Genomic DNA, 45,451 nt, shown 5'->3' on the forward strand with positions numbered 1-45,451 from the left:
TACATTTTCGTTAATTTGTACGCTGACTTCACCGTCGCTGAAACGACCGACAGCAGCGTCTCCAAGATTGGTGTACAGGCGGTTGGCAACACGTTGTGCTAGTTCCGGGATGGCGTTACCAGCAAAAAGCTTCATATCGGGCACGAGAAAAACCTCAGGCTTGCGTCCAGAGAGATATTGTTGACCAATGCTCAGATGAACGGTATCTATTCATTGGTTCAATAACCGGGTATCCCAGAGCGGAAACTGTGCAAAGGTGAATTGTTGACGCCACGCGCAACAAAACCATGCAACCACTCAGGGGCTTGATTTAACACCTTACGGGCCGATGCTTCTGATTCGAATTCACCGAATACACATGCACCGGTCCCTGTCAGGCGTGACGGCGCGTATTCTAGCAGCCATGAAAGAAGCTGTTCAACCTTACGAAAACGTTTTCTTACAAGAGATTCGCAATCATTTGCGTACGGAGCCTGTAATAATGCGGCCAGAGAGCGAATTGGTGTATCACGTTTTAATTCCGGATCTGTGAAGACACGCAGAGTTGGGATCTCAATCCCAGGGTGAGCAACCAGATACCACTTCTCTTCTGGCTTTGCTATGTGCAGGATTTCACCAATACCTTCTGCAAATGCGGCGTGGCCTTTAATAAAGACTGGCACATCAGCACCAAGGCTGACGCCGAGGGTTGCCAGTGTCTCGTCTGTGAGGCTGGTTTGCCAGTGGTCATTCAGGGCTACCAGTACGGTAGCGGCATTCGATGAACCTCCGCCTAACCCACCGCCCATAGGCAGACGCTTGTTGATACAGATATCTGCACCTTGATGAGTAATGCCGGTACCGTGTTGATGGCTGTAGGATTGCAACAGACGTGCCGCGCGAACAATTAGGTTATTATCATGCTCTACGCCTTCTACCGGCGTCAGTAAACGGATTTCATTATCCTGACGTGGGGTGATGGTAATTTCATCACCATAATCCAGAAACTGAAACAAGGTTTGTAACTGGTGATAACCATCAGCGCGGCGACCGGTGATATAGAGAAACAGGTTAAGTTTTGCGGGTGAAGGCCAGGTCAGCGTCATTATTTTGTGGTCCAGTTATCCATTTTCAGCTTAATGCGGCGATCGCCCTGAGTCAGTTCAAGACGGTCAGGAAGAGAGGGGGTTGTGGCAGTATCGTAAGATTGATAATTAACCTGCCATGTTGCGCCATGTTGTTGATAGTTTAAAGTTTTCAACAGATAGTTAGCATCCAGCTTGAAGTCTTTTGCGTCACCAGGAAGACCGGTTATCCAATGTCGCAGATTATCCAGTGGAATATCCATATCGGTGAGTTGATAAATGATCTCTTCAGGATTATCACTGAAATATTTTTTACCCTGGTTATCGGTTAATTGCGTCATACCGGGCTGAACGATCAGCTCTAATTCAGTGCTGCCCAGTGGGTTTGTCAATAATAAACGGTAGCGCTCAGGGTTATATTGTTGCCAGAAAAAGCGGGCATAAACTTTCTTTTCATTAGCCAAATAGGCAAAAGATCCACGGGTCTGGTATTGGTTCAATTGCTGTAGTTGTTGTGTGTGTGCCCGCCACTGAGGGGAATCTGCCGAACTGTATCCACCGGGTTGCGTTAATGTACAGGCGGTCAACAGCACGCAAGAGAGTGGCAGCAGACGGAATAGTGATAATTTTTGCATTGGCTTCATTGGCAATCTCTGATTAATAACATGAAAACTTTTACACCACTTAATAGTGAAGAATGGCGCATTAATCCAGTTAAATCTCAAAAAATATCCTGAATAATGATATCAGACGTGGTTGAGCGTCTTTTATTGAACGGAGGTATCAAGTAGAATGCACAGCTAATTAAGAGTCCTTATTAAGGGTGATGATTTCATCAAAACAAGATGTTTTTTACGATGAATTGCCTTCCTGCTGATAATTCAATATGACTTTGTTAGCACTTGGTATCAACCATAAAACCGCTCCTGTATCCCTGCGTGAACGGGTGACTTTTTCACCGGACACTATCAGTGAAGCACTCGACAACCTTCTCCAGCAACCCCTGGTGAGGGGGGGAGTGGTATTGTCAACGTGTAACCGTACAGAGCTTTATCTCAGTGTAGAACAGCAGGATAATCTGTATGAACAATTGATTAACTGGCTGTGTGAATACCACCAGCTTAATCCCAGGGATCTAAAATCCAGTATTTACTGGCATCATGATAATGAAGCTGTCAGTCACTTGATGAGAGTAGCGAGTGGGTTGGATTCGTTGGTACTTGGGGAACCTCAGATCCTTGGGCAAGTGAAGAGAGCATTTGCCGAGTCGCAGGACAGCCATTCTTTATCGAGTGAGTTGGAGCGATTGTTTCAAAAATCATTTTCTGTCGCCAAGCGCGTCAGGACTGAAACAGAGATTGGTTCAAATGCGGTTTCCGTTGCTTTTGCGGCGTGTACCCTGGCGCGGCAGATTTTTGAAACACTTTCTGAACTGAATATTTTGCTGGTTGGTGCAGGGGAAACCATTGAACTGGTTGCCCGCCATCTGAAAGAGCATCGGGTGCACCATATGATGATTGCTAACAGAACGAGAGAGAAGGCGCAGGTATTGGCTGACGAAGTTCAGGCGGAAGTGATCACTTTGCCTGACATTGATACACGTTTAGCCGAAGCTGATATTGTCATCAGTTCAACCGCCAGCCCTTTGCCTATTATTGGTAAAGGCATGGTTGAACGTGCATTAAAGTTACGCCGTAACCAACCGATGTTGCTCGTTGATATCGCAGTTCCCCGCGATGTAGAGCCTGATGTGGAAAAATTGAATAACGTCTATCTCTACAGTGTTGATGATTTGCAGGCAATTATTCAGCGCAATCTTGCACAGCGCAAAGCGGCGGCTGTTCAGGCTGAATATATTGTTCAGCAGGAAAGCGGTTATTTTATGGACTGGTTGCGTTCACAAGGCGCAGTCAACTCAATCCGTGAATATCGTGCTCAGGCAGAACAGATGCGGGTTGAAATGACCGCTAAAGCGCTGGCTGCTATCAACCAGGGGGCTGACGTAGAACAGACAATAAATCAATTAACTCATCAATTGACGAATCGTCTGATGCATGCACCTACCAAATCACTCCAGCAGGCTGCCAGCGATGGTGATCTGGAGCGTCTTAATTTATTACGTGACAGCCTGGGGCTGAAACATAATTAACCATATCTCGGAATAGGGTCTGAAATCACGAATGAAGCCTTCTATTGTTGCTAAATTGGAAGCATTACAAGAACGTCACGAAGAAGTTTTGGCTCACCTCAGCGATGCTGATGTGATTGCTGATCAGGAACGTTTCCGTGCTTTGTCACGGGAGTATGCTCAACTGACCGATGTGACGAATTGTTTTAAGGTCTGGCGTACGGTGCAGGATGACCTTAAGGCCGCTGAAATAATGCTTGATGACCTTGAAATGCGGGAAATGGCACAGGAAGAGATCAAGGACGCTAAGGTTCGTAATGAGGAGTTAGAGCAGCAGTTGCAATTGTTGCTGCTACCAAAAGATCCTGATGATGAACGCAACTGTTTTCTTGAAGTTCGCGCCGGAACTGGGGGTGATGAAGCGGCTATTTTTGCCGGGGATCTGTTTCGTATGTACAGCCGTTATGCTGAATCCCGTCGTTGGAAAGTTGAGGTGATGAGCGCCAATGATGGTGAGCATGGTGGTTATAAAGAAATTATCGCTAAAATTTCCGGCGAACAGGTTTATGGTCATCTGAAATTTGAATCTGGTGGTCATCGTGTTCAGCGTGTACCGGAAACTGAATCGCAAGGGCGCATTCACACTTCTGCCTGTACCGTTGCGGTTTTGCCGGAGATTCCAGAAGCAGAATTGCCAGAAATCAGCCCAAGTGATTTGCGTATTGATACGTTCCGTTCGTCTGGTGCCGGTGGTCAGCACGTCAACACTACGGATTCAGCTATCCGTATCACGCATATTCCAACCGGTATTGTCGTTGAGTGTCAGGATGAGCGTTCTCAGCATAAAAACAAAGCGAAAGCGATGTCGGTATTGGCCGCGCGTATTCGTGCTGCTGAGGTGCGTAAGCGCCAGGAAGCAGAAGCCTCGGAGCGCCGTAACTTGCTGGGTTCCGGTGATCGTTCAGATCGCAATCGTACTTACAACTTCCCGCAAGGACGGGTGACGGATCATCGTATTAACTTGACCTTGTACCGTCTTGATGAAGTGATGGAAGGCAAACTGGATATGCTTGTTCAGCCGATCGTTAATGAATATCAGGCCGATCAATTATCAGCGTTGTCAGAGCAGGATTGATGGATTATCACTCCTGGCTTAAACAAGCCACAATACAGTTATCAGCCAGTGACAGCCCTAAACGGGATGCGGAGATTTTGTTGGGGCTCGTCACTCGCCATTCCCGAACTTACCTATTGGCATTTGGGGAAACGCAACTCTGTTCAGAGCAGTTCAGCCAGCTTGAAACGTTACTGGCTCGCCGGGTAAAAGGTGAACCTATTGCTTACATTATCGGCGAACGTGAATTCTGGTCGTTGCCATTAAATGTTTCGCCTGCCACATTGATCCCGCGACCTGACACGGAGTGTCTGGTTGAAAAAGCGCTTGAACGGCTTGCACCGGCACCTTGTCACATTCTGGATTTGGGAACCGGAACCGGTGCGATTGCGCTGGCGATTGCCAGTGAGCGCCCCGATTGCCAGATTACTGGGGTTGATATCAATCCTGATGCGGTTATTTTGGCGCAGGGTAACGCTGAAAAACTGAAAATACAAAATGTGGATTTTCTGCAAAGCAATTGGTTCTCTTCGTTGAATAATCAACAATTTGCTATGATTGTGAGTAATCCGCCTTACATTGATGAAGCCGATCCACATCTGTTTCAAGGTGATGTGCGATTTGAACCGGAGAGTGCATTAATTGCGGCAGAACAGGGAACGGCCGATCTAAATACAATTATTAATTTGTCGCGTAATTTTCTGTTACCTGATGGATGGTTGTTGCTGGAGCATGGTTGGAAACAGGGAGACGTTGTAAGAAGCCTGTTTTCTGAGAGTGGTTATCAGCAGGTGGCTACTTTTCAGGATTATGGCGGTAATGAGCGAATAACACTGGGTCAGTGGAAAAGTGATGAAAGCCATAGCTGATTATGAATTTAATAACGCATCTTTAAGTAGCGGTATTCTGTTAATATCCGGAGCCATTCGCTCCGACTTTCCTCAGAACTCAGTAGAGATGCAGCTTCAGGTATTGACTGATGAAGCCAGGCGTGAAATATCTCCACAAATGAATAGAGAGGAACAGCTGGAAAAATTACTCAAGCTGTTTTACCAGAACTGGAAATTCGGCGGTGCCAGTGGTGTTTATTGTCAGTCAGATACATTGTGGTTGGATAAAGTACTGCAAACCCGCCAAGGTTCTCCTGCTGTTTTAGGCATCATTCTTATCCATATTGCTCAGGCTTTAGAACTGCCCTTTATGCCGGTTGTTTTTCCGACACAATTGATTCTGCGTATTGATTGCCCGGATAAACCGGTGAGGTTTATTAATCCAACCAATGGTGAAGTGCTGAGTGAATATATACTTGATGTGTGGCTAAAAGGTAATATCAGCCAGACAGCTGAATTGACAGCGGATGATTTGCAGGAAGCTGATAATATCAGCATGATACGCAAAGTGCTGGAGACCATAAAAATCGCGTTAATGGAAGAAGGGCAGTTGGAGTTGGCGCTGAAAGCCAGTGAAGCCGTTCTGATGTTTGATCCCGATGACCCATATGAAATACGTGATAGAGGGCTTATTTACGCCGAGCTTGATTGTAATCATATTGCAGTTTCTGATTTAAATTATTTTGTCGAGCATTGCCCGGAAGATCCGGTCGTAGAAATGATCAGAATGCAGATATACTCCATTGAGCAGCAATATGTTGTGTTGCACTGATATTGCTCTGCACTGATTTATCTGGTTAATTTATTTGCCCTTAACAGAAGGTATAAGTATGCAACAGAAAGTGGTTAATATTGGTGATATCAAGGTCGCTAACGATCTGCCGTTTGTTCTCTTTGGTGGTATGAATGTCCTTGAGTCACGGGATTTGGCCATGAGTATTTGTGAGCACTATGTGACAGTGACACAAAAACTGGGCATTCCTTATGTTTTCAAAGCGTCCTTTGATAAAGCAAACCGCTCATCAATTCACTCTTACCGTGGCCCTGGGCTGGAAGAGGGAATGAAGATTTTTCAGGAGCTGAAACAAACTTTTGGTGTGAAAATTATTACTGACGTGCATGAGCCGGTACAGGCACAGGCGGTGGCGGAAGTGGTTGATGTGATCCAACTTCCGGCATTTCTGGCGCGTCAGACTGATTTGGTTGAGGCAATGGCCCGTACCGGCGCGGTGATTAACGTTAAAAAGCCACAATTTATCAGCCCAGCCCAGATGGGGAATATTGTTGAAAAATTCAAAGAAGGCGGCAACGATCAGGTGATCTTGTGTGATCGTGGCAGCAACTTTGGTTATGACAATTTGGTTGTGGATATGCTGGGTTTCAATGTCATGGTCCAGGCCACGGGGGGGCATCCTGTGATTTTTGATGTGACTCATTCACTGCAATGCCGTGATCCGTTTGGTGCCGCGTCTGGTGGTCGTCGTGCTCAGGTTGCTGAACTGGCGCGTGCGGGAATGGCTGTCGGTATTGCCGGCTTGTTCCTTGAAGCTCATCCCGATCCGGTAAATGCGATGTGTGATGGCCCGTCAGCATTGCCGTTGGCAAAGCTTGAGCCATTCCTGATCCAGATGAAAGCGATTGATGACGTGGTGAAAAACTTCTCTCAACTGGATACCAGTAAATAATCTGGTGATATCACATGATGAATGTGTTTGGCGCTGGTTTACAGCGCCATTATTGGTAACAGGCTGGCTAAACTCTTATTTCTAGTGGTTTCAGTCATCCATTTTTCAATTGAAATTCAATTCTTCCATTGCCCGTGGCAATGTTGCATGGAAACTGAGATGATTTTCAACCAATTGAACTTTGGCTCTGGCCAGTGTTTTTAAAGGCTGAAAGGGAATATCGCAAACAGCAATATATTTATCCTTACCCACTTCATCAATAAAGCGCTGAAAAGCGTGCAGCCCACCTGCATCCAATACAGGAACGGCATCCCATTGCATGAGGATCGTCTGATAACCTGCGCTTGCTTCCTTTAATTCTGTAAAGATACGTTCAGCCGCAGCGAAGAATAACGGGCCATTGATACGCACAACCAACAGATCTTTATCCCCATTTGTTTGTGGCAATTGGCTGATGCGGGTCATATTGGCGATTCGACGCATAAACAGCAGTGAGGCTAACACGATACCGATCGTAATAGCGATGACCATATCAAACAGCACCGTGAGCGACATGCAAAGAACCAACACAATAATGTCATCCCTTGGCGCACGGCGGATCAGATCGATAACTTTATGTATCTCGCTCATATTCCAGGCGACCATGAGCAACAGGGCGGACATGGCGGCTAGCGGAAGATAGGAGAGCATTGGCGCCAATGCCAGTAAAGTTAATAACACCAGCAGAGAGTGAACAATGGCGGAAACAGGTGACGTTGCGCCGGCTCTGATGTTTGCTGCTGATCGGGCAATGGCAGCGGTAGCTGTAATACCACCGAAGAACGGTACAGCGATATTTCCCAACCCCTGACCAATTAATTCACTGTTTGAGTGGTGCTTTTTACCTGTCATACCATCCAAAACCACGGCGCAAAGCAGTGATTCAATAGCACCCAACATTGCCATTGAAAAGGCCGCAGGCAATAAAGCTGAAACTGTTGCCCAACTGATATCAACGTGATGAGAACCCATATCGGGTAAACGCCACGGTAAAACGAATTGAGGAAGGATAGGCGGGATACCTTGACCTTGCGTACCATCATTCAATATATAACTGAATTCAGAACCGATAGTCACAACATCCTGACCAAATAAATTCATGATCCCCATCACGGCGGTTCCCGCGATCAAGGCTGGAAGATGTCCGGGTAATTTCAGCCCAAGCTTAGGCCAGTAAATCAGAACTGAAAGCGTCGCCAGGCCAATCAGCGTATCACTTAAATGCAGCGTTGGCAGTGCCTGAAACAGCGCGGCAACCTTATCGATATAACTTTCTGGTACATGTTCCAATTGCAGACCAAAAAAATCTTTTACCTGCATGGTTGCGATAGTGATGGCGATCCCAGAAGTAAAACCCAGTGTCACCGGTAGAGGAATATACTCTATTAATTTACCAAAGCGGGCTAACCCCATCACCAGCAGAATAATTCCCGACATTAATGTTGCAATGAGCAAACCACTCAGGCCAAATTGCTGAGATACCGGATAGAGAATGACCACGAAAGCGGCTGTGGGGCCGGAAACACTGTAGCGTGATCCGCCGGTTACCGCGATAACAATGCCGGCGATAGCGGCGGTGTAAAGCCCGTATTGTGGTGCGACACCACTGCCGATAGCCAGCGCCATCGCGAGTGGGATAGCGATAATACCGACAGTAATACCGGCAATCATATCTTTAATTAAACGGGTAAAAGAGTAAGGTTCTTTCCAGCAAGCATCAATTACAGCACTAAACAGCCGTATGCCGTTCATTCTACGAGTTTTCATCTGTGCATAAACCAAAAAATAAGAGAAAAAAGCAATAAGGTCATTATAATCCAAATTGCAGGAATAATGCTTCTAGTTCAAAACGATAGCGCCATACATTAAACTCAATGTGAATAGCTTAACGGCAGGGAAGTAAAAAGTAAAAGAGAGAATGATGCTCTTATCTCTGGGAAATATATTGAAATAGATTATATTAGGTATTTATTCTTATTGGTGGGGTTTATTAAGCTAATTTCATAAATAATATAATCAATGTCCTTAGATTTGACGTTATATGTTTTTTGTTAATTATGGAACTATAATATTTTATTTTTATAATGAATTAACTTGGTTGATAACAATTTGTAATTGTTATTGTTGTGTAATTAAATAGTTGATTGTGCATTTACTACTTGTATTTATTATGCAAGTAGTAAATTAGCCATGTTAAATTATTTCATAATTTATTTTTTCTTTAGTTTTGCGTGTGACTTGAACAACATTTTAATGTTTCTTAAATGTTAGATTAATAATTTGACAGATATAAGAACCAACCCTATTATTTAGAGTGACTCATGGAATTAGACGAATTAAATTAGTCAAAAATATTTTTTATCTTAATGATATTTATTCTGAATGCTTTATTTAAAGCAGAGTTGACTGTTGGAAAATAATTTTTAGATAAGGTAGGAATGTTTAAATGGATAAATATAACAGTAAGGTACTTATTATTGGTTCATCAAGTGAAATTGGGAATGCGATTTGTAAACATGCAGTAGCGAGTGGTTATGAAGTCTTAGGGACTTCACGTAAACCGCATAATGAAGAGATTCATTTGGATGTTATGTCGGATAGCAGCGTAAAAGAAGCAATTGGAATTGCAATTGCAAAGATGAGATGTATTGATGCTGTTATTTATACTCCGGCGATGTCATTGGATGGTTTATTGCATGCTCAGGATATTGAGAGCTGGCATGATGTTTTTAATGTCAATTTATTCGGTGCTGCAAGAGTAGCAAAATATTTACTCCCGCATTTTTTGAAGAATCGTAATGGCGTGATGCAATTTATTTCGTCTACAGCCGGTGTGCGTGGCGAAACAGAAGCTACAGCTTATTCTTGTTCAAAAGCGGCTATGAATGCATTGGCAAAAAACATAGCTAATGACTATGGGAATTTTAATATCAGGGCTTATACTGTGATGCCGGGATACGTTAATGGTGGAATGCTGTGTCATATTTCTTCGGAGAGAAAAGTGGAATTATCCAGAAATATTGCGTTAGAACGAATGGCGGATGTTGATGAAATTGCCCGTTTTTGTGTCGGGGCATTGAGTGCATCAACTTATATAACAGGCACAACCCTTCGCATTGATGGAGGATTGATGGGGTAATAGCAACATCATAAATATTGCCAATCGCTTTAATGTGAAAGTGATTATCGGTTATCGTTCCGGTTGTGGTTAATCTATTTTGAATAGAGACTAAAACTGATTATTAAATATCTTTACTATTATATCGTTTATAAATTATTTTTCTGAATAAATCAGCAAAAATAATTTTTTAATATATATCCTGATATAAATAGAACTGTAAACTATTAAGCCGGACATGCTCATATTGGTGATGTTGATATGGATAATGTTGGTATAGTTAATGAAGAATGAGAATGCCAATATTTACGCGAATCATGTGGTTTTCGATAAATTGGTTCATCCGGGCCTTCCATGACGATACACAATATGTGTGCGTCTATTTTGTTTGATAAGATGATTTTATTTTTCGTGAGGCGAAATGGACTATTCATATAAAGCGCATAGTCTGATTTTTATGAAATAAAAATAATAATTTTGAGGTAAAGAAGATGATTATATTAGGTATCAGTGGTCTTCCCAATTCTCAACGTTTTGTACGAGAGAATTATCCGGGTGTGAGTAAATTAGACAAGCGTATTTGTCAGGGAGTAGATAGTGCGGCCTGTTTGATTATTGATGGAAAAGTTGTTGCTGCGGCCGCAGAAGAGCGCTTTACCGGAGAGAAAGGTACGGGACGGTTTCCTGCCAATGCGATTAACTATTGCTTGGCGGAAGCTGGTCTTACGCAAGATGATATCCAGGTTATCGCCCATGGTTTTAATTATGATCACTATCGCCATTTTTTTATGACGAACGAAAAAATGTTCGAGAGTGTTTACAGTAGCAAAACAGTGATTGATGAATTCTTTTCAGCTGGGTGGGAGAATATTGAACCACGCTTTCAAGCGATAGATCATCATTCAGCCCATGCGGCATCGGCCTTTTATCCTAGTGGTTTCCAATCTGCACTTTGTGTCGTTTCAGACGGTATGGGTGAAATAGAATCCTTGAGTGTTTATCTTGCTAAAGACCAGCAATTTAAAAAATTGTACAGCCAGTCGCTTAATTCTTCATTAGGTGTATTTTATTCTATTTGTACCCGGTTCCTTGGCTTTGTATTTAATAGTGATGAATATAAAGTCATGGGACTTGCCGCCTATGGTAACCCTGAGCGATACAGTAATATTTTCAATGAATTGGCCCAATTCGATGCAGATAGTGGATCAATATGCATAAACTGGTCACCACAACTGTTTGATAATGCGGAATATGGTTTCCCTGTTGCGATGGCGCAACTCACCGATATGTTTGGTCTTGCACCGAGAAGTGAAGATGATATTTTGCTGGATGTTCATCAGGATTTTGCTGCGGGATTACAGGAGAAATTTACACTATTGCTGAAACAGTTAGTGACTTATTGGCTGCAAGAAACCGGTGAAACGTCACTCTGCTTTGCTGGAGGATCATTCTTAAACTGCAAAGCAAACCAAATTCTTTGTCAACTTGATGGGGTGGAAAACGTCTTTATCCAACCGGCATCGGGTGATGATGGTTCGGCTTTGGGGGCTGCGCTTTTTGTGGCTGGTGCATACCACAATGATGCAGATCCTTGTTTTAATCCTTATCTTGGCCCACGCTTCTCAACCGATGAAGTCCGTAATGTATTATTCCGACATGGTGGCAATGCGGGAATGAAATGGCGTTATTTGGGATTGAATGATGATTATTTTGCTTTTGCGGCTAAAGATATTGCAGAAGATAAAATCATTGCCTGGTTCCATGACCGGATGGAATTTGGCCCAAGAGCACTTGGCAATCGTTCGATTTTAGCTCTGCCAGCAGGTGAAAGAATAAAGGATAGAATTAATAGCACAGTAAAATTCCGTGAGGCTTTCCGTCCATTTGCACCTGCCATTTTGGATGAGGACTGCGATATTATTTTTGAGACGCGAAATCTGCCGCCGACTCGATATATGCTTTGCACTGCTGACGTAAAACCAGAAATGACAGGGCCGGTTTCCGGTATTGTCCATGCTGATGGAACGGCACGTATTCAGCTTGTGGAACGTACTTTTAACGCAACTTTTTGGCGATTATTGAAAGCGGTACAGAAGATAACGGGTTATGGCTGTCTGGTGAATACTTCATTTAATGTTAGGGGGCAGCCGCTTATCATGTCACCGGAGGTTGCAATAGAGACGTTTTTGAAAACCTCACTGGATAAGCTTTATATTGAGGGATTTATGGTATGGAAAGAATAACGTTGAAATCCTGAAGAAAATAGTTAAATTGAATCAAGCTTCGGTCAATTGATTATTGTCGATTCTTTGAAGTAAATGTGTTTCCTTATCGTCTTAGAAGAATATCTGGATATGATATTTGATGATATGGGAACACATTTTTTAATTTGGAGAGCGAAGATTGTTTGCCGGTAATATAATGTAATTTTCGAACAGAATGTTATTTGGGGGATTTTATTTAACTATTTCGGATGAAATATTTAGTGAAGCTTATGAATATATAGGTAATTTCAGTGTTATTGACTCACTGAGAAATATCGAAATAATACCAGTAAGAGAATTACTTATTCGCCAAAATTTATATGCAAATTAATTAATAAACAGGGTGATAGTTCACGTGAATATTATCACGCATAAAAAATCACGATTATTTTAATTTAAACTTTTCATTAACAAATCTTGTTGATATGAAAGTTTTCGTTTGCTATTTTAACGGGTATTGACAAATTGGGTTAGGCAGTATGTTGATGAACCACTCATTTATTATCTACATTGCAATAACACCAAAATACGAGAAGTAAGTTATTGATATAAATTGATATAAATAGTGTGTAAGATAGTCAAACAGCAACTTAAGTTGAAGTGACCCTACTAAATGGATGGCAAATATGACTAAAAAAATTTCATTCATTATTAACGGCCAAGTCGAAGCATTTCCTGAAAGTGATGATTTAGTGCAATCCATTAATTTTGGTGATAATAGTGTTCATTTGCCAATATTGAATGATTCTCAAGTAAAAAGCATTATTGATTATAATAAGAATAATCAATTACAGTTGCACAACATTATTAATTTTCTCTATACAGTAGGGCAAAGATGGAAAAACGAAGAATACTCAAGACGCAGGACATATATTCGTGACCTAAAAAAATACATGGGATATTCAGAAGCAATGGCCAAGTTAGAGGCCAACTGGATATCGATGATCTTATGCTCTAAAGGTAGTCTTTATGATGTTGTAAACAATGAACTTGGTTCTCGCCATATCATGGATGAATGGTTACCTCAGGATGAAAGTTATATTAGAGCTTTTCCGAAAGGTAAGTCTGTACATCTGCTGGCTGGCAATGTCCCATTATCGGGTGTAATGTCAATATTACGTGCGATTTTAACAAAGAATCAATGCATTATAAGAACCTCATCCGCCGATCCTTTTACAGCTAATGCATTAGCGTTAAGTTTTGTTGATGTAGATCCTAATCATCCGATAACGCGCTCTTTGTCTGTTATATATTGGCGACATCAAGGTGATATATCACTCGCAAAAGAAATTATGCAACATGCGGATGTCATTGCCGCGTGGGGTGGGGAAGATGCGATTAATTGGGCTGTAAAACATGCGCCACCCTATATTGACGTGATTAAATTTGTCTCTAAGAAGAGTTTCTGCATTATTGATGACCCTGTTGACTTGATATCCGCAGCGACAGGTGCGGCTCATGATATTTGTTTTTACGATCAACAAGCTTGCTTTTCCACCCAAAATATATACTACATGGGAAGTCATTATGAAGAATTTAAGTTAGCGTTGATAGAAAAACTGAACTTATATGCGCATATATTACCAAACGCCAAAAAAAATTTTGATGAAAAGGCGGCTTATTCTTTAGTTCAAAAAGAGAGTTTGTTTGCTGGGTTAAAAGTAGAGGCTGATGTTCATCAGCGCTGGATGATTATTGAGTCAAATGCGGGTGTGGAACTTAATCAACCACTTGGCAGATGTGTGTACCTGCATCACGTCGATACTATTGAGCAAATACTGCCTTATGTTCGAAAAAATAGGACGCAAACCATCTCTATTTTTCCTTGGGAATCAGCATTTAAGTATCGGGACGAATTAGCATTAAAAGGTGCTGAAAGGATTGTCGAAGCAGGAATGAATAACATATTTCGAGTGGGTGGATCTCATGATGGAATGAGACCGTTACAACGATTTGTGACATATATTTCTCATGAAAGGCCATCTCACTATACTGCTAAGGATGTTGCAGTTGAAATAGAACAGACTCGATTCCTGGAAGAAGATAAGTTCCTTGTATTTGTCCCTTAACTAGGTAAAAAGTATGGAAAATAAATCCAGATATAAAACCATCGACCATGTTATTTGCGTTGAAGGAAATAAAGAAATTCATGTCTGGGAAACGCTGCCAGAAGAAAACAGCCCAAAAAGAAAGAATGCAATTATCATTGCATCTGGCTTTGCCCGGAGGATGGATCATTTTGCTGGTCTGGCGGAATATTTGTCACGGAATGGATTTCATGTGATCCGCTATGATTCACTTCACCATGTTGGATTGAGTTCAGGGACAATTGATGAATTTACCATGTCTATAGGAAAACAGAGTCTGTTAGCCGTAGTTGATTGGTTAAGTACACGAAAAATAAATAACCGTGGTATTTTGGCTTCAAGCTTATCTGCACGGATAGTTTATGCCAGCCTGTCTGAAATCAATGTTTCGTTTTTAATCACTGCGGTTGGTGTTGTTAACTTAAGATATACTCTCGAAAGAGCGTTAGGATTTGATTATCTTAGTTTGCCCATTGATGAATTGCCGAATAATCTGGATTTTGAAGGCCATAAATTGGGTGCTGAGGTCTTCGCAAGAGATTGCTTTGATTTTGGCTGGGAAGATTTAACTTCCACAATTAATAGCATGATGCATCTTGATATACCGTTTATTGCTTTTACTGCAAATAACGACGATTGGGTAAAACAAGATGAAGTCATCACATTGTTATCAAATATTCGTAGTAATCGATGCAAGATATATTCTTTGCTAGGCGGCTCACATGACTTGGGTGAGAACTTAGTGGTCTTGCGCAATTTTTATCAATCAGTAACGAAAGCGGCTATCGCAATGGATAATGGTAGTTTGGATATCGATATTGATATTACTGAGCCATCATTTGAACATCTGACCATTGCGACAGTCAATGAACGCCGAATGAAAATTGAGATTGAAAATCAAATAATTTCGCCGTCTTAACTCTATCACTCGGATAGAAACAGAAGGACTATCTATGAAATTCGGAAACTTTTTGCTTACCTACCAACCACCTCAACTTTCTCAAACAGAGGTAATGAAACGTTTGGTTAAATTAGGCCGCGTTTCTGAGGAGTGTGGCTTTGATACCGTATGGTTACTTGAGCATCATTTCACGGAGTTTGGTTTGCTTGGTAACCCTTATGTCGCTGCTGCGTACTTACTTGGTGCAACCAGAAAACTTAATGTAGGAACTGCGGCTATTGTTCTTCCTACCGCTCATCCAGTACGCCAACTTGAAGATGTGAATTTGCTGGATCAAATGTCAAAAGGACGATTTCGGTTTGGTATTTGTCGGGGGCTTTACAACAAAGACTTCCGTGTATTTGGCACTGATATGGATAACAGCCGCGCCTTAATGGAGTGCTGGTACGGGCTGATAAAGAATGGCATGGCAGAGGGATATGTCGAAGCTGCCAATGAGCATATCAGCTTCAATAAGGTAAAAGTCAACCCGACGGCATATAGCAGAGGTGGTGCACCTGTTTATGTGGTGGCTGAATCAGCCTCAACTACTGAGTGGGCTGCTCAATTTGGCTTGCCGATGATCTTAAGCTGGATTATCAATACTAACGAAAAGAAAGCACAACTTGAGCTTTATAACGAAGTGGCTCAGGAATATGGGCACGATATTCACAATATCGACCATTGCTTATCATATATAACATCTGTAGACCATGATTCAATTAAAGCGAAAGAAATTTGCCGGAATTTTCTGGGGCACTGGTATGACTCCTATGTTAATGCCACGACCATTTTTGATGATTCAGACCAAACAAAAGGTTATGATTTCAATAAAGGGCAGTGGCGTGACTTTGTATTAAAAGGACATAGAAATACCAATCGCCGTATTGATTACAGTTACGAAATCAATCCCGTAGGAACCCCGAAGGAATGCATTAACATAATCCAAAAAGACATTGACGCCACAGGAATATCAAATATTTGTTGTGGGTTTGAAGCTAATGGAACAGTAGACGAAATTATTGCTTCCATGAGGCTTTTCCAGTCTGATGTAATGCCATTTCTCAAAGAAAAACAACGTTCGCTATTATATTAGCTAAGGAAAATGAAATGAAATTTGGATTGTTCTTCCTTAACTTCATCAATTCAACAATTGTTCAAGAACACAGTATAGCCCGCATGCAGGAAATAACCGAATATGTTGATAAGTTGAACTTTGAACAGATTTTGGTGTATGAAAATCATTTTTCAGGTAATGGCATTGTCGGTGCTCCTCTGACGGTTTCTGGTTTTTTACTTGGTTTAACTGAAAAAATTAAAGTTGGTTCATTGAACCACATCATTACAACTCATCATCCTGTCCGAATAGCGGAGGAAGCGTGTTTATTGGATCAGTTAAGCGAAGGGCGATTTATTTTAGGGTTTAGTGATTGCGAGAAAAAAGATGAAATGCATTTTTTTAATCGCCCTGATAAATACCAACAGCAATTATTTGAAGAGTGTTATGAAATTATTAACGATGCTTTAACAACAGGCTATTGTAATCCAGATAACGATTTTTATAGTTTTCCCAAAATATCCGTAAACCCCCATGCTTATACGCAAGGCGGGCCTCGGAGATATGTAACAGCAACGAGTCATTATATCGTTGAGTGGGCTGCCAAAAAAGGTATTCCTCTTATCTTTAAGTGGGATGATTCCAATGATGTTAGGCACGAGTATGCAGAAAGGTATAAAGCTATTGCTGATAAATATGGTGTTGACCTATCAGTTATAGATCATCAGTTAATGATATTGGTTAACTTTAACGAAGATAGTCAGAAAGCTAAAGAAGAGACGAGGGCATTTATACGTGATTATGTGCTTGAAATGCACCCTGATAAAAATCTCGAAAATAAACTCGAAGAAATAATCACAGGAAATGCTGTAGGAGATTATATGGAATGTATAGCCTCGGCTAAATTGGCAATTGAAAAGTGTGGCGCAAAAGGTATATTACTATCCTTTGAACCAATGAATGATTTGATGAACCAGAAAAACGCAATCAATATTGTTAATGATAATATTAAAAAGTACCACATGTAATATACCCTATAGATTTCAAGATGCATCGAGACGGCAAGGGAGCGAATCCCCGGGAGCATAGCGAACTATGTGACCGGGGTGAGCGAGTGCAGCCAACAAAGAGGCAACTTGAAAGATAACGGGTATAAAAGAGTATGGCAGCGTTGCCGCCATACTTTCTAATATTATCTGTAGAGGATAAAATAGGTATGACTTTATATGTTGATAAACAAGAAATCACAGCAAGCTCAGAAATTGATGATTTGATTTTTTCGAGCGATCCATTAACTTGTTCTTACGATGAACAGGAAAAAATCAGAAAAAAACTTGTGCTTAATGCGTTTCATCATCACAATAAACATTGTCAAGAATACCGTCGCTACTGTCAGGCACACAAAGTAGATGACTATATTACGGAAATTGATGACATACCTGTATTCCCAACATCAGTTTTTAAATTTACTCGCTTATTCACTTGTAAGGAGAACGAAATTGAAAGTTGGTTTACCAGTAGCGGTACGAATGGTCTAAAAAGTCAGGTGGCGCGTGACAGACTGAGTATTGAGAGACTTTTAGGTTCTGTGAATTATGGTATGAAATATATTGGTAGTTGGTTTGATCATCAAATGGAGTTGGTCAACTTGGGACCCGATAGATTTAATGCTCATAACATTTGGTTTAAATATGTCATGAGCCTGGTAGAATTGCTATATCCTACAACGTTTACCGTAACAGAAGAGCGGATAGATTTTGTTAAGACATTGAATAGCCTTGAACGAATACAAAGTCAAGGAAAAGGTATTTGTCTTATCGGTTCACCATACTTTATCTATTTGCTCTGTAATTATATGAAAGATAAAAATATCTCATTTTCTGGCGATGAAAACCTTTATATTATAACGGGGGGAGGCTGGAAAAGTTACGAAAAAGAATCCCTGAAACGCGACGATTTCAATCAGCTTTTATTTGATACCTTTAACCTCAGTAATATTAGTCAGATTCGGGATATATTTAACCAAGTTGAACTCAACACTTGTTTCTTTGAGGATGAGATGCAACGTAAACATGTTCCGCCGTGGGTATATGCGCGAGCACTTGATCCTGAAACATTGAAACCTGTACCAGATGGAACGCCCGGTTTAATGAGTTATATGGATGCGTCATCAATGAGTTACCCAGCATTTCTTGTCACCGATGATATCGGGATAATCAGAAGAGAATATGGTAAATATCCTGGTGTACTCGTTGAAATTTTACGGCGCGTCAATACGAGGACACAGAAAGGGTGTGCTTTAAGCTTAACTCAAGCATTTGACAGATAATATACAGGTAAAAAAGTTCAGGCGTTTACCCTGAGCTCAGGTTGTTAATTTTTAGGGATGAGACAAATGAACGGGTTTAAATAGCGGGGTCAGTTTGGAAATATCAACGCTCTTTTCTGCTTTATTGAGGCTATAAGTTTCTTGCAGTTTTGATAACCAAATCAAACAACGTCACTAATGATTTTCGATGCCCATATGCTAACATAATGAGAAATTTGTTATTTTACAATTACGGATATCATAAATAATAACTTATATAAACAGTTTCATATTATATTTTCAAGGAGATATATGAAAAATGCAGCGCAAATTGTGAATGAGGCTTTAAATCAAGGAATTACTCTGTTTGTTGCTGATAACCGATTACAATACGAAACTAGCCGCGATAGTATTCCAGCAGAATTGCTCAGTGAATGGAAAAATTATAAACAAGAGTTGATTGACTTCCTGAGCCAGATCGATGCAAAAGAAGAAACTCAAACATATCAATTACAGAATATCCAACGTAATGGCAATGCAGAACATTATCCACTCTCATTTGCTCAACAACGCCTGTGGTTTATCGACCAACTTACCGAAGGTAGCCCTCAATATAATTGTCCCGGATATTTGAGATTACGGGAACAACTGAATTTCAACGCTTTTAAGGCTGCTGTAAAAACGTTGCTTGAGCGTCATGAAGCGCTACGTACCCATATTAAAATTATTGATAATGAGCCACGGCAAGCCGTCACACATTCCTATGATTTACCCATTACACTACATGATCTGACAGCATTCTCTGAAACTGAGCAAGAATTTCAAGTCAAAAGATTCAGTAAAGAAGAAGATAACTTGGTTTTTAACCTCAGTACTGATTTGATGTTGCGTATTCGCCTGATAACGCTGGCTGAAAATGATTATGTGATTATCTATACAATTCACCATATTGCCTGCGATAGCTGGTCAATAGAAATCTTTATCAATGAACTTATCACCTTATATCGCGCGTATAATAAAGGAGAAATAACCCCATTACCGCCACTTAAAATCCAATATACCGATTATGCTCAATGGCAACGAAATTGGCTGCAAGGTGATATTCTGCAAAAACAACTGGATTATTGGCAAACCCAATTATCAGGTATTTCTCCACTTCACCGTCTTCCAATGGATAACCCACGACCAGAGAAACAGAGTTTTGAGGGGCATCTTAATGATCAACATATTTCAAAGGATTTGGCACAAGAAATCAGAGCATTATGTCACCAACATGAAGTCACACTATTCATGTTTCTGGAGACAGCCTTTGCCTTATTGTTGAGTCGTTACAGTAATGAAAAAGACATTCTGGTCGGAACACCACTTGCAGGGAGAAGACACCATGATATTGAGCCTTTGATTGGCTTTTTTGTTAACTCTCTGGTGATCAGAACGGATTTATCCGGCCAGCCCACTTTCAGTGAGTTATTAAAGCAGAACAGTCGTACTATTCTGGATGCTTATGCACATCAAGATCTGCCATTTCAAATGCTGGTAGAAAAAATAAGTCCGGGACGAAACTTAAATTATAACCCTATATTCCAAATCGCTTTTACTCTGGAGAATACTCAGCGTGATACGATACTGGCGCGGGATAGTAATATTGAGTTTGAAGAACGTCTGCTTTTGAAAGTCCGATTTGATTTGGAAATTCATATTTATGAAGAAGAGGAGGGAGGATTGTCCCTTTTATGGGTTTATGACAGCAGCTTATTTAAAAGTATTACTATTGAAAGATTACTCGCCAATTATGAAACCTTGCTTGCTAATATTGTTAGTGTAATGAAGCCATGTATTGGCTCCGATCTGATACACAGGGAACCCTCTGTCCATGACATTCCACTATTAGCAGAGGCTGAAATACACACTTTATTACATAAATGGAATGGCCTACAGGATCATAGTCAGCATGGCGGCTGTTTTCATGAGCTGTTTGAGGAACAAGCTGCCCGACATCCTGAAAAAACAGCAGTTATTTTTGATGGTAATTCATTAAGTTATCAGGAGTTAAATAAACAAGCTAACCAACTCGCTCACTACTTGACAGAACAAAAGATCAAACCAGAAACATTGATCGCGCTCTGTATTCCTCGTTCAATACGCGCTGTAGTGGCATTATTGGGGATTATTAAAGCAGGGGGGGCTTATTTGCCGTTAGATCCCAGCTATCCGAAATCCCGCCTTCAATATATGTTAGAACACAGCGGAGCTGAGTTCATTCTGACCGAAATAAATCTGATAGAAAAACTCCCAATTAGCCAGCAGAAAGTCGTCTGTTTGGATACTGAGACAATACAATCACAATTGCAGCACATGCCTACGGACAATATCGCTGAACGCCTATTCCCACTAACGGAAAATAATCTGGCTTACGTCATTTATACTTCGGGTTCTACTGGTAAACCGAAAGGGGTTATGTTGGAACATAAGGGGTGGGTAAATCTGGCACTTTCACAGGCGGGTTTATTTGGTGTTGATTCATATAGCCGGGGATTGCAGTTCGCTTCCTGGAGTTTTGATGCCATGATCTTAGAAATATCTATGACACTGGCGTATGGAGCAGCGCTTTATTTAATTTCACAAACCCAACAGCATACCCCTGAATGCTTGGATGAATTAGTTGACAAACACCAGATTACCCATGCTGTATTACCACCAGCTTTGCTGCCTTACCTGGACTTTAACAAGTGGCGTTCCGTTTCAACCTTGCTTTTAGCGGGGGAAGCAGTACCCCCACAGATCGCTGTTCGTTGGTCACAGGACAGAAAACTGTTCAACGTATATGGCCCGACAGAGTGTACTGCCATTGTGACTTCGGGCTTATTAACTGATGACAAAATTACGATTGGGAAACCATTGCCCAATATTGTTATCCGGATTCTTGATCCATCAGGCAATCTGGTACCTATTGGTGTTGCGGGGGAATTATATATTGGTGGCATCCAACTGGCACGCGGGTACTTGAATGCTCCTGAAACAAACGCAACGAAATTTATTACTGATTCGACGGACACATCCCAATCCCAACGTTTATACCGAACGGGAGATTTAGCCCGTTGGTTGCATGATGGTAGTGTGGAATTTATTGGCCGGGTTGACTCTCAAGTCAAGATTAGAGGATTCAGGATTGAGTTGGGAGAAATCGAAACTGCACTGGCCGGACATGACGTCTTAAGCAGTGCTGCGGTTATTATTTATGGGAACGATAACAGCAAGAGATTGATTGCCTATGTTTGTCCAACCAAAGCCTGGTTGGATAAAAAAGGGCTGAAATTTAATACCGATAACGCTTCTCAATCCTCCGATATTAAAGCTGAACTTTCAGAGCAACTTGAATCAGCACTGAAAAAACAATTACCAGAATATATGGTTCCAAGCCTTTATATTCCGCTAGAGCAAATGCCACTCACGTTAAATAACAAAGTGGATAAAAAAGCGTTGCCTATTCCAAATGAAAACGATTTCCGTCAACAAGGTTATATCGCGCCAAGAAATGAAGTGGAGAAAAAAATCAGTCGGTTTTGGCAAGAAGTGTTGGGCGTTAGTCAAGTCAGCATTTATGACAACTTTTTCGTGCTGGGTGGTCACTCTCTTCAGGCAACCCGCCTTATCAGCTTAATACGCAATGATCTAAACATTGAAATACCGTTGAGCAGTGTCTTTGAACATCCAACACTTGAGCGATTAGCACGAATCGCCACGATTCATCAGGTTAAAGAAAAAAGAAAGCATCTCCAAGCTGGACAAGAGACAACACAGGAACTATTGGAAGGTGATATATGAAAAATGCAGCACAAATTATCAATGAAGCTTTAAATCAAGGGATTACTCTGTTTGTTATTGATAACAAACTGAAATATAAAACCAGCCGAGACTGCATTCCGCCGGAATTGCTCAGTGAATGGAAACAGCATAAACAAGAATTGATTGATTTCCTGAAGCAAATTGATTCAGAAGAGGATACGGATACTCACCGACTGCAAGGTATTCCGCGTTATGATCGTGCGGAACATTACCCACTTTCATTTGCTCAACAGCGTTTGTGGTTAATCGATCAACTAACCGAAGGCAGTCCTCAGTATAACTGCACAGGTGATTTCAGGTTGAGAGAGTCGCTCAATTTCAAAGCTTTTGAGGCTGCTATCGCAACATTGCTTGAACGCCATGAATCGCTACGTACTTGTTTCAAAATTATTGATAATGAGCCGCGGCAGGTTATCACTACTTCTTATGATTTGCCTATTACAATACATGATCTGTCCACACTTTCAGAATCTGAGCAGGAACAACAGGTTAAACAACTTGGTGAGCAAGAGTGGAAACAAGTTGTGAATCTCAGCACTGACCTGATGCTGCGTATTCGGTTGCTAAAATTAACAGATAATGATTATTTCGTTCTCTATACGATTCATCATATCGCCTGTGATGGCTGGTCGCTGGCAATCTTTATCAATGAGCTGCTTACATTATATCGTGCTTATTGCCAAGGTGAGGATAATCCTCTGCCACCATTACAAGTTCAATATACTGATTATTCCCAATGGCAACGGGATTGGCTGCAAGGTGATATTCTGCAAAAACAACTGGATTACTGGCAAAAACAATTATCAGGTATTTCTCCACTTCACCGTTTTCCACTGGATAATCCACGACCAGAAAAACAAAATTTTGAAGGGAATGTTCATCCACAACGTATTTCAAGAACGTTGACCCAAGAAATACGAGCACTGTGTGCCAAACATGAAGTGACGTTATTTATGTTTCTGGAAACGGCTTTTGCTGTGTTGTTGAGTCGTTACAGTAGTGAAAAGGATATTCTGGTTGGCATGCCACTGGCAGGACGAAGACACCGTGACACTGAGTCTTTGATTGGATTTTTCGTCAATTCACTGGTGATAAGAACGGATTTATCCGGTCAGCCTACATTCAGTGAACTATTAAAACAAAATAGTCGTACGATCCTGGATGCTTATGCACATCAAGACCTGCCTTTTGAGATGCTGGTGGAGAAAATCAGTCCAGAACGGAATTTAAATTATAATCCTATTTTCCAGATCATGTTTGCAGTACAGAATAATCAACGGGATACAACTCTGGAGCAGGATAGCATTGTTACATCTAAAGAGCGTTCTCTTCTGACCACCCGATTTGATTTGGAAGTCCATATCTATGAAGAAGACGAAGGTGAGTTATCCATTGGGTGGATCTCTGACACCAACCTGTTCAGAAATGCGACCATTAACAGATTAATCGCCAATTACGAAATTTTGCTGACCAATATTGTTGATACGATGAAGCCTCATGCTGGTATCAGCGAGCCGTCCGTGCATGGCATTCCATTATTGGCAGATGCTGAACGGAATACCTTATTGCATGAGTGGAGCGGGCCACAAATTCCTTATCAGACCGGGAAATGTTTCCATGAACTCTTTGAAGATCGGGTATCACAACACCCTGAAAAAAATGCACTGATTTTTGGTGATGACACCCTGAGCTATCAGTCATTAAATGAACAAGCTAACCAATTGGCACGCTATCTGCTCGAACAGGGGATCATACCGGACACGTTGGTTGCACTTTGCATACCAAGGTCATTGCAAGCTGTTGTAGCATTATTGGGTATTCTTAAAGCGGGTGGCGCTTATGTACCGTTAGACCCCAGTTATCCGAAAGCCCGCCTCCAATATATGTTGGATCACAGTGAAGTCGAATTCATCCTGACCGAAATTCACCTTGTTGAAAAACTGCCAATCAGCCAGCAGAAAGTTATTTGTCTGGATACAGCGATAGTACAGTCTCAGCTACAACATATGCCTACAGATAATATTACTGAGCGCCCATTTCCGCTGACGGAAAATCATCTGGCGTATGTGATTTATACTTCCGGCTCTACCGGTAAACCGAAAGGGGCGATGCTGGAACATAGAGGGTGGGTTAATCTGGCATTCTCGCAAGCAGATTTATTTGGCATTGATTCACATTGCCGGGGATTGCAGTTTGCCTCCTGGAGTTTTGACGCCATGATCTTAGAGATGTCTATGACATTGGCCTATGGAGCAACACTGTATTTGATTTCCGAAACCCAACGGCGTTCCCCTGAATTGTTGGATGAACTCGTTGAAAAACATCAGATAACCCATGCTGTACTACCACCAGCACTGCTTCCTCATCTGAATTTTAACAAATGGCGTTCTGTCTCAACTTTGCTTTTAGCGGGTGAAGCAGTACCACCACAGATTGCTGTTCGTTGGTCGCAGAATAGAAAACTGTTTAACGTATATGGCCCGACAGAATGTACATCCATTGTCACCACAGCTTTACTCACTGACGAGAAGATTACGATTGGGAAACCTTTGCCTAACGTTGTAATGCGTATTCTTGATCCGGAAGGTCATTTGGCTCCGATGGGAGTTATCGGGGAACTGTATATTGGTGGTGTTCAGTTAGCACGTGGTTACCGAAACTCACCGGAAATCACAGCAAGGCAGTTTATCTGTGATCCATTCAGCCCACACTCAACGGATGGCTGGGAAAACAGGCTTTATCGAACTGGCGATTTAGTGCGCTGGACACCGGATGGTCAGTTGGAATTTATCGGCCGTGTTGACTCTCAAGTTAAGATCCGTAGTCACCGCATAGAGTTGGGTGAAATCGAAACAGTTTTGTCTGGGCATGATGCTTTAAGTAGTGCTGTTGTGATCGCTTATGGTCAAGATGAAGATAAAAAACTCATTGCGTATATCTGCCCAAGTACAGAGTGGTTAGGTGAAAAAGCCGTTGAATTTAACGCAAGCAGCGTTGAAAACTGGACAGAAATTTTTGATGAGCAGTACCGTCAACCCATAACGGGTAGTATTCAAAAAGAAAGCACTCAGAAAGAAAATACCAGTGATGCAGTCGCATCAGACAGTGATTTCGGTGGTTGGATGAGCAGCTATACTGAACAGCCGATTGCCCTTGAGCAGATGGAGGAATGGTTAGCAGGAATCATGCACAGGATTAAAGCCCTGCATCCTCATCGCTTACTGGAAATCGGTTGTGGTACCGGATTATTGTTGTATCGCTATGCTGAACGGTGCGAATCAGTGGTGGCTACCGATATTTCGTCTGAGGTTTTAAATCGGCATCAACATATTCTGCAACAACGTGGCTGGTCACATGTGCAGCTCAGAAGAGGGGATGCACTCAACTTAGGAACATTGAGTGCTGATGAATTTGATACTGTCGTGATTAACTCTGTTGTTCAATATTTCCCCAATGTTCAATATCTGGAAAAAGTACTTGAACAGTTAATACCGGCGGTTGAAGCGGGTGGGAAAATTTTGCTGGGAGATATCCGCAACTTAGATCTATTAACCGCCCATGCTACAGCGATAGAACAAAGTCATCTTAACGGGCAGCGTATTCAGGTAGGGACGCTGGCGAACCGTATTCAGCGGCGTTTACAACAAGAACCCGAGTTTTTACTCAGTCCAACTTATTTTGCCCAATTACCGGAACGTTACCCTGAAATTGGCCGGGTTGATATTCTGGTTAAACGTGGCATCGGCGACAATGAAATGTTGCGTTATCGTTACGATGTCATCTTACATAAAATAGATGAAAATACCAAACTTTGTAATAAATTGCTTTTAAATTGGCATAATTTCGATTCTTTTGAAAGTCTGCGTAATTTGTTACAGATGGGCACAGAGGGTATATTTGGTGTTTCAGGTATCCCCAACGCCAGAATTAAAGATGACCTCACTTTGGCAGAAGGGCTGCGTCACTGGTCAGCCAATCAGATGATGACACCACCAGCAAATGCCGGCAGTTTATCCCCACAGGTATTACAACAGGTTCAGGAATTCGAATCCTTACTGCAATACGCTGAACAATGTGGTTATCAATGCGGCGTTACGTGGTCACAACAGCAACCTGATTTGCTAGATGTGATTTTTAGTCGTGGAGAGCTACCACCTGTACAGGCACGTACTGACTACAATCAAACCCATTTAACTAATTATCCACAAATTTCGGCCGTTAGTGGGGAACTTTCAGAATTACTCGAATCCGCACTGAAACAGCAACTGCCAGAATATATGGTTCCAAGTCTCTATATTCCACTGGAACGAATGCCACTTACATTAAATAACAAAGTGGATAAAAAAGCGCTACCGATCCCAAATGAAGACGATTTACGCCGACAGAACTATGTGGCGCCACGAAATGAAATAGAATTTAAAATCAGTCAGTTATGGAAGAGGTTATTGAATGTCAGTCAAGTAGGCATCTATGACAATTTCTTCACATTGGGTGGACATTCACTTCAGGCAACCCGCCTTATTAGTTCAATACGTAACGAATTAGAAATAGAAGTTCCGTTGAGAAGTGTTTTTGAACACCCGACACTTGAGCAGCTATCACAGGTTGTCACTATTCATCTTATCAAAGAAAAAAGAAAACATTTCCAGGCTGGGAAAGAAGCAGCACAAGAACTATTGAAAGGTGATATATGAAAAATGCAGCGCGAATTGTCAATGAGGCTTTAGATCAGGGAATTACTCTGTTCGTTACTGATAACCGTTTACAATATGAGACCAGCCGCAGCACTATTCCACCAGCCTTGTTCAGTGAATGGAAACGGCATAAACAGGAGTTGATTGATTTTCTGAACCAGCTCAATTCAGAAGAGCAAACTCAAACGCATCACTTTTTGCAAGATATTCAGCGTGATGGCAAAGCAGAACATTATCCGCTTTCATTTGCCCAGCAACGACTATGGTTTATTGATCAACTGGATGGAGGTAATCCCCAGTATAACTGTATGGGGGATTTCAGGCTGCGGGAATTCATTAACATAAAGGCGTTTGAAGCAGCCGTTAAGACATTACTTGAACGCCATGAAGTATTACGTACCCATTTTAAAATAATCAATAACGAACCGCGGCAATTTATTGTCACTGATTACGATTTACCGATTGCACATTATGATTTATCTGCGTTGTCTGAAACTGAGAAAAACGATCAGGTAAAACAAATTGGTAAGGAAGAAGAAAATCTAATTTTCAACCTTAATACAGATTTGATGCTACGCATTAGGTTAATAAAATTGGCAGCAAATGATTACCTCATCATTTATACGATACATCATATCGCCTTCGATGGCTGGTCGATGGCGATATTTCTCCATGAATTTTTCACGTTATACAAAGCTTATAGCCAGGGTAAAGTAAATCCGCTACCGCCGCTGAGAATTCAATATTCTGATTATGCCCAGTGGCAACAGGGCTGGCTGCAAGGTGATATGTTGAAAAAACAGCTGACATACTGGCAGAATCAGTTAGCCGGAATTTCACCAGTCCACTGTGTGCCGCTGGATAATCCACGTCCGGAAAAACAAAATATCGAAGGACGTTTTCAGATACAACGCATTTCCTCGCGTCTGACCCAAGCAATCAGGGGACTGTGTGCTAAACATAACGTTACTTTATTCATGTTCCTGGAAACGGCTTTTGCTGTGTTGATTAGTCGTTACAGTAATGAAAAAGATATCGTGATAGGAACGGGACTGGCAGGGCGAAGACATCATGATATCGAACCGTTGATCGGCTTTTTCGTTAATTCACTGGCTATCCGAACAGACTTATCCGGTCAGCCTACTTTTAGTAAACTCTTAAAACAAAACAGTCGTACTATTCTGGATGCCTACGAGCATCAAGATCTGCCATTTGAGCTGGTGGTAGAAAAGCTTAATCCGGAACGAAGCTTAAATTATAATCCTATATTTCAGATTATCTTTGCGGTACAGAACAACCAGCGTGATACAACGCTGGAACAAGATAATATTACGGATTTTGGAGATAACTTACTTAAAACGACTCGGTTTGATTTGGAAGTCCATGCTTATGAAGAAGCACAGACAAACGAATTATCTATAGTATGGGTCTCAGATACAAGTCTGTTCAACAGTAGTACCATTGAGAGATTGATCGCCAATTACGAAACCTTGCTCTCAGGCATTGTTGAGGTGATGACGAATGATTCGGTTAGTAAAGAACCGTCCATTCATGATTTGCCAATCTTGTCTGAGGCGGAAAAACACATCTTATTACATGAATGGAACGAGCCACAGGAACATGGTCAGCAAGGACATTGCTTCCATGAACTGTTTGAAGAACAGGTGGCACTGAACCCTGAAAAGACTGCGCTGGTTTTTGGTGAGGAAACCTTAAGTTATCAGTTAGTTAATGCTCAGGCCAATCAATTGGCACATTACCTGATTGAGCAAGGTATCCAGCCAGATACCTTGGTTGCAATTTGCCTTCCCCGGTCGTTGCAAACGGTGATTGCACTGCTGGGCATCCTCAAAGCCGGTGGAGCTTATGTGCCTTTGGATGCCAGTTATCCGCAAACCCGCCTGCAATACATGCTGGAGCACAGCGGGGCTGAATTTATCCTGACCGAAACACCGCTGGTTGATAAATTGCCTATCGGTCAGCAACGCGTTATTTGTCTGGATACCGAAACGGTACAGTCACATGTACAAAATCTACCCACTGGCAATATCGTTCATCGTTCAGTGCCCCTGACAGAAAATCATCTGGCCTATGTTATTTATACCTCTGGCTCTACCGGCCGACCAAAAGGAGCGATGTTGGAGCACAAGGGCTGGGTGAATCTGGCACAAGCACAAGCCACATTATTTGGTGCGGATGCTGATATTCGCGGGTTGCAGTTTGCTTCTTGGAGCTTTGACGCTGCAGTGTTGGAAATGGCAATGACCTTGGCCTATGGTGCCACATTGTATTTGGTTTCAGAAACACATCGCCATTCGCCTGAATGGTTGGATGAGATGGTTGAAAAACACCACATTACCCATGCCGTGCTCCCGCCGGCGCTGTTGCCTCATTTGAATTTCAACAAATGGCGCACAGTGTCAACCTTGTTGTTGGGAGGGGAAACTGTGGCGCCGCATATTGCTGCGCAGTGGTCGCAGGGAAGAAAGCTGTTTAACGTTTATGGCCCAACAGAGTGTACCTCGATTGTGACCTCCGCCTTATTAACAGCAAATAAGCGCGTGACGATTGGAAAACCGTTGCCGAATACCGTGATGCGTATCCTGAATTCCGACGGTAATCTGGCGCCTCTTGGGGCTATTGGGGAACTGCATATCGGCGGCATGCAACTGGCACGTGGTTACCGAAATGCACCGGATATCACGGAAAAACAGTTTATTCGTGATCCCTTCAGTACCAACCCGGCAGACCGACTTTACTGTACTGGTGATTTAGTACGCTGGACGCCGGAAGGGGAGCTGGAATTCATTGGCCGTTTGGATTCGCAGATCAAAATTCGCAGCCATCGCATTGAATTGGGGGAAATTGAGTCGGTGTTGGCGGGGCAGGAGATTTTAAGTAATGCTGTCGTGATCGCTGATGGCGATGACAGTGAGGACAGGAAACTCATTGCTTATGTTTGCCCGAGTACGAATTGGCTGGCGGAGAAAGCAGCCGCTTTTAATGCAGATTACCTTGAAAGCTGGACAGATATCTTTGATGGTCAGTATCGGCGGGAGATAACAGAAAATATTGCTACCGATAAAAGCGATGACGATAGTGATTTGGGTGGTTGGATGAATAATTATACCGAACAGCCGATGGCATTGGACCAAATAGAAGAATGGCGAGCGGGTACTATGCGGCGGATTGAATCCCTGCACCCCAGCAGCTTATTGGAAATCGGCTGTGGGTCGGGCTTATTGTTGTATCGCTATGCTGAGCGGTGCGAATCAGTATTGGCTACTGATATTTCAGCGGAGGTATTGACACATCACCAGAAAATTTTGCGGCAGCGTGGCTGGTCACACGTGAAGCTAATCAGAGGGGATGCACTGAATTTAGGCACAATCACGCCTGATCAGTTCGATACCGTTGTGATTAATTCCGTTGTTCAATACTTCCCCAACATTCAATATCTGGAAAAAGTCATTACACGGTTATTGCCTGCGGTTAAAACCGGAGGAAAAATTCTGCTGGGAGATATCCGTAACTTAGATTTGTTAACTGCACATGTAACAGCCATCGAGAAAAATCGCCTGAATGGGCAACGTATTTCGGTGGGTACACTGGCAAATCGCATTCAACGGCGTCTACAGCAAGAAAAAGAGTTTTTACTGAGTCCAACCTATTTTGCACAATTGCCGACGCGTTACCCTGAAATTGGAAGAGTTGATATTTTGGTTAAACGTGGTGTTGGTGACAATGAAATGCTGCGCTATCGTTATGAAGTGATATTACATAAGTGCGATAAAAATGCGGAATTATGTTGCAATTTACCCATAGCCTGGTGCGATTTTAATTCTATTGAAGATCTTTGTAATGAGTTAGAGGCAGGGAAATTCGATACATTTGGTGTTTCAGGTATTCCTAATGCCCGTATTAAAGATGATTTTGATTTAGCGGAAGGGCTACGCCATTGGCCATCTAATCAGATTGTTTTTCCACCAAAAGATGTTCGCGGTTTTTCGCCAGAAGCCGCAGAGCAAGTTTTGGCACTCGAATCCTTACTCCAGTATGCGGAACAGTGCGGCTACCAGTGCGAACTTACATGGTCACAGCAGCAGCCTGATTTACTGGATGTGATTTTCAGCCGTGGTGAATTACCTCAAGTGCAGGCACGTTCAGAGTACAGCCAAACGTATTTAGCTAATTATCCGCAACTTCCTGCTATTAGTGGAGAACTTGCAGAGCTACTGGAATCCGCCTTGAAAAAACAACTGCCTGACTATATGGTGCCCAGTCTCTATATCCCATTGGAACGCATTCCACTGAATTTGAATAATAAAGTGGATAAAAAAGCGTTACCTATTCCGGATGAAAATGACTTACGCCGTCAGGCTTATATTGCACCGAGAGATGAAATCGAGGAAAAACTCTGTCAGTTATGGCAAGAACATCTAAAAATCAATCAAATTGGTATTTATGATAATTTCTTCTCACTCGGTGGTCACTCACTCTTGGCAGTTAAGATAACCGCTTCCATAAGAAATACTTTAACCAATAATTTCAGTATGCATCAGCTATTTGCAAATCCAACCATTGCACAGATTGCAAGTGTGATTCGTAACAGTCATAAGCACGAAATATCTGCACCGAAGACAACACACAATATATCTGATCACAATACATTTGATGGAAAAATGCCTATTTCTTATTGTCAGAAAATGTATTGGTATTTTGTTCAAGAAGCGTTGTTGGAGGACAGTTTCCACGTACCCGTTACTTTGTTGATGGAAGGAGAACTGAATCACAGTGCGTTGGAAAAAAGTTTAAATACCATTTTGGAGCGACATGAAAGTTTACGTTTTAAGTTTTATAAAGAAAATGAGCAGATTTTCATGCAGCCTGATAACAGTATGAAAATTAATCTTCAAGTTATCGAAGCGTTACCAAAAGGAATAGAGAGAGAACAAATTATTATTGAAATTAACAAGCTCTGGGAAGAGAAATTAAGAACACCTTTTGATGTTTATAATGGCCCGCTAATCAAGACATTCCTACTGCCTGTTTCGGAAACAATCACCGTATTATTCATTGATGTACACCATATTATTTCCGATGGGTGGTCTATCAATATCATTATGAATGAGTTTAAACAATTATATACGGATTATTCACAGGGGAAAAAAAACACATTGCCACCAGTTGCTATGCAATATTCTGGTTATGTTTATGACTTGCAAGAAATCCATGCGACTGAGGTAGCTGAAAAACAAATTAAATTTTGGCAACAACAATTTGCTGATGTTAATCCAGAACGCGATTTTCCAGTTTCTTTCAGAAAACATCTGGCCTCAAAATATCGGTCTGATGCCCGTCATATCAAAATACCTGATTCGCTGGATAAAGCTGTTTTGCAATATTGTGAAATTCATAAGATCACACCTTATATGTTATTTATGGCTTTATTCCACACTTGTCTTTTTATGTACTCCGGTGAATCACAACATATTGTTACCTCACCAAAAGCTGACCGAACTCGCATAGAAAGCCATCAAACGATAGGGTTATTCTTGGGTGACTTGATAGTAAAATCAAATATCAGTAAGGAAATGAGCCTACAAGAAATTATTAAGCAGGTTAGTCAGTCTATTCATCGCGCCATAGAGAATTCTAATATCCACATGTCTGTCGTGATTGACGTGGTGGGAGAAAAGGCGAGGGATAATATATTTAACGTTCTGTTTAACTATTTGGATATACAGAATTTCTATGATTTTATCGACATGTCTAAAGATGAAAAATTATCACTGCCAAATCTTGATGTGAAAGTGATAGATACCGAAATAATTCCTTTTGAATCACTTGGGATGAATTTCTTATACATGCCACAAAATATCAAGTGTGAACTCAATTACAATCCGGAACTGTATACAGAAGCAATTATTGATAGGATGGCTAAATATTATGAACGATTACTCAATGTCATCGTATCCGGTCAAGAAAAAGAGAGCATCAGTCAGTTTTATGGTTAAATTTTTCTGAGGCATGAAGAGATTGGCTTCAGGGATGAGGCTAATCGAATAACAGCGAGTCATTGGCGGAGTTTGTTTGCATATTGAGGGTTAATTCCAGCAGGAACACCTTTTTCAAAAGCATTTTATCACTCAGTTCTAAATGGATAAACTTTACAGGTACAGTGAATAGTCATATTCTACAGAAAGTTACAAAGCGTACTATTTTGTTTTTAGTTGAGAAGAATTAAAATACATTATCTTTTCTTATACTGTAACCTGTGAGTTTTTAGACCTCAACTGACAGTTTTATGTATATTTAACAGGTGTTATTTGAGGTTAGGAGAATCTCCTGGGATGCTTTTTACCGTTGGAAAAAGGATTATGTTGCCAAAGGAGGAAAAGGGTTTATTAATAGTAAACCATGCCCGGAAAACCCGGCTGCCCGCGTTGCCGAACCCTTGGTCGAGGGTTCTCATCCCTCCCTGCATCGGGGAATATATAAGTAAAAAGCCCAGGTGTTTAACCTGAGCTTTTCTTTAAATTCTGGCGGTGAGGGAGGGATTCGAACCCTCGATACGTTTTCACGTATACACACTTTCCAGGCGTGCTCCTTAAGCCTCTCGGACACCTCACCGTGTTTTCTCTTTGCAGTAACTTTGTTTGATATCGTCGCTGCAACGGGGCGCTACTATAGGGAAAAGCATTACAAGCGTCAACACTCTTCTAATACTTTTCGTTGGTTTTTTGATTAACTAGCTAAATAACCGTCAATTCGATGAATTGATGCCCATCTGACGTTGTTGAAGTAAACCAATGCAAGTTTTTTGATAAGAAAAAAATGAATTCGTTAACTACTTAACATTCTCAACATTTTCATAAAGATGATTAACAAAGGGGCTTGTAACCTGCTATTAATCAGATAACCCTGTATAAAAAATAAAATAGGATAAATAATCATGGATATTATCTTTTACCACCCTTTTTTTGATGCCGCTCAGTGGATTCAAGGCATGCAGCATCGACTGCCGAATATTAATATCCGTCAATGGAAACGAGGCGATAATGATCATGCAGATTATGCAATGGTTTGGGCGCCTCCCTATGAAATGCTGGCAAATCGCTCCGGATTAAAGGGGATTTTTACCTTGGGAGCAGGAGTAGAGGCCATTTTGAAGCAGGAACAGCAAAGACCAGGGATGTTGCCCGCCGGTGTGCCATTAATGCGGCTTGAAGATGCAGGTATGGGATTACAAATGCGGGAGTATGCGGTAGCAACGGTTTTACATTACTTACGCCGCATGGATGAATATAAGCTGCAACAAGGGCAGAAAATGTGGAAACAACTCGAATCACATGATCGCCGGGATTTTGTGATTGGTGTGTTGGGAGCTGGGGTTTTGGGACGCAGTGTTGCCGAGACGCTGGTTGAGTTTGGTTTTACTGTACGCTGCTGGAGTCGTACTCCGAAGCAGATTAATAAGATAGACAGTTTTTACGGAAAAGATCAATTGGGCGATTTTCTCTCTGGCAGTAAAGTGCTTATTAATTTATTGCCTGATACACCGCATACCCGTGGCATTCTGAATTTATCGCTGTTTCGTCAGTTAAAACCGAAGTCCTATCTGATTAATCTCGCACGAGGCTCTCATTTGATAGAACATGATCTATTGGTAGCGATTAATAAAGGCTATATCGCGGCGGCTTCATTGGATGTATTTACTGAGGAACCATTGCCGGAAATGCATCCATTCTGGACTCATCCTCGTATAACGGTGACTCCACATGTTGCTGCTATTACTATTCCCAATATCGCTATGGATAAGGTTAGTGAAAATATTCAGCGGATTGAAAAGGGTGAATTACCCATGGGTGTTGTGGATATTAAACTGGGATATTAACCGTGTCTCTTTACAGTAAGGTCGGTTATTGGGGACAATAGCGGCAAAATAGCGATTTATTTGGAAAATGAGATGAATGAATTTTCAATGATCTGCCGCATCTTAGGGACTTTGTTTAACCGCCCGCCACAAGATCCGGTTCTGCAACCACTTCTGGCTATGATTGTGGAAGGTAAATTGAAGCAATCCTGGCCTTTAGAGCAGGATGCTTTGCTGGATCGCTGGCAACAGAGCTGTGAGTTGCCGGCAATAACAACGGATTATACTGCGCTGTTTTGTGGTGATGATGCCAGTGTGCCAGCTTGTCGTTCTGACTATACTGGGGAAAGTGAAAACGATATTCGTCAGTTTCTGACTGAACGCGGTATGCCGTTGTCACATGGGCCGGTTGATCAGTTTGGTTCTCTGTTATTAGCGTCTTCATGGCTGGAAGATCAGGCGGCAGAAGACGAAGTTCAGGGGCAAATTATGTTGTTTGATGAGTATCTTCTGCCGTGGTGTGGGCAATTGCTGGGAAAGGTGGAAGCCCACGCAACAACCGGTTTTTACCGGACATTGGCGATGATCACCCGTGAAGCGTTGCAGGCGTTACGGGAAGAGTTGGATTCTTAGTTTGCAACGGATGAAAAGGCAAATAATTGACGATTATTTGCCTTTTCTGCAATATCTCGATAAAAATTATTTATCGGTCAGCATGATAACAAATTTGCCAGGTTTGACTTCTAACCCTTTTGCCAATTTTTTGGCGGCGGCTTCCGCTTTGCTGTGCTCCGGTTTCAATACATAAACGGGGTGAATATCAAAGAAAGAGCTGAGTGATTTATTCAGATAAGGAACCAGCGCGTTAATCGGTTTTTCCATTTTCTCCGGTATGATTTGATAATCAACGATTTCTAATTCTTTCAGAAAAATAGCGCCTTTTTCTGGATCAAATACCGGTTGCGCTTTTAATGTCAGCTTCATATCCGCTTTAGCCGGGCCAAGCAGGGAGGCAATATTGACTTTTGCCTGACCGGTTAATGCTATTTTATCGGGTTCTGTCCGGCCAATTTGGCTGGACAGTTCTGTCAGTACTATATCTGCGTTGGCGATACCATGTAATTCAATTTGTTTCTGGTAATGGACATGTTTCGCCAGATAGCCGTTAATCAGCTCTTCGCTGATACTGAAATCTTTGAATTGATCGCAACTACTGACTAACCCGGCCAGCAGCAATACTGCCCCCAAGAAAAATTTTCTCATATTGACTCCTTTTATTTTGAAGGGCAGATTTTACATCATTAACTGCCACTAAGCATGGCGGATTCAATTTTACGCTGGTTAAATTGGCGGTGCAGTGCATACAACGTGATAAAGCCAATAACGCCTAACAGGATCCAGGGCAATTGCGGCATGTTTAGTGTATGACCGGTATCATACAACCAACCGCCACCGGTATAACCCAAAGCGCCACCCAGTGCCAGACCGAGGCGGCTAAAGCCCATATAACTGCCACGGGCGCGGGGATCGGCTAATGAAGCGCTTAATGTCTCACGGGCAGGTTCGGCGATGATTGTACCAAGGTAGAACAGGCAGATAATGCCAAACAGCGTATTGATTTCACCAATCAAACCTATCGGGAACATGCTCAAACTCATCAGGAATAGCCCTGCCATCAGGCGCTGTTCCAGCCGGAAACGTTTTTCGCTCCAGCGGGCGATTGGATAAAGTAAAGTCAACGAAAGTGTCGCTTCAATGGCGTACATCCACTTCACCGCAGCGGGCGTTCCGGCGATTTCATTGACGATAATTGGGAACATCAGCATTACCTGTACAGATAGCATAAAGTAACCGGTCAGTGTCAATACATAAGTGAAGAAGCGGCGATCTTTAATGACGCGTCCCATACCTTCCCAGATTGGCGTACGGGTAGTGGAAATCCGGTATGCAGGTAGTAACCAGGCATTCCAGGCCGCTGCCAAAACGAAAATAACAGCACCTGTCCAGCAGACAAGATGGAAATCATATTGCAACAGCCAGCTACCAATCAGCGCACCGACAACAGCACCTGCGCTGTCTTGCATTAGCAGCAGAGAATAAAAACGGCCACGCTCATGAGGGCGGGTCAGTTTGATAACCAGTGCGGTCCGTGGTGGATCAAATAAAGTGCCGCCTAATGCGGATAATATGCAGGCAAGCCATAAGATCCACGGCTCAGTGGCTAATGCAATTAAAGCAAAGCCAAGGGCGCGCAACAGCATCCCGGTGACAATCATCGGTTTTGCGCCAAAGCGGTCGGCAATTGCGCCACCGAAAATGCCCAAACCTTGTTGTACAAATTGCCGCAAACCAAGGGCAAAACCGACAACCAGCGCAGCCCAACCCAGTTGTTCAACAAAATGTATTGATATTAAGGGAAAAACGACGAAGAAGCCCAGAACGACCAACAAGTTATCAAATAACAAGAAGTACTTACCCAGGCTACGTGCTTGCGAAACCAGTGACATTGTTCACCATTGGAATATTAAGAAGAGGAGAATAATACAATTCTCCTATATTCTGTACTTAATTTAATTGTTAGGGTAGGGATTTATAGATAATATTTTTTTATCGTAAGTGGATGGCTGTCAGGTGTATTTTACAGATAATAACTTAAATTTTTAATGGATAAATTAGGCATAGCTAGGGAGAAATCATGTTTGGTTATCGTTCCACTTTACCGAAGGTTCGTCTGATAACAGAACGAATGGTGGTGCGTTTGGTGTACGAGCGGGATGCTTATCGTTTAGCTGAGTATTATTCAGAAAATCACGAATTTCTTAAACCTTGGGAACCGACCCGCGATAACAGCCATTGTCAGCCTTCTGGTTGGACAAACCGATTGAATTTAATCACGGAAATGCAAAGACAGAGTGCAGCTTTTCATTTCTTGCTGCTTGATCCGAATGAAAATGAAGTTATTGGTGTGGCGAATTTCAGTAATATTTTGCGCGGTGCTTTTCATGCTTGTTATTTGGGATATTCTCTTGGTGAAAAATGGCAGGGGAAAGGGCTGATGTATGAGGCATTGCAGCCAACCATTCGTTATATGCAGCGTCAGCAGGGTATGCATCGGATTATGGCTAACTATATGCCTGATAATCATCGTAGTGGTAAGTTGTTGGAACGATTGGGTTTTGAGCGTGAAGGATATGCAAAGAAATATCTGATGATAAATGGAATTTGGCAGGATCATGTATTAACCGCACTGACAGATGAAAAATGGAATGGAAAAAGCTGATGATCAGATTGTACTGCTAGATAAACAAGGAACTGCCTAGTTACAAAGTTATAGCGGAACTTAAATTACAGTCTCGTCGTAAGCCCCATCATGGGGGTTTTGCTCATTAATGAACAAACAGATGTAGAGAGAAGGAGGGAAATGTAACTTGAAAGATGGTGTTTCCTCATACCTTATTTTTGACCCTTTTTTCTCAGTTAATTATAACTTATTGATTTATTTAAGAGATTAGCATCTGTTAAAAAAAAGGGTTTTTCTCCTTTTTGTCATTTTGCTCTTTAATAATCAAGAGATTAAAGTTAATATTCAACAAGGTTCACTGCCGTACAGGCAGCTTAGAAATGATTAAATTCAGCTTCAATGAGTTGATTTATTTGACGCACTGACTTCGGTTGGTGCGTTTTTTTGAGCATGATTTTGAGATAAATACGATGAATTTATTGAAATCGCTGGCTGCGGTCAGTTCTATGACCATGTTTTCCCGGGTTTTGGGCTTTATCCGTGATGCCATTATTGCCCGTATATTTGGGGCAGGTGCAACAACGGATGCTTTTTTTGTTGCATTTAAATTACCTAATCTGTTGCGCCGTATTTTTGCAGAAGGCGCATTTTCTCAGGCATTTGTGCCGATTCTGTCTGAATATAAAAATCAGCAGGGAGATGAAGCGACCCGGACGTTTATTGCCTATGTTTCCGGTATGCTGACGTTAATTCTGGCGGTTGTTACGGTGCTGGGTATTTTAGCTGCACCATGGATGATTTATATTACTGCGCCCGGTTTTACCGATGCTGCGGATAAATTTGCTCTGACAACAAGTCTGTTAAGAATTACTTTTCCCTATATTTTTCTGATATCACTGGCTTCGCTGGCAGGGGCGATATTAAATACCTGGAATCGGTTTTCTGTACCGGCTTTCGCCCCGACGTTGCTTAATATCAGCATGATTGTGTTTGCGCTATTTGTCGCCCCTTATTGCAATCCACCGGTGATGGCGTTGGGTTGGGCGGTTGTTGCCGGCGGTATTTTGCAACTTGTCTATCAGCTTCCTCACCTGAAAAAAATTGGAATGCTGGTATTACCGCGTATCTCTTTCCGTGACAGTGGCGTATGGCGGGTTATCCGGCAGATGGGGCCGGCGATCCTTGGGGTTTCAGTCAGCCAGATTTCATTAATTATTAATACGATTTTTGCCTCATTTCTGGTATCCGGTTCTGTGTCATGGATGTATTACGCTGACCGTTTGATGGAATTGCCTTCCGGTGTATTGGGCGTTGCTCTTGGAACAATTCTTTTGCCTTCACTGGCGAAAAGTTTTTCCAGTGGTAATCATGAGGAATACACTAAACTGATGGATTGGGGGCTTCGGCTCTGTTTCCTATTGGCACTGCCTTGTGCTATTGCGCTAGGTATTCTGGCAAAACCTTTGACGGTTTCCCTTTTCCAATATGGTAATTTCACTGAATTTGATGCGGCAATGACTCAGAAGGCATTAATTGCTTACTGTTTCGGGCTGATGGGGATAATTATTGTCAAAGTGTTGGCACCGGGTTTTTATTCCCGTGGAGATATTAAAACCCCAGTGAAGATTGCAATTGCGACTTTAATTCTGACTCAGTTAATGAATCTGGCTTTTGTTGGTCCACTGAAACATGCTGGGTTGGCGCTTTCTATCGGTTTGGGAGCCTGTTTCAACGCCAGTATGCTTTACTGGCAATTACGCAAGAAAAATATTTTTAAGCCGCTGGTGGGGTGGGGCACTTTCTTATTTAAACTGATTGTGGCAATTGCAGTAATGGTTGCAGTATTAGCTGTTACTTTGTGGTTAATGCCGGCATGGGAACAGGGAAATATGGCTATGCGTCTGTTGCGGTTAATGATAGTGGTTATTGGCGGGGCAGGTAGTTATTTTGCTGCATTGATGCTGATGGGTTTCCGGTTGAAAGATTTCGCCCACCGCGGTTTATAGTAAGTTTAGGTATCCCGGCGGTTATTCTCGGATCAAGCCGCGTTTGAGTTTCGGAGACTGCTGGGATATTAATTTTCATAATAAGGTTTTTATTTGATTTTATTATGGTGTTTCTGCTAATCGCATTATCGATTGTTTAATATAGTAAATTATTCCATTTTTTATAAAGTTCTCCCTGCTATATATTCTCGTTGTTGAAATATTAATAATTAAGTGATATTTCAGATGTTATGATCACTTAACTTAATAATGTCTGAATGAAAAGTTAATTGTGCGTTCCTGGTCATGTTTTTTCATGAAAATATAAGTAATCCTGTTATAAAACACAATTATCATATGGGCTATATTTGTTATACTAAATAGCTGATCTGAATGCGATTTGGAACAGTTATTGGATTAATTTTAGCAGATAAATAATACCGAGATGAATATTTAATCATCTTAAAAATAAATAATTGGCATCGTCCAGTGTTCAGTGGATTATTCATAAGTCATAGATTAACCTGCTGACCTTGATAGATTTAATTGAGTGGGAAAAATTTATGTGGTTTGAAAAGTTAAGTCGTGTCCAATCAGGTAAAATTGATCATATCTTATTTTGTTTTCCTTATGCGGGTGGCTCGGCAGAAGTTTTTCGTAGCCTGAGTATTTGTCTGGCGAAAAATATCGCGGTATATGCATTACAATTGCCGGGTGGTGGCAGTCGTTTTGGTGAAGCGTTAAGCCGGGATATGGAAAAAATTTTGCAGGCTGTACATGGGGAAATGAAACGTCTGATTAATGGTAGCCGATTTTCTTTATTTGGGCACAGCAACGGCGGTTTGTTTGCATATGAATTGGCTAACCGGTTACATAATGAGAACCAATCTCCGGCAAACGTATTTATCTCCGCAGAAGCCGCTCCGCATATTACCAATTTTAAAGAAGATCCATTTGATTTTTCTGATGCACAATTGGGTGAGCTGTTGGCAAAATACGGTGGAACGCATGATGAGGTCATCAATAATGAAGATTTCAAAGCGATATTTTTTCCTATTATCCGTAATGATTTATCGCTTAATTACCATATGAAACATTATTTGCGGCAAAGGCAAAGTGTATCTGAACTCGTTTTGATTCATGGGCGAGAGGATAAAACTATGTCAAAAGAGGATATGCTGGCGTGGGAAAACTACACTTGTGGTGGTGTTGATATTCACCTCGTCGATTCCGATCACTTCTTTATCCAGCATATACCGAAAGTGGTTGCGAATATCATTCATACCAGAATTTCGTTGAACACCAAACAAGAAGGTGCCGTGACTGTGTAGTCCAAACTTTAATCGGCGTGATAAGGCAATATCTGCCTGTATCACGCCAATTTTCAGAGAAAGCAGAGATTATACGGTTACATCCGCTCTACTGTTTCAATCCCCAATGTATTCAGACCTTGCTTCAGTGTCTTCGCGGTCAGCAAAGCCAGTTTCAGGCGGCTTTGGCGCAGTGCTTCATTTTTGGCATTCAGGATCTGACAGTGTTCATAGAAACCAGAGAACAGACCGGCTAAATCGTACAGGTATGCACACATAACATGTGGCGTACCTTCATGGGCGACGGTGGTGATAGTCTCTTCAAATTGTAACAAACGGGTCGCCAGAGCTTGTTCACGATCCTCGTTTAGGGTAACCGGTAAAGTCAGGCTGCTTTCATCAATATCGGCACGTTTGAAGATAGAAGCCACGCGGGTATAGGCATATTGCATATAAGGCGCGGTGTTGCCTTCAAAGGCGAGCATATTATCCCAATCGAAGATGTAATCTGTCGTACGGCTCTTGGAGAGATCGGCATATTTCACTGCGCCAATACCGACAGCTTCAACCACCTTTTTCAGTTCATCTTCTGGCATATCCGGGTTTTTCTCACGGATAAGTTTATCGGCACGTTCAATGGCTTCATCTAGCAAATCAGTCAACCTGACAGTGCCGCCGGCACGGGTTTTGAATGGCTTACCATCTTTACCCAGCATCATGCCGAACATATGGTGTTCCAGTGACATGGTTTCTGGTATATAGGCCGCTTTACGAACGATGGCCCATGCTTGCATCAAATGCTGATGTTGACGGGTATCAATATAATAAAGAACGCGTTCAGCATGCAGGGTTTCATAACGATATTTTGCACAGGCAATATCTGTTGTGGTGTAAAGATAGCCGCCATCCTTTTTCTGGATAATCACGCCCATCGGTTCACCTTCTTTGTTTTTAAACTCATCAAGGTAAACCACGGTTGCGCCATCACTTTCTACCGCCAGACCTTTCTGTTTCAGATCAGTGACAATACCGGGCAGCAGATCGTTGTACAGGCTTTCCCCCATCACTGCATCTTGAGTCAAAGTGACATTCAGACGGTCATAGGTTTGTTGGTTCTGGGCCATAGTGATATCCACCAGTTTGCGCCACATCGTACGACAATACTCATCACCGCCTTGTAGCTTCACCACATAGCCACGGGCACGGATCGCAAACTCTTCATCTTCATCATAGTTCTTTTTCGCTTCACGATAGAAAGCTTCCAGATCCGCCAGTGCCATATCACCGGCATTTTCGTTCTGCATTTTCTCCAGATAGGCAATCAGCATACCGAACTGAGTTCCCCAATCACCAACGTGGTTAGCGCGGATAACCTTATGGCCGAGGAATTCAAGAGTACGGACTGCGGCATCACCAATAATCGTGGAGCGCAGATGACCAACATGCATCTGTTTAGCGACATTAGGTGCCGAATAATCGACAACGATAGTTTGCGCTTCGACTGGAGTAACGCCCAATTTCTCATCTTTCAGTGCAGTTTCGATACTCGCTGCAATCCAGGTTTTATCAAGAAAAATATTGATAAAACCGGGGCCAGCGATTTCAACTTTACTGGCAATACCTTGCAGATCCAGCAGGCTAACAACTTTTTCTGCCAGTTGTCGGGGCGGCATACCCACTTTTTTAGCGGCGGCCATCACACCATTGGCCTGATAGTCACCAAATTGCGCTTTCGCGGATTGACGGACGTGAGCTTCGCTGTCGGCTGGAACACCTGCTGCAATCAGCGCCTGGCTGACTTTTTCTGAAAGAATCGCCTGAATATTCACCTGGTTACCTTAAATTACGAAATGAGAAGAAATAAAGTAAGTATAGTACCGTAAAAACACGCGAATTCGGATAAAAAGACGAAAAATGTATAGCAAATACCATGATCAAGTAAAGCCCTGCTGTTGTTACTGTTTAGCTATAGGATGAGAAGACAAAAAACGTGTTAATGTATTTTCTTAAAAAATCGTTAATAATTTTAGCGAAAGAGCAGAAAAAATAAGAACTAGTTTGTAAGATAAAGGTCAAAATATTGCTTGTCTGTGATGTGTTCCCCGTGTTCACGGGGATGAACCATATAATATAGATTTGGTTGTTAAAAATAAGGAATGAGTTCCTCGCATTGGCGGGGATAAACCGGTGATATTTACTGTGATGATAAAAAAACACAGTACGGATTATTTAACGGTGTGGCTATGATTAGAGTTAGTTGAATCGTTAATAAGTAATGACAAAATGGGTTTCAAATTGTAATGTTTTGAAAAGAAATGTCAGTATGAATGCAATAATAACATAATGATGAACCACATTATAATCGTAGAGTATGTTGTGATTAACCTATTTGGTTTTTTCCTGGCAGGAATGTAATTCAATGATTAATGGAATGACCAGGTATATAAATCGTAATGGATGGTGGGGTGAATATATTATTGGTTAATAATCAATATGTTGAATTGATTTTATTATGATAATAATTTAGTGGCAGATGGGTGAATTAGAGGTTTTTTGTTTACAGGGTCTTTTGATCAGTTGGCTGATTTAACGATACCTATACTTTGCTTAAATGGAAGCCTGAATTCTTTTTATATTTATAGCGTATTATTATCAATTTGCTTTTGTAAATTTTCAAATAAGTTCTTGCACTCTGATGATGATTTAATAATTATTGTCTAAACTTTGTTATATGGTCGAATATGAAAGAATATCATCAGATACCCTTTGTCGTTATCAACAGGGATTAACTGATTAATGTTTGTTTCTTTTGCTTTTGGCCTATCCGGCTTCTTGTGTGGGATATATCTCACGATTGGCAATGAGATATTCACTTCATTTACTTGATGTGAACATTCTTCAGTTTTAAATGAGAAAGCCTTATGGGATTTTCACTGCGTTATATCTGGGCCGTGTGTTGTATTCACGTTAAAAGAAGGAAATAAAACCAATGGGTATATCCGATCCGCGTCTGTGTTTCGATTGTAAGCGGTTTTTGAAAAACTGGGTAGAATTTCAGGGAAGAGATGCTGTTACCCCATCCGGTAACACTGTATATCGCTGCTCAACCTTTGGCGGATGAAATGGAACAGCGTCCGTTGCGGGAAATACGCGGTGAAGAGGCTTCGGTGGTGAAGCCGAAGGCCATCAATATCGCTATGTGACTATCGGGCAGATCAGTGATGGGTTGCCGGTGATTGAAGGATGGGATCCCAAAGATATTCCACCTCCGTATCATTTTTCGAACCCGGAGCCAAAAGGCTATGAAGTTCATCCGTTAAATCGACGTTATGTACTGGAAGTGTGCCCGTTTCGGGCTTGGGTCTTACAACTGCATCATCAGAAAGAGTATTCCATTGTCAATGTACATAACCAGTGTTTGATGAGTGTGCTGGCTTATGCCGATGGTGATGTCAATGTAGAAGATATTGAAACATATGGCAATGCTAAAATTAAATGGTTGAGGACATATCGTCCTTTTCTCAGCGGAATACCTTGTCGGCATCCCATTGCGAGGATACTCCGCACCATCGTGCTCGAATCCTTGCTGGAAGCGTTACTGAATTGGGTCAATGAGCAGCGTGAACAGGCGGAAACCCCTCATTGCCTTTGACGGTAAAGTCTTGCGCCGGGCCTACCGCCATGATGCAAAAAACGCCTTTCAGGTTGTCACCGCTTATGACACAGAGAATGGCTTGGTCTTGTGTCAAAAAGCCACGGAGCACAAAAAAGGGGAAATCGCGATGGGGCGGCAACTGTTGGATAT

The 45,451-nt window shown here is 41.8% G+C and carries 27 protein-coding genes, 1 tRNA gene and 2 pseudogenes (1 of these 30 only partly in view); 22 read left to right on the forward strand and 8 right to left on the reverse strand.

Annotation, left to right across the window (positions count from 1 at the left end; translation table 11 throughout):
* From prs to lolB, 3 genes are all read right to left on the reverse strand, one after another.
* Positions 1–144: the beginning of a ribose-phosphate diphosphokinase gene (prs, locus tag C5470_RS09445; protein WP_036847644.1), read on the reverse strand. The gene continues 804 nt to the left of window position 1, outside the view; only the first 144 of its 948 coding nucleotides appear in the window; the start codon lies at positions 142–144; its stop codon lies off the left edge, out of view.
* A gap of 74 nt (positions 145–218) precedes the next feature.
* Positions 219–1,085, reverse strand: a complete 867-nt coding sequence (gene ispE, locus C5470_RS09450; protein ID WP_036847642.1) for a 4-(cytidine 5'-diphospho)-2-C-methyl-D-erythritol kinase — start codon at positions 1,083–1,085, stop codon at positions 219–221.
* Entirely contained in the window at positions 1,085–1,708 is a 624-nt protein-coding gene (gene lolB, locus C5470_RS09455; RefSeq protein ID WP_081738247.1) for a lipoprotein insertase outer membrane protein LolB, read from the reverse strand. The genes ispE and lolB overlap by 1 nt, the downstream gene beginning before the upstream one ends.
* A 242-nt stretch (positions 1,709–1,950) precedes the next feature.
* Between lolB and hemA the strand changes: the two genes are divergently transcribed.
* From hemA to kdsA, 5 genes are read left to right on the forward strand one after another with little or no spacing between them, the layout of a single operon-like run.
* Entirely contained in the window at positions 1,951–3,213 is a 1,263-nt protein-coding gene (hemA, locus tag C5470_RS09460; RefSeq protein ID WP_036847640.1) for a glutamyl-tRNA reductase, read from the forward strand.
* Between the two features lie 31 nt (positions 3,214–3,244).
* The gene (gene prfA / locus C5470_RS09465; RefSeq protein ID WP_166288150.1) at positions 3,245–4,327 is read left to right on the forward strand and encodes a peptide chain release factor 1; all 1,083 of its coding nucleotides are present in this window, start codon (positions 3,245–3,247) and stop codon (positions 4,325–4,327) included.
* Positions 4,327–5,175 carry a peptide chain release factor N(5)-glutamine methyltransferase gene (gene prmC / locus C5470_RS09470; RefSeq protein ID WP_036847635.1) on the forward strand — a complete coding sequence of 283 codons (849 nt, stop codon included), beginning with the start codon at positions 4,327–4,329 and terminating at the stop codon, positions 5,173–5,175. The genes prfA and prmC overlap by 1 nt, the downstream gene beginning before the upstream one ends.
* Positions 5,159–5,968 carry an invasion regulator SirB1 gene (gene sirB1, locus C5470_RS09475; RefSeq protein WP_036847632.1) on the forward strand — a complete coding sequence of 270 codons (810 nt, stop codon included), beginning with the start codon at positions 5,159–5,161 and terminating at the stop codon, positions 5,966–5,968. The genes prmC and sirB1 overlap by 17 nt, the downstream gene beginning before the upstream one ends.
* A gap of 58 nt (positions 5,969–6,026) precedes the next feature.
* Positions 6,027–6,881, forward strand: a complete 855-nt coding sequence (gene kdsA, locus C5470_RS09480; protein ID WP_036847630.1) for a 3-deoxy-8-phosphooctulonate synthase — start codon at positions 6,027–6,029, stop codon at positions 6,879–6,881.
* Between the two features lie 105 nt (positions 6,882–6,986).
* Here the strand turns inward: kdsA and dauA are convergent, their stop codons facing one another.
* Positions 6,987–8,687 carry a C4-dicarboxylic acid transporter DauA gene (dauA, locus tag C5470_RS09485; RefSeq protein WP_166288153.1) on the reverse strand — a complete coding sequence of 567 codons (1,701 nt, stop codon included), beginning with the start codon at positions 8,685–8,687 and terminating at the stop codon, positions 6,987–6,989.
* Positions 8,688–9,366: 679 nt separating this feature from the next.
* Between dauA and C5470_RS09490 the strand changes: the two genes are divergently transcribed.
* The 10 genes from C5470_RS09490 (at position 9,367) to C5470_RS09535 (ending at position 33,251) form a co-directional block, all read left to right on the forward strand.
* On the forward strand, positions 9,367–10,059 hold the full coding sequence (locus tag C5470_RS09490) for an SDR family NAD(P)-dependent oxidoreductase (protein ID WP_166288156.1): 693 nt from the start codon (positions 9,367–9,369) through the stop codon (positions 10,057–10,059).
* Positions 10,060–10,529: 470 nt separating this feature from the next.
* Positions 10,530–12,281 carry a carbamoyltransferase family protein gene (locus C5470_RS09495; RefSeq protein WP_166288159.1) on the forward strand — a complete coding sequence of 584 codons (1,752 nt, stop codon included), beginning with the start codon at positions 10,530–10,532 and terminating at the stop codon, positions 12,279–12,281.
* Between the two features lie 647 nt (positions 12,282–12,928).
* A complete protein-coding gene (gene luxC, locus C5470_RS09500; RefSeq protein WP_166288162.1) occupies positions 12,929–14,371 on the forward strand; it encodes a long-chain-fatty-acyl-CoA reductase LuxC in 1,443 nt (480 codons plus the stop codon).
* Between the two features lie 13 nt (positions 14,372–14,384).
* Positions 14,385–15,308: an acyl transferase gene (locus C5470_RS09505; RefSeq protein WP_166288165.1), complete on the forward strand. Its 924-nt coding sequence runs from the start codon at positions 14,385–14,387 to the stop codon at positions 15,306–15,308.
* Positions 15,309–15,342: 34 nt separating this feature from the next.
* Positions 15,343–16,425, forward strand: a complete 1,083-nt coding sequence (gene luxA, locus C5470_RS09510; RefSeq protein ID WP_166288168.1) for a luciferase subunit alpha — start codon at positions 15,343–15,345, stop codon at positions 16,423–16,425.
* Positions 16,426–16,439: 14 nt separating this feature from the next.
* Entirely contained in the window at positions 16,440–17,414 is a 975-nt protein-coding gene (luxB, locus tag C5470_RS09515) for a luciferase subunit beta (protein ID WP_166288171.1), read from the forward strand.
* A 134-nt stretch (positions 17,415–17,548) separates the two neighbouring features.
* On the forward strand, positions 17,549–18,715 hold the full coding sequence (luxE, locus tag C5470_RS09520; RefSeq protein WP_242687869.1) for a long-chain-fatty-acid--protein ligase LuxE: 1,167 nt from the start codon (positions 17,549–17,551) through the stop codon (positions 18,713–18,715).
* A gap of 291 nt (positions 18,716–19,006) precedes the next feature.
* Entirely contained in the window at positions 19,007–22,519 is a 3,513-nt protein-coding gene (locus tag C5470_RS09525; protein WP_166288174.1) for a non-ribosomal peptide synthetase, read from the forward strand.
* Positions 22,516–27,234 (forward strand): non-ribosomal peptide synthetase, encoded by a 4,719-nt coding sequence (locus C5470_RS09530; RefSeq protein WP_242687871.1) that lies wholly within the window; start codon positions 22,516–22,518, stop codon positions 27,232–27,234. The genes C5470_RS09525 and C5470_RS09530 overlap by 4 nt, the downstream gene beginning before the upstream one ends.
* Positions 27,231–33,251: a non-ribosomal peptide synthetase gene (locus tag C5470_RS09535; RefSeq protein WP_166288177.1), complete on the forward strand. Its 6,021-nt coding sequence runs from the start codon at positions 27,231–27,233 to the stop codon at positions 33,249–33,251. Before C5470_RS09530 ends, C5470_RS09535 begins: the two co-directional genes overlap by 4 nt.
* A 526-nt stretch (positions 33,252–33,777) precedes the next feature.
* Here C5470_RS09535 and C5470_RS09540 read toward each other — a convergent pair.
* Positions 33,778–33,867 (reverse strand) — tRNA-Ser (locus tag C5470_RS09540).
* A gap of 322 nt (positions 33,868–34,189) precedes the next feature.
* Between C5470_RS09540 and ghrA the strand changes: the two genes are divergently transcribed.
* The gene (gene ghrA / locus C5470_RS09545) at positions 34,190–35,131 is read left to right on the forward strand and encodes a glyoxylate/hydroxypyruvate reductase GhrA (RefSeq protein ID WP_166288180.1); all 942 of its coding nucleotides are present in this window, start codon (positions 34,190–34,192) and stop codon (positions 35,129–35,131) included.
* Positions 35,132–35,203: 72 nt separating this feature from the next.
* Complete coding sequence (locus C5470_RS09550; protein ID WP_166288183.1) at positions 35,204–35,743, forward strand: TorD/DmsD family molecular chaperone; 540 nt, start codon at positions 35,204–35,206, stop codon at positions 35,741–35,743.
* 66 nt (positions 35,744–35,809) lie between these two features.
* Here C5470_RS09550 and C5470_RS09555 read toward each other — a convergent pair whose 3' ends face one another.
* Both C5470_RS09555 and mdtH read right to left on the reverse strand, forming a co-directional pair.
* Entirely contained in the window at positions 35,810–36,373 is a 564-nt protein-coding gene (locus tag C5470_RS09555; protein ID WP_166288186.1) for a lipoprotein, read from the reverse strand.
* A 38-nt stretch (positions 36,374–36,411) separates the two neighbouring features.
* Positions 36,412–37,617, reverse strand: coding sequence for a multidrug efflux MFS transporter MdtH (gene mdtH / locus C5470_RS09560; protein ID WP_166288189.1), 1,206 nt, complete (start codon positions 37,615–37,617; stop codon positions 36,412–36,414).
* A 188-nt stretch (positions 37,618–37,805) separates the two neighbouring features.
* On the opposite strand from mdtH, the gene rimJ reads away from it, so the two are divergent.
* The 3 genes from rimJ to C5470_RS09575 all read left to right on the forward strand — a co-directional run bounded on the left by rimJ (position 37,806) and on the right by C5470_RS09575 (position 41,667).
* Positions 37,806–38,390: a ribosomal protein S5-alanine N-acetyltransferase gene (rimJ, locus tag C5470_RS09565; RefSeq protein ID WP_166288192.1), complete on the forward strand. Its 585-nt coding sequence runs from the start codon at positions 37,806–37,808 to the stop codon at positions 38,388–38,390.
* A 431-nt stretch (positions 38,391–38,821) separates the two neighbouring features.
* Complete coding sequence (murJ, locus tag C5470_RS09570; RefSeq protein WP_166288195.1) at positions 38,822–40,357, forward strand: murein biosynthesis integral membrane protein MurJ; 1,536 nt, start codon at positions 38,822–38,824, stop codon at positions 40,355–40,357.
* A 542-nt stretch (positions 40,358–40,899) separates the two neighbouring features.
* A complete protein-coding gene (locus tag C5470_RS09575; protein ID WP_166288198.1) occupies positions 40,900–41,667 on the forward strand; it encodes a thioesterase II family protein in 768 nt (255 codons plus the stop codon).
* Positions 41,668–41,744: 77 nt separating this feature from the next.
* Here the strand turns inward: C5470_RS09575 and argS are convergent, their stop codons facing one another.
* The gene (gene argS / locus C5470_RS09580; RefSeq protein WP_166288201.1) at positions 41,745–43,475 is read right to left on the reverse strand and encodes an arginine--tRNA ligase; all 1,731 of its coding nucleotides are present in this window, start codon (positions 43,473–43,475) and stop codon (positions 41,745–41,747) included.
* Between the two features lie 1,160 nt (positions 43,476–44,635).
* Between argS and C5470_RS23935 the strand changes: the two are divergent.
* Positions 44,636–45,109: pseudogene (locus tag C5470_RS23935) on the forward strand (lipase family protein); the annotation flags it as partial.
* Positions 45,107–45,451: pseudogene (locus C5470_RS22460) on the forward strand (ISAs1 family transposase); the annotation flags it as partial. The pseudogenes C5470_RS23935 and C5470_RS22460, both read left to right, overlap by 3 nt.

Origin of the sequence: Photorhabdus stackebrandtii (genome assembly GCF_011189495.1) — a bacterium.
Classification (GTDB): Bacteria; Pseudomonadota; Gammaproteobacteria; order Enterobacterales; family Enterobacteriaceae; genus Photorhabdus; species Photorhabdus khanii.

Excerpts from the sequence above, each read along its gene's own strand:
- ispE (WP_036847642.1), bottom strand. The coding sequence starts at position 1,085 with ATGACGCTGACCTGGCCTTCACCCGCAAAACTTAACCTGTTTCTCTAT.
- lolB (WP_081738247.1), bottom strand. The coding sequence starts at position 1,708 with ATGAAGCCAATGCAAAAATTATCACTATTCCGTCTGCTGCCACTCTCT.
- hemA (WP_036847640.1), top strand. The coding sequence starts at position 1,951 with ATGACTTTGTTAGCACTTGGTATCAACCATAAAACCGCTCCTGTATCC.
- prfA (WP_166288150.1), top strand. The coding sequence starts at position 3,245 with ATGAAGCCTTCTATTGTTGCTAAATTGGAAGCATTACAAGAACGTCAC.
- prmC (WP_036847635.1), top strand. The coding sequence starts at position 4,327 with ATGGATTATCACTCCTGGCTTAAACAAGCCACAATACAGTTATCAGCC.
- sirB1 (WP_036847632.1), top strand. The coding sequence starts at position 5,159 with ATGAAAGCCATAGCTGATTATGAATTTAATAACGCATCTTTAAGTAGC.
- kdsA (WP_036847630.1), top strand. The coding sequence starts at position 6,027 with ATGCAACAGAAAGTGGTTAATATTGGTGATATCAAGGTCGCTAACGAT.
- dauA (WP_166288153.1), bottom strand. The coding sequence starts at position 8,687 with ATGAAAACTCGTAGAATGAACGGCATACGGCTGTTTAGTGCTGTAATT.
- C5470_RS09490 (WP_166288156.1), top strand. The coding sequence starts at position 9,367 with ATGGATAAATATAACAGTAAGGTACTTATTATTGGTTCATCAAGTGAA.
- C5470_RS09495 (WP_166288159.1), top strand. The coding sequence starts at position 10,530 with ATGATTATATTAGGTATCAGTGGTCTTCCCAATTCTCAACGTTTTGTA.
- luxC (WP_166288162.1), top strand. The coding sequence starts at position 12,929 with ATGACTAAAAAAATTTCATTCATTATTAACGGCCAAGTCGAAGCATTT.
- C5470_RS09505 (WP_166288165.1), top strand. The coding sequence starts at position 14,385 with ATGGAAAATAAATCCAGATATAAAACCATCGACCATGTTATTTGCGTT.
- luxA (WP_166288168.1), top strand. The coding sequence starts at position 15,343 with ATGAAATTCGGAAACTTTTTGCTTACCTACCAACCACCTCAACTTTCT.
- luxB (WP_166288171.1), top strand. The coding sequence starts at position 16,440 with ATGAAATTTGGATTGTTCTTCCTTAACTTCATCAATTCAACAATTGTT.
- luxE (WP_242687869.1), top strand. The coding sequence starts at position 17,549 with ATGGCAGCGTTGCCGCCATACTTTCTAATATTATCTGTAGAGGATAAA.
- C5470_RS09525 (WP_166288174.1), top strand. The coding sequence starts at position 19,007 with ATGAAAAATGCAGCGCAAATTGTGAATGAGGCTTTAAATCAAGGAATT.
- C5470_RS09530 (WP_242687871.1), top strand. The coding sequence starts at position 22,516 with ATGAAAAATGCAGCACAAATTATCAATGAAGCTTTAAATCAAGGGATT.
- C5470_RS09535 (WP_166288177.1), top strand. The coding sequence starts at position 27,231 with ATGAAAAATGCAGCGCGAATTGTCAATGAGGCTTTAGATCAGGGAATT.
- ghrA (WP_166288180.1), top strand. The coding sequence starts at position 34,190 with ATGGATATTATCTTTTACCACCCTTTTTTTGATGCCGCTCAGTGGATT.
- C5470_RS09550 (WP_166288183.1), top strand. The coding sequence starts at position 35,204 with ATGAATGAATTTTCAATGATCTGCCGCATCTTAGGGACTTTGTTTAAC.
- C5470_RS09555 (WP_166288186.1), bottom strand. The coding sequence starts at position 36,373 with ATGAGAAAATTTTTCTTGGGGGCAGTATTGCTGCTGGCCGGGTTAGTC.
- mdtH (WP_166288189.1), bottom strand. The coding sequence starts at position 37,617 with ATGTCACTGGTTTCGCAAGCACGTAGCCTGGGTAAGTACTTCTTGTTA.
- rimJ (WP_166288192.1), top strand. The coding sequence starts at position 37,806 with ATGTTTGGTTATCGTTCCACTTTACCGAAGGTTCGTCTGATAACAGAA.
- murJ (WP_166288195.1), top strand. The coding sequence starts at position 38,822 with ATGAATTTATTGAAATCGCTGGCTGCGGTCAGTTCTATGACCATGTTT.
- C5470_RS09575 (WP_166288198.1), top strand. The coding sequence starts at position 40,900 with ATGTGGTTTGAAAAGTTAAGTCGTGTCCAATCAGGTAAAATTGATCAT.